Annotated in this window: 63 protein-coding genes and 2 tRNA genes (1 of these 65 cut by a window edge); 42 read left to right on the top strand and 23 right to left on the bottom strand. The window is 69.1% G+C overall.

Annotated features, from left to right (window positions below; all coding sequences use genetic code 11):
* Positions 1–905, bottom strand: the 5' portion of a protein-coding gene (locus ABZX12_RS13820; protein ID WP_355692983.1) for a Xaa-Pro dipeptidyl-peptidase. 1,030 nt of this gene lie to the left of the window's left edge; 905 of the gene's 1,935 nt are visible here — the first part of the coding sequence; it begins with the start codon at positions 903–905; its stop codon lies beyond the left edge, outside the window.
* Positions 906–1,050: 145 nt separating this feature from the next.
* Between ABZX12_RS13820 and ABZX12_RS13815 the strand changes: the two genes are divergently transcribed.
* From ABZX12_RS13815 to ABZX12_RS13785, 7 genes are all read left to right on the top strand, one after another.
* Positions 1,051–2,064 carry a LacI family DNA-binding transcriptional regulator gene (locus ABZX12_RS13815; RefSeq protein WP_355692981.1) on the top strand — a complete coding sequence of 338 codons (1,014 nt, stop codon included), beginning with the start codon at positions 1,051–1,053 and terminating at the stop codon, positions 2,062–2,064.
* A 14-nt stretch (positions 2,065–2,078) separates the two neighbouring features.
* Complete coding sequence (locus ABZX12_RS13810; RefSeq protein WP_355692979.1) at positions 2,079–2,981, top strand: 1,4-dihydroxy-2-naphthoyl-CoA synthase; 903 nt, start codon at positions 2,079–2,081, stop codon at positions 2,979–2,981.
* Positions 2,982–3,151: 170 nt separating this feature from the next.
* The gene (locus ABZX12_RS13805; RefSeq protein ID WP_355692977.1) at positions 3,152–3,691 is read left to right on the top strand and encodes a hypothetical protein; all 540 of its coding nucleotides are present in this window, start codon (positions 3,152–3,154) and stop codon (positions 3,689–3,691) included.
* Positions 3,688–4,404, top strand: coding sequence for a hypothetical protein (locus ABZX12_RS13800; RefSeq protein WP_355692975.1), 717 nt, complete (start codon positions 3,688–3,690; stop codon positions 4,402–4,404). Before ABZX12_RS13805 ends, ABZX12_RS13800 begins: the two co-directional genes overlap by 4 nt.
* Positions 4,401–6,269: an AAA family ATPase gene (locus tag ABZX12_RS13795; RefSeq protein ID WP_355692973.1), complete on the top strand. Its 1,869-nt coding sequence runs from the start codon at positions 4,401–4,403 to the stop codon at positions 6,267–6,269. The genes ABZX12_RS13800 and ABZX12_RS13795 overlap by 4 nt, the downstream gene beginning before the upstream one ends.
* Before the next feature lie 98 nt (positions 6,270–6,367).
* Entirely contained in the window at positions 6,368–7,333 is a 966-nt protein-coding gene (locus ABZX12_RS13790; protein ID WP_355692970.1) for a hypothetical protein, read from the top strand.
* 4 nt (positions 7,334–7,337) lie between these two features.
* The gene (locus tag ABZX12_RS13785) at positions 7,338–8,300 is read left to right on the top strand and encodes a hypothetical protein (protein ID WP_355692968.1); all 963 of its coding nucleotides are present in this window, start codon (positions 7,338–7,340) and stop codon (positions 8,298–8,300) included.
* A gap of 1 nt (position 8,301) precedes the next feature.
* On the opposite strand, the gene upp is transcribed toward ABZX12_RS13785, so the two are convergent.
* Positions 8,302–8,943 carry a uracil phosphoribosyltransferase gene (gene upp / locus ABZX12_RS13780; RefSeq protein ID WP_355692966.1) on the bottom strand — a complete coding sequence of 214 codons (642 nt, stop codon included), beginning with the start codon at positions 8,941–8,943 and terminating at the stop codon, positions 8,302–8,304.
* 118 nt (positions 8,944–9,061) lie between these two features.
* Between upp and ABZX12_RS13775 the strand changes: the two genes are divergently transcribed.
* The 5 genes from ABZX12_RS13775 to ABZX12_RS13755 all read left to right on the top strand — a co-directional run bounded on the left by ABZX12_RS13775 (position 9,062) and on the right by ABZX12_RS13755 (position 12,081).
* Positions 9,062–9,223 carry a hypothetical protein gene (locus ABZX12_RS13775; RefSeq protein ID WP_355692964.1) on the top strand — a complete coding sequence of 54 codons (162 nt, stop codon included), beginning with the start codon at positions 9,062–9,064 and terminating at the stop codon, positions 9,221–9,223.
* An 87-nt stretch (positions 9,224–9,310) separates the two neighbouring features.
* A complete protein-coding gene (locus tag ABZX12_RS13770) occupies positions 9,311–9,799 on the top strand; it encodes a tRNA adenosine deaminase-associated protein (protein ID WP_355692962.1) in 489 nt (162 codons plus the stop codon).
* Positions 9,800–9,830: 31 nt separating this feature from the next.
* On the top strand, positions 9,831–10,259 hold the full coding sequence (locus ABZX12_RS13765) for a nucleoside deaminase (RefSeq protein ID WP_355694283.1): 429 nt from the start codon (positions 9,831–9,833) through the stop codon (positions 10,257–10,259).
* 13 nt (positions 10,260–10,272) lie between these two features.
* Positions 10,273–10,363 (top strand) — tRNA-Ser (locus ABZX12_RS13760).
* A 206-nt stretch (positions 10,364–10,569) separates the two neighbouring features.
* A complete protein-coding gene (locus ABZX12_RS13755) occupies positions 10,570–12,081 on the top strand; it encodes a potassium/proton antiporter (protein WP_355692960.1) in 1,512 nt (503 codons plus the stop codon).
* 20 nt (positions 12,082–12,101) lie between these two features.
* Here ABZX12_RS13755 and ABZX12_RS13750 read toward each other — a convergent pair whose 3' ends face one another.
* On the bottom strand, positions 12,102–12,554 hold the full coding sequence (locus ABZX12_RS13750) for a MarR family transcriptional regulator (RefSeq protein WP_355692958.1): 453 nt from the start codon (positions 12,552–12,554) through the stop codon (positions 12,102–12,104).
* Between the two features lie 61 nt (positions 12,555–12,615).
* Between ABZX12_RS13750 and ABZX12_RS13745 the strand changes: the two genes are divergently transcribed.
* Positions 12,616–12,915 (top strand): hypothetical protein, encoded by a 300-nt coding sequence (locus ABZX12_RS13745; RefSeq protein WP_355692956.1) that lies wholly within the window; start codon positions 12,616–12,618, stop codon positions 12,913–12,915.
* A 15-nt stretch (positions 12,916–12,930) separates the two neighbouring features.
* Here the strand turns inward: ABZX12_RS13745 and ABZX12_RS13740 are convergent, their stop codons facing one another.
* A complete protein-coding gene (locus ABZX12_RS13740) occupies positions 12,931–13,494 on the bottom strand; it encodes a LytR C-terminal domain-containing protein (protein ID WP_355692955.1) in 564 nt (187 codons plus the stop codon).
* 31 nt (positions 13,495–13,525) lie between these two features.
* The gene (locus tag ABZX12_RS13735) at positions 13,526–13,819 is read right to left on the bottom strand and encodes a type II toxin-antitoxin system VapB family antitoxin (protein WP_130386840.1); all 294 of its coding nucleotides are present in this window, start codon (positions 13,817–13,819) and stop codon (positions 13,526–13,528) included.
* Between the two features lie 159 nt (positions 13,820–13,978).
* Between ABZX12_RS13735 and ABZX12_RS13730 the strand changes: the two genes are divergently transcribed.
* From ABZX12_RS13730 to ABZX12_RS13710, 5 genes are all read left to right on the top strand, one after another.
* Positions 13,979–14,683 carry a L,D-transpeptidase family protein gene (locus ABZX12_RS13730; RefSeq protein ID WP_355692953.1) on the top strand — a complete coding sequence of 235 codons (705 nt, stop codon included), beginning with the start codon at positions 13,979–13,981 and terminating at the stop codon, positions 14,681–14,683.
* A gap of 69 nt (positions 14,684–14,752) precedes the next feature.
* Positions 14,753–16,300, top strand: coding sequence for a helicase HerA-like domain-containing protein (locus ABZX12_RS13725; RefSeq protein WP_355692951.1), 1,548 nt, complete (start codon positions 14,753–14,755; stop codon positions 16,298–16,300).
* Between the two features lie 156 nt (positions 16,301–16,456).
* Entirely contained in the window at positions 16,457–17,797 is a 1,341-nt protein-coding gene (locus ABZX12_RS13720) for a GGDEF domain-containing protein (RefSeq protein ID WP_355692949.1), read from the top strand.
* A 21-nt stretch (positions 17,798–17,818) separates the two neighbouring features.
* Positions 17,819–18,343 (top strand): SigE family RNA polymerase sigma factor, encoded by a 525-nt coding sequence (locus ABZX12_RS13715; protein WP_355692947.1) that lies wholly within the window; start codon positions 17,819–17,821, stop codon positions 18,341–18,343.
* Positions 18,340–18,768, top strand: a complete 429-nt coding sequence (locus tag ABZX12_RS13710; RefSeq protein WP_355692946.1) for a hypothetical protein — start codon at positions 18,340–18,342, stop codon at positions 18,766–18,768. Before ABZX12_RS13715 ends, ABZX12_RS13710 begins: the two co-directional genes overlap by 4 nt.
* Before the next feature lie 57 nt (positions 18,769–18,825).
* Here the strand turns inward: ABZX12_RS13710 and ABZX12_RS13705 are convergent, their stop codons facing one another.
* A complete protein-coding gene (locus ABZX12_RS13705; RefSeq protein WP_355692944.1) occupies positions 18,826–19,359 on the bottom strand; it encodes a hypothetical protein in 534 nt (177 codons plus the stop codon).
* 116 nt (positions 19,360–19,475) lie between these two features.
* Positions 19,476–20,675, bottom strand: coding sequence for a hypothetical protein (locus ABZX12_RS13700; protein ID WP_355692942.1), 1,200 nt, complete (start codon positions 20,673–20,675; stop codon positions 19,476–19,478).
* A gap of 155 nt (positions 20,676–20,830) precedes the next feature.
* On the opposite strand from ABZX12_RS13700, the gene ABZX12_RS13695 reads away from it, so the two are divergent.
* Positions 20,831–21,346: a SigE family RNA polymerase sigma factor gene (locus tag ABZX12_RS13695; RefSeq protein WP_355475199.1), complete on the top strand. Its 516-nt coding sequence runs from the start codon at positions 20,831–20,833 to the stop codon at positions 21,344–21,346.
* On the top strand, positions 21,346–22,353 hold the full coding sequence (locus ABZX12_RS13690; RefSeq protein WP_355692940.1) for a hypothetical protein: 1,008 nt from the start codon (positions 21,346–21,348) through the stop codon (positions 22,351–22,353). The genes ABZX12_RS13695 and ABZX12_RS13690 overlap by 1 nt, the downstream gene beginning before the upstream one ends.
* 30 nt (positions 22,354–22,383) lie before the next feature.
* On the opposite strand, the gene ABZX12_RS13685 is transcribed toward ABZX12_RS13690, so the two are convergent.
* Both ABZX12_RS13685 and ABZX12_RS13680 read right to left on the bottom strand, forming a co-directional pair.
* Positions 22,384–22,887 carry a DinB family protein gene (locus ABZX12_RS13685; RefSeq protein WP_355692938.1) on the bottom strand — a complete coding sequence of 168 codons (504 nt, stop codon included), beginning with the start codon at positions 22,885–22,887 and terminating at the stop codon, positions 22,384–22,386.
* Positions 22,884–23,678, bottom strand: a complete 795-nt coding sequence (locus tag ABZX12_RS13680; protein ID WP_355692936.1) for a helix-turn-helix transcriptional regulator — start codon at positions 23,676–23,678, stop codon at positions 22,884–22,886. The genes ABZX12_RS13685 and ABZX12_RS13680 overlap by 4 nt, the downstream gene beginning before the upstream one ends.
* Positions 23,679–23,791: 113 nt before the next feature.
* Here ABZX12_RS13680 and ABZX12_RS13675 point away from each other — a divergent pair, with 113 nt between their 5' ends.
* Positions 23,792–24,154, top strand: a complete 363-nt coding sequence (locus ABZX12_RS13675) for a nuclear transport factor 2 family protein (RefSeq protein WP_355692935.1) — start codon at positions 23,792–23,794, stop codon at positions 24,152–24,154.
* 117 nt (positions 24,155–24,271) lie between these two features.
* Positions 24,272–25,009, top strand: a complete 738-nt coding sequence (locus ABZX12_RS13670) for a phytanoyl-CoA dioxygenase family protein (protein ID WP_355692933.1) — start codon at positions 24,272–24,274, stop codon at positions 25,007–25,009.
* Here ABZX12_RS13670 and ABZX12_RS13665 read toward each other — a convergent pair.
* On the bottom strand, positions 24,990–25,853 hold the full coding sequence (locus ABZX12_RS13665; RefSeq protein WP_355692931.1) for an aminoglycoside phosphotransferase family protein: 864 nt from the start codon (positions 25,851–25,853) through the stop codon (positions 24,990–24,992). The genes ABZX12_RS13670 and ABZX12_RS13665 overlap by 20 nt on opposite strands.
* Before the next feature lie 87 nt (positions 25,854–25,940).
* Here ABZX12_RS13665 and ABZX12_RS13660 point away from each other — a divergent pair, with 87 nt between their 5' ends.
* Complete coding sequence (locus tag ABZX12_RS13660; RefSeq protein ID WP_355692929.1) at positions 25,941–26,741, top strand: methyltransferase domain-containing protein; 801 nt, start codon at positions 25,941–25,943, stop codon at positions 26,739–26,741.
* 423 nt (positions 26,742–27,164) lie between these two features.
* Positions 27,165–27,917: a hypothetical protein gene (locus tag ABZX12_RS13655; RefSeq protein WP_355692927.1), complete on the top strand. Its 753-nt coding sequence runs from the start codon at positions 27,165–27,167 to the stop codon at positions 27,915–27,917.
* Between the two features lie 161 nt (positions 27,918–28,078).
* Here the strand turns inward: ABZX12_RS13655 and ABZX12_RS13650 are convergent, their stop codons facing one another.
* The 3 genes from ABZX12_RS13650 to ABZX12_RS13640 all read right to left on the bottom strand — a co-directional run bounded on the left by ABZX12_RS13650 (position 28,079) and on the right by ABZX12_RS13640 (position 30,067).
* Entirely contained in the window at positions 28,079–28,402 is a 324-nt protein-coding gene (locus ABZX12_RS13650; RefSeq protein ID WP_355692925.1) for a hypothetical protein, read from the bottom strand.
* Positions 28,399–28,593 carry a hypothetical protein gene (locus ABZX12_RS13645; RefSeq protein ID WP_355692923.1) on the bottom strand — a complete coding sequence of 65 codons (195 nt, stop codon included), beginning with the start codon at positions 28,591–28,593 and terminating at the stop codon, positions 28,399–28,401. The genes ABZX12_RS13650 and ABZX12_RS13645 overlap by 4 nt, the downstream gene beginning before the upstream one ends.
* 277 nt (positions 28,594–28,870) lie before the next feature.
* A complete protein-coding gene (locus ABZX12_RS13640) occupies positions 28,871–30,067 on the bottom strand; it encodes an MFS transporter (RefSeq protein ID WP_355692922.1) in 1,197 nt (398 codons plus the stop codon).
* Between the two features lie 62 nt (positions 30,068–30,129).
* On the opposite strand from ABZX12_RS13640, the gene ABZX12_RS13635 reads away from it, so the two are divergent.
* Entirely contained in the window at positions 30,130–30,534 is a 405-nt protein-coding gene (locus tag ABZX12_RS13635) for a helix-turn-helix transcriptional regulator (RefSeq protein WP_355692920.1), read from the top strand.
* 42 nt (positions 30,535–30,576) lie between these two features.
* The gene (locus ABZX12_RS13630) at positions 30,577–31,353 is read left to right on the top strand and encodes a GNAT family N-acetyltransferase (RefSeq protein WP_355692918.1); all 777 of its coding nucleotides are present in this window, start codon (positions 30,577–30,579) and stop codon (positions 31,351–31,353) included.
* 28 nt (positions 31,354–31,381) lie between these two features.
* On the opposite strand, the gene ABZX12_RS13625 is transcribed toward ABZX12_RS13630, so the two are convergent.
* On the bottom strand, positions 31,382–31,954 hold the full coding sequence (locus tag ABZX12_RS13625) for a TetR/AcrR family transcriptional regulator (protein ID WP_355692916.1): 573 nt from the start codon (positions 31,952–31,954) through the stop codon (positions 31,382–31,384).
* 37 nt (positions 31,955–31,991) lie between these two features.
* Between ABZX12_RS13625 and ABZX12_RS13620 the strand changes: the two genes are divergently transcribed.
* Both ABZX12_RS13620 and ABZX12_RS13615 read left to right on the top strand, forming a co-directional pair.
* Complete coding sequence (locus tag ABZX12_RS13620; protein ID WP_355692914.1) at positions 31,992–32,372, top strand: nuclear transport factor 2 family protein; 381 nt, start codon at positions 31,992–31,994, stop codon at positions 32,370–32,372.
* A complete protein-coding gene (locus ABZX12_RS13615; RefSeq protein WP_355692912.1) occupies positions 32,369–32,569 on the top strand; it encodes a heavy metal-associated domain-containing protein in 201 nt (66 codons plus the stop codon). The genes ABZX12_RS13620 and ABZX12_RS13615 overlap by 4 nt, the downstream gene beginning before the upstream one ends.
* A gap of 122 nt (positions 32,570–32,691) precedes the next feature.
* Here ABZX12_RS13615 and ABZX12_RS13610 read toward each other — a convergent pair whose 3' ends face one another.
* Positions 32,692–35,148, bottom strand: a complete 2,457-nt coding sequence (locus ABZX12_RS13610; protein WP_355692911.1) for a Tex family protein — start codon at positions 35,146–35,148, stop codon at positions 32,692–32,694.
* Positions 35,149–35,299: 151 nt separating this feature from the next.
* Between ABZX12_RS13610 and ABZX12_RS13605 the strand changes: the two genes are divergently transcribed.
* Positions 35,300–35,707 carry a hypothetical protein gene (locus tag ABZX12_RS13605; protein ID WP_355692909.1) on the top strand — a complete coding sequence of 136 codons (408 nt, stop codon included), beginning with the start codon at positions 35,300–35,302 and terminating at the stop codon, positions 35,705–35,707.
* Between the two features lie 5 nt (positions 35,708–35,712).
* On the opposite strand, the gene ABZX12_RS13600 is transcribed toward ABZX12_RS13605, so the two are convergent.
* Positions 35,713–37,197, bottom strand: a complete 1,485-nt coding sequence (locus ABZX12_RS13600; protein WP_355692907.1) for a DHA2 family efflux MFS transporter permease subunit — start codon at positions 37,195–37,197, stop codon at positions 35,713–35,715.
* Positions 37,198–37,257: 60 nt separating this feature from the next.
* A complete protein-coding gene (locus tag ABZX12_RS13595) occupies positions 37,258–37,875 on the bottom strand; it encodes a DUF624 domain-containing protein (protein WP_355692905.1) in 618 nt (205 codons plus the stop codon).
* A gap of 76 nt (positions 37,876–37,951) precedes the next feature.
* Between ABZX12_RS13595 and ABZX12_RS13590 the strand changes: the two genes are divergently transcribed.
* From ABZX12_RS13590 to ABZX12_RS13565, 6 genes are all read left to right on the top strand, one after another.
* Positions 37,952–39,007 carry a substrate-binding domain-containing protein gene (locus ABZX12_RS13590; protein ID WP_355692903.1) on the top strand — a complete coding sequence of 352 codons (1,056 nt, stop codon included), beginning with the start codon at positions 37,952–37,954 and terminating at the stop codon, positions 39,005–39,007.
* A 32-nt stretch (positions 39,008–39,039) separates the two neighbouring features.
* Positions 39,040–39,309, top strand: coding sequence for a hypothetical protein (locus ABZX12_RS13585; RefSeq protein WP_355692902.1), 270 nt, complete (start codon positions 39,040–39,042; stop codon positions 39,307–39,309).
* 52 nt (positions 39,310–39,361) lie between these two features.
* Positions 39,362–39,496, top strand: a complete 135-nt coding sequence (locus ABZX12_RS13580) for a hypothetical protein (RefSeq protein WP_355692900.1) — start codon at positions 39,362–39,364, stop codon at positions 39,494–39,496.
* Positions 39,497–39,632: 136 nt separating this feature from the next.
* Complete coding sequence (locus ABZX12_RS13575; protein ID WP_355692898.1) at positions 39,633–40,907, top strand: extracellular solute-binding protein; 1,275 nt, start codon at positions 39,633–39,635, stop codon at positions 40,905–40,907.
* Positions 40,904–41,842, top strand: coding sequence for a sugar ABC transporter permease (locus ABZX12_RS13570; protein ID WP_355692896.1), 939 nt, complete (start codon positions 40,904–40,906; stop codon positions 41,840–41,842). The genes ABZX12_RS13575 and ABZX12_RS13570 overlap by 4 nt, the downstream gene beginning before the upstream one ends.
* Entirely contained in the window at positions 41,835–42,737 is a 903-nt protein-coding gene (locus ABZX12_RS13565; protein ID WP_355692894.1) for a carbohydrate ABC transporter permease, read from the top strand. The genes ABZX12_RS13570 and ABZX12_RS13565 overlap by 8 nt, the downstream gene beginning before the upstream one ends.
* A 224-nt stretch (positions 42,738–42,961) precedes the next feature.
* Here the strand turns inward: ABZX12_RS13565 and ABZX12_RS13560 are convergent, their stop codons facing one another.
* On the bottom strand, positions 42,962–43,498 hold the full coding sequence (locus ABZX12_RS13560; protein ID WP_355692892.1) for a TetR/AcrR family transcriptional regulator: 537 nt from the start codon (positions 43,496–43,498) through the stop codon (positions 42,962–42,964).
* A 149-nt stretch (positions 43,499–43,647) separates the two neighbouring features.
* On the opposite strand from ABZX12_RS13560, the gene ABZX12_RS13555 reads away from it, so the two are divergent.
* A complete protein-coding gene (locus ABZX12_RS13555) occupies positions 43,648–44,451 on the top strand; it encodes a nitroreductase/quinone reductase family protein (protein ID WP_355694281.1) in 804 nt (267 codons plus the stop codon).
* Here the strand turns inward: ABZX12_RS13555 and ABZX12_RS13550 are convergent.
* From ABZX12_RS13550 to ABZX12_RS13535, 4 genes are read right to left on the bottom strand one after another with little or no spacing between them, the layout of a single operon-like run.
* Entirely contained in the window at positions 44,446–45,201 is a 756-nt protein-coding gene (locus tag ABZX12_RS13550; RefSeq protein WP_355692890.1) for a class I SAM-dependent methyltransferase, read from the bottom strand. The two genes, ABZX12_RS13555 and ABZX12_RS13550, sit on opposite strands and share 6 nt — an antisense overlap.
* A gap of 8 nt (positions 45,202–45,209) precedes the next feature.
* Positions 45,210–45,677, bottom strand: a complete 468-nt coding sequence (locus ABZX12_RS13545; RefSeq protein WP_355692888.1) for a lincomycin resistance protein LmrB — start codon at positions 45,675–45,677, stop codon at positions 45,210–45,212.
* Positions 45,678–45,698: 21 nt separating this feature from the next.
* Positions 45,699–48,017, bottom strand: a complete 2,319-nt coding sequence (locus ABZX12_RS13540; RefSeq protein WP_355692886.1) for an FtsX-like permease family protein — start codon at positions 48,015–48,017, stop codon at positions 45,699–45,701.
* Positions 48,014–48,715: an ABC transporter ATP-binding protein gene (locus tag ABZX12_RS13535; RefSeq protein WP_355692884.1), complete on the bottom strand. Its 702-nt coding sequence runs from the start codon at positions 48,713–48,715 to the stop codon at positions 48,014–48,016. The genes ABZX12_RS13540 and ABZX12_RS13535 overlap by 4 nt, the downstream gene beginning before the upstream one ends.
* Before the next feature lie 120 nt (positions 48,716–48,835).
* Between ABZX12_RS13535 and ABZX12_RS13530 the strand changes: the two genes are divergently transcribed.
* From ABZX12_RS13530 to ABZX12_RS13520, 3 genes are read left to right on the top strand one after another with little or no spacing between them, the layout of a single operon-like run.
* Complete coding sequence (locus tag ABZX12_RS13530; protein ID WP_355692883.1) at positions 48,836–49,621, top strand: histidine kinase; 786 nt, start codon at positions 48,836–48,838, stop codon at positions 49,619–49,621.
* Positions 49,618–50,268, top strand: a complete 651-nt coding sequence (locus tag ABZX12_RS13525; protein ID WP_355692881.1) for a response regulator transcription factor — start codon at positions 49,618–49,620, stop codon at positions 50,266–50,268. Before ABZX12_RS13530 ends, ABZX12_RS13525 begins: the two co-directional genes overlap by 4 nt.
* 18 nt (positions 50,269–50,286) lie before the next feature.
* On the top strand, positions 50,287–51,126 hold the full coding sequence (locus ABZX12_RS13520) for an aminoglycoside phosphotransferase family protein (protein WP_355692879.1): 840 nt from the start codon (positions 50,287–50,289) through the stop codon (positions 51,124–51,126).
* Positions 51,127–51,171: 45 nt separating this feature from the next.
* Here ABZX12_RS13520 and ABZX12_RS13515 read toward each other — a convergent pair.
* Positions 51,172–51,259: transfer RNA gene (locus tag ABZX12_RS13515), tRNA-Ser, on the bottom strand.
* A 96-nt stretch (positions 51,260–51,355) separates the two neighbouring features.
* Between ABZX12_RS13515 and ABZX12_RS13510 the strand changes: the two genes are divergently transcribed.
* The 3 genes from ABZX12_RS13510 to ABZX12_RS13500 all read left to right on the top strand — a co-directional run bounded on the left by ABZX12_RS13510 (position 51,356) and on the right by ABZX12_RS13500 (position 52,887).
* A complete protein-coding gene (locus ABZX12_RS13510) occupies positions 51,356–51,865 on the top strand; it encodes a sigma-70 family RNA polymerase sigma factor (protein ID WP_355692877.1) in 510 nt (169 codons plus the stop codon).
* Positions 51,862–52,269, top strand: a complete 408-nt coding sequence (locus ABZX12_RS13505) for a hypothetical protein (RefSeq protein WP_355692875.1) — start codon at positions 51,862–51,864, stop codon at positions 52,267–52,269. Before ABZX12_RS13510 ends, ABZX12_RS13505 begins: the two co-directional genes overlap by 4 nt.
* 120 nt (positions 52,270–52,389) lie before the next feature.
* A complete protein-coding gene (locus ABZX12_RS13500) occupies positions 52,390–52,887 on the top strand; it encodes a GNAT family N-acetyltransferase (RefSeq protein WP_355692873.1) in 498 nt (165 codons plus the stop codon).
* Positions 52,888–53,242 lie beyond the last annotated feature (355 nt).

Genomic DNA, 53,242 nt, shown 5'->3' with positions numbered 1-53,242 from the left:
GTGTAGTCGCGCTGGGCCCAGAACGAGGTGTAGTCGCCGGTCTCGTCGTCGTCGTTGTCACCGAGCTCGCCGCGGACCTCGTCGCACGCGGCGCTGTCGTGCCCGACGTATCCGGCCAGCCAGGGCATGTAGTCGTCCGAGTACGGTACGCCGCCGGAGCGGGTGTAGTCGTACCACGACGAGATCGCCGAGATCGGCACGATCGTCTTCAGGCCCGGTACGGCGGTCGCCGCGACGCCGTTCGCGAGCGTCCCGTCGTACGACTTGCCGATCATCCCGACCGCGCCGGTGGTCCAGGACGCCAGTACCTTTTGCCCGCTCGCGGTATGCGCGGTGTTGCGGCCGTTCAGCCAGTCGATCACGTCGACGACCGACTGGATCTCGTCGCGGCCGCCGACGTCGCCGCAGCCGGTGGAGCGGCCGGTGCCGACGATGTCCACACCGACCATCGCGTAGCCGCGCGGGACGAAGTAGTTGTCGTAGAACAACGGCATCTTCCGGATCACGCCGTCGCCGTCGTAGGTCTTCTTCTCGCTCTCGTTGCCGCGTCCGCAGCAGGAGTAGTACGGCGAGGCGTCCATGATGACCGGGATCTTCACGCCGGTGAGGGCGGTCTCGCTCGGCCGGACGATGTCGACCGCGATCTCGTCGTTCTCGCCGTCGGAGTCGGTGTCCATCGTGGCGTCGACGTACACCGATTCGCGGATGGCGTTCGCGTAGTCGTAGACCGGCTCGGTGCTCTTGGTGCGCGTGTCGATGTGCTGCGGCACACTGGGAGCAGCAGCCGGGGCCGGCGTACCGGGCCCGTCCGGGAGCGGCGCAGCGACGGCCGGACCGACGACGGTCGACAGGCTGAGCACGGCGGACGAGACCAGGATCGTCACCCGGGCGCGGACGGTCCTCATGGCTGGGAAGGCTAGTCACTCGCGGGCCGCAACGCCAGGTTCTGCCGAGATTGGCAGCGACCTGCCCGATACGCAGCGTGAGAACTGCGTGGTTCGATAAGGTGACCGCCACCGCCCACCGGGGGGACGCACGAAAGGGTAGGCCATGAATCTGCGAGCACCGGTCACGTTGCTGGACGTGGCACAGCGTGCGGGCGTGTCGGTCGCGACCGCGTCCCGCGTGCTGAACGGCGGGGACCGCGTGCCCCGTCCGGAGTTGCAGGAACGGGTGAAGGCCGCGGCCGACGAGCTCGGCTACACGCCGAACGCGCAGGCGCAGGCGCTGGCCAAGTCGTCGACGAACGTGGTCGGCATCCTGGTGCACGACATCGAGGACCCGTACTTCGCCGCGATCGCGAACGGCGTGATGCGCGCCGCCGACGAGCGGCACCTGCTGGTGATGATGGCCAGCACCTTCCGGGACGCCGACCGTGAGATCGCCTACCTGTCGTCGTTGCGGGCGCAGCGGGCGCGGGCCGCGGTGATGATCGGCAGCCGGCGGACCGACAGCGACAGCCTGGCCCGGACGGCGGCCGAGGTGGAGAGTTTCCTCAACTCCGGCGCGGGTCTCGCCCTGGTCAGCCAGTCCGGGATGCCCGCGCACACCGTCGAGCCGGACAACCGTTCGGGGTCGGCGGACCTGGCCCGCGAGCTCGTCGGGCTCGGCTGGCGCAAGTTCGCCGTGCTGGGTGGGCCGGAGACGCTCGCGACGGCACGCGATCGGCGCGACGGGTTCGTCGCCGGGCTGGCCGAGGCCGGGCTGGCGCCGGTGGCGGTCGAGGCCGGTGACTTCACGCGTGACGGTGGGTACGCCGCCGCGGAGCAGTTGCTCGACCGGAACGCCGACGTGGACTGTGTGTTCGCGGTCAACGACGTGATGGCGGTCGGCGCGATGTCCGCGGTGCGTGCGCGCGGCGTCGACGTACCGGGTCAGCTCGGCGTCGCCGGGTTCGACGACATCGCGACGCTGCGGGACGTGTGGCCGGGTCTGACGACCGTGCGGCTGCCGCTGGAGCAGATGGGCCGCCGCGCGCTGGAACTCGCCATCGAGGGCGGCGACGCCACGACCGAGACGTTCAAGGCCGAAGTAGTACTGCGGGAGAGCACCGCACGGCGCTGAAATATGCTCGACGGGTGACAGTCTCCGAGATCTTCGACCCGTCGGCCTGGAAGCAGGTGGACGGCTTCGAGCTGACCGACATCACCTACCACCGCGCGGTCGACGCCGGTGTGGTGCGGATCGCGTTCAACCGGCCGGAGGTGCGCAACGCGTTCCGGCCGCAGACCGTCGACGAGCTGTACCGGGTGCTGGACCACGCGCGGATGTCCACCGACGTCGGCTGCGTGCTGCTCACCGGCAACGGGCCGTCGCCGAGGGACGGCGGCTGGGCGTTCTGCTCGGGCGGTGACCAGCGGATCCGCGGCAAGGACGGTTACAAGTACGCCGAGGGCACGACCGCCGAGACCATCGACCCGGCGCGCGCGGGCCGGCTGCACATCCTCGAAGTACAACGGCTGATCCGCTTCATGTCGAAGGTCGTGATCTGCGTCGTCCCGGGATGGGCCGCGGGCGGTGGCCACAGCCTGCATGTGGTCGCGGACCTCACGCTGGCGTCGGCTGAGCACGCGCGATTCAAGCAGACCGATGCGGACGTGGCGTCGTTCGACGGCGGGTTCGGCTCGGCGTACCTGGCGCGGCAGGTCGGGCAGAAGTTCGCGCGGGAGATCTTCTTCCTCGGCGACGAGTACTCCGCCGACGACGCGTACCGGATGGGCATGGTGAACAAGGTCGTCCCGCACGCGGAACTCGAAGCCGTCGCGCTGGAGTGGGGCAAGAAGGTCTGCGCGAAGTCCCCGACGGCACAGCGGATGCTGAAGTACGCGTTCAACCTGATCGACGACGGGCTCGTCGGGCAACAGCTGTTCGCGGGCGAAGCGACCCGCCTTGCCTACGGCACCGACGAGGCTGCCGAAGGACGCGACTCGTTCCTGGAGAAGCGGCCGGCCGACTGGTCGCCCTACCCGTATGCCTTCTAGTCACGTTGCGGGCTGCGCATCTTTACATTCCGTGACAAGATCGTCTCGTGGGGGCATGCTGGGGAGGATGCAAGTGCACGGGGTGGGACGCCTGGCTCGCGGTTGATGCCAGCCATCTCTATGTCTTGTGCAGGCTGGCTGACAAGCTCGGACCTGATCAGCGGACTGCCATGCAGGCGCTTCTCGACAGTCATGGATGCGATGGTGATCGTGGGCTGATCAGCAGTGCGGAATGCCTCTCGTCGGAGGTGAAAGCCAAACCGGAGATCTGTGCGGCGCTGCCGCCAGATGTGGCCGACCAGCTGTTCACGCTCGCCGCGGACGACGGATTCGCCGATCTTCCGGAGAAGGCGCCGGATTCCAACCGCGAGTTCGGCGCACGTGACCGGCGCTTGGCCGCTGCGGCTCACCAGCACGGTGGGACGCACGACGTCCTGGTCTGGCTGGTGAGTGACGACGAGGACTTTCTGGCCAACCTCGAGGAGCTCGTGGAGCACCTGGACGTCGCTCCGATCCACAGCTGCGATTTGCTCTATCGACTGGCTGCGTGCGGCGCGCTCGAATGGGTAGCGCTTGAGGAGCTGATCGCGGTTGAGAATGACCGGATCTCGACGATGGTGATGGGAGACTTCAAAAAGGCCCGGAAGCTGGAGCGGCTGAATGACCTGACGTCTCGGCTGGTGGCGTCGAACTGGAGGCAGCGGGAATGACCGAGGGCACTAGCGGGCCGTTGGCAACGATGGCCGCTGACGGCAAGCACGTAGTTCACCGCCTCAGACTCGTCCGCCGGGTCGGCCAGGCGCTTCGGCCGCACGAGGCCGACTTGACCTTGCTGCCGGGTGAGAATCTGCCCCTTCCGGATGGCCAGACAGAGATCCGGACGATACGGACCGACTTGATCCTGCAGTCTCTCGACCTGCGCCTGCGCATCGTCGCTTTACCGGGATGTACGGCCGAGGCGCTGGGCGACAGCGAGCTACGGATGCCACTGGGCACGATCCTGATGGAGTTTCCGGAGACTGCCGCGCTGGTGGTCGTCGCCGACGAGGAACTGCTGCCGAGCCGGATCTTCGAACCGGCCGACTTGTTCGATGCCGTCGGTGACGAACAACGAGATCCGGACCCGCAGCCGCTCCCGGAGTTGGCGCGAACCTACCTGCGCCGCGTCTCCCCGGCCTGGAACCAACCGGAGTTCGTGGCAGGGGTGTTGGAGGATCTCACCGCGGAGTCGGCCGATGCGGCAGCGGAAGCGCGCATTCTGGTGCAGGCGAAACGCACGACGAAGCGGGAGGCGAAGGAGGCCAGGGACGCAATAGACCGCACGGATTCGATCGCTCTCGCCGCTACGGTGGCGGCGGCGTTGCGCGGTGATGCGGTCGACGCGCTGATCGACGACGTGGTCGCCAGGCGGCGGACGCCATGATCGATCGGCTCGTGCTCCGGAACTGGAAGTCGTACGAGGCCCTCTCGATCGATTTCGTTGCTGGATGCAATTTTCTGATCGCGGAGAACGGCGTCGGCAAGACGGGCCTGATCCAGGCTCTCTACTTCGGTCTGTTCGGCGACGGGAAGCTGCTCGGAAGCCGATCGCCCGCCGCGCATGCCATCCGTGGCGGTGCGCGCGAGGCGCACGTCGAGCTTATGGTCCGGTTGGGTGAACAGCTCTGGAGTGTGCACCGGGTTCTCCGGCGCGACGGCGGGATCGACAATCTCTTCGAAGCCGACGGAGTCGACCGCGCGGAGTCCGATTGGCTCGGCCGACTGGCTGCCGAATCGTTGGTCGACGCAGTTCAGTTGCGCTTGCTCTGCGCGATTCCAGAGGGTGCGTCGAGTCCGGCCGAGCTGGACGCGCAGGACCGCTACGACCTGGTGGCGCACCTCTCGAGCGTCCTCGGTGCGACGAAGCTGACAGCGCTCGCCGATCAGTACCAGGCCGAATCCGTCGCAGTAGCGAAGGAGGCCGACAAGATCCGGCTGACCGAGCGAGATCGTCCGAGCCGGGAATCGAGTCGGCGGCTCGAGACCTTGCAGGAGAACCTCGAGTCGGCAAGTGCCGCGCAGGAGACCGCGCGAAACACGTTGGCTGAATGCGACGCAGTTGTCGAGTCGCATCGACGATGGGCGGAGTGGGCCGGCTGGGCGGCGGAGGCCGGGGAGCGAGCGGAATCCGCACTCTTGGAATGGGGACCGCTCATCAACGAAGCCGGCCGGCTGTCGGCTCGTGAGGTGCAGAACTTTCACCTCGATGTTCCCGAGGTGCGGGAGCCTGAACAAATCACTCGTCTGCTGCGGAGGTATGCGGAGGCCCGTGAGGAGGCTGGCAGGCTGGTCGGTGAACTTCGGGAGCTGTACCGACTGCGCACGCAAGAGCTGGCCGCCCTTGAGGCGCAGGCAGCGGCAAGTAGCTCGTCGATCGATCTGCTGTCGGAACCGGGCGCGATCTGTCCTACCTGTCTACGTCCGATGAGTGATGCGGAACGGGAGGAGGCCACCACGCGCAACCGCGCCCGGATCACCGAGCTCCGGCCGGCGATCGACGACCTTCGCCGTGGACAGGAGCAGATCGCCGGCCTCGGGCGCCGAGTGGCTGCGGTGACGGATGCTCCGATTCTGGACGCCCGGCCAGCGCCGACCGATCCACTGCCCCCGGTCGATCGCGAGGCGGCCGATGAAGCGCTGCGGCTTGCGGAGGAAGCATTCGTTGCGCGAGCGGCCGAGGTGCGGAGACTCGAGGAGGAGGTCCGCGGTACCGAACTGGCCGCGGAGCGTCTCGCCGAAAACGATGCCCTGAGCAAGCGACTTGTGGAGATGTACCGGCGCAGCGACATCTGTCTGATGGCATCGATGACGTTCCGCCGGGTCGCGGATACCATCTGCACCGGGCGGCTCGAGCCCCTCGCAACGGAACTGGCGAAGCGATGGAATGAGATCTGGCCCAACCGGCCGAAGCTCGAGTTGGACCAGCATGGTGCGCTGATGGCCGACGCCGGCGGGGCGAAGCTGAACCTCGTCGACCTGTCCGGCGGCGAACGGGCAGTGGCGATGATCCTGCTGCGGATTCTCGCGGCGCAGGCAGCGAGCCAATGTCCGTTTTTGTTACTGGACGAGCCGCTTGAGCACCTCGACCCGGCTAACCGGCGAACGCTCGCCAACCTGCTGGCCGCTGCGGGACGGTCCGATGCACAGCGGCGGCAGCTGATCGTGACGACTTACGAGGAGACTGTTGCTCGTCGGCTCGGCCGTGCGGACGACACCGAGGTGGTCTACGTGCGTACAGCGCGCCGCTGACCCGCCTGGAGAGTCTTAACATTGAATTCTGCGGTCTTCACAGAAATATTCGTGCGAAGTGCTGACAGTTCGCGGTAGATCGCTTACCGTCGGGCGCTATGAACATTCTCTCCCGCCGTGGGTTGCTTGCTGGTGTCGGTGCTGTGGTGGTTGGCGGAGCAGTAGGTGTGCCGGCGTCCGCCGGGACGCTCGCGCTCCCGCCGTCGCGGCGGTTCGTGCTCGACGGACCGGGGGGCGAGCTGTTCCGGAGCAAGCCGCTCGCCGACGTGACCGTCATGCAGTCGATCGCGTTCGACAACCTGAACCAGCGGCTGTTCACCGGGCAGCTGCGCGCGGGCTCGCCGTCCAGCAGCGGTGATCTCACGCTGACACAGCTCACGCTCGCCGGTGACGTGGTTGGTCACATGTACCTGAGCGGATTCGGCCACGCGGTCTCGATCGGCGCGGAGGCCGTCGGGCAAACGACGTACCTGTGGACCGAGACCGACGTCGACACCGCGAACGCGCGCGGCCGGCAGATCGCCCGGTTCCGTTGGCAGGACGGCGCGACGCTGACCAAGGACTCGCCGGGGCTGCGCAGCTGGAAGCCGGTCGCGGACGGTGCGGTGTTCACGCCGTCGGTGGACCAGCAGCACGGCCGGATCGGGATCCGGCACACGCTGGCCGACGGGTTCCACATCAACGTGTACTCGCTGGCCGCGGCGCGCGCCGGGGACTTCTCGCGCGTACTCGCGTCGTTCAAGCAGCCCGCGATGACGGCGGGCATCGACTTCCAGGGCTGGGCGCTGTACGGCTCGTACGTCTACCTGTGGGAGGGCGAGGCGTACGCCGGTACGCCGGATCCTGCCGCGGCGACGTCGAAGCTCTGGACGTACGACATCACCAAGGGCGAGGTCGTCGAGTCCGTACAGATCCTGGACGGCGCCGACCTGGTCTACCGCGAGGCCGAGGGGGTCGGGGTGCACGTCGATCGTCTCGGCTGCCCGCGGTTGTGTTTCGGCTTCGCCTCCGGCGTGACCGGCGACCGCCGGGCCAACCTCTTTTATCGGAGCAGATTGGTGTAACCGCATGGACAACCTGTCCCGCCGCGGGTTGCTGACCGGTGCCGGCGCATTAGTTGCCGCTGGCACCCTCGGCGTACCGGCGGCCACCGCCCGGACCCTGTCCCTCCCCGCCTCGAAGCGCTTCTTGATGAGCGCGACCACCAACGAGTTCTTCCGCAGCCAACCGCTGCAGGACGCGACCGTGATGCAGTCGTTCGCGTTCGACACCCCCAACAACCGCCTGTTCGCCGCCCAGTTGCGCGGCGGCAGCGGTGCGAACAGCGGCGACCTCGCCCTGACCCAGCTCGACTTCTCCGGCAACCAGCTGGGGTACATGTACCTGACCGGGTTCGGTCACGCGGTGTCGATCGGCGCGGAGGCTTCCGGCAGTACGACGTACCTGTGGACCGAGACCGACGTCGACACGGCGAACGGGCGTGGACGGCAGATCTGCCGCTTTCCCTGGCAGAACGGGAAGACGCTGACGTCGTCCGCGGTGACGAAATGGAAGCCGGTGTCGAGCGGCAGCGTCTTCACCCCCGCCGTGGACCAACGCTTCAACCAGCTCGGCGTCAGGCACTCGTTGTCCGACGGGATGTACATCAACGTCTACTCGCTGACGGCCGCGCGCAGCGGTGACTTCTCGACCGTGCTCGCGTCGTTCCAGCAGCCGGCGCTGACGCCCGGGATCGACTTCCAGGGCTGGGCGCTGTACGGCTCGTACGCGTACTTCTGGGAAGGCGAGGCCTATCCCGGCGAGCCCGACGAGACCCAGGCGACGTCGAAGATGTGGTGTTACGACATCAACGCCGGCCAGTTGGTCGACTCGTTCCTCACCCTGGCCGGCAAATCCCTCACCTACCGAGAACCAGAAGGCATGGCCGTCTACGGCTCCACCGACGCCACCGCCCGCCTCTACTTCGGCTTCGCCTCCGGAGTCACCGGCGACCGCCGAGCCAACCTCTTCTACCGCAACGACCTCGTGTGAGTTATTGGGCGACGCCGTACAAGCGGTCGCCGGCGTCGCCCAGGCCGGGGACGATGTAGCCCTTGTCGTTCAGGTGGGAGTCCATGCCGGCGATGACCAGGTTGCAGGGGACGTGGAGGTTGGTGAGTTCGCGTTCCACGCGCTCTACGCCCTCGGGGGCGGCCAGCAGGCAGATGGCGGTGATGTGGTCGGCGCCGCGGTCGACCAGGAACTGGATGGCCGCGGCCAGTGTGCCGCCGGTGGCCAGCATCGGGTCCAGGACGTAGCACTGGCGGCCGGACAGGTCCTCCGGGAGCCGTTCGGCGTACGTCGACGCGGTCAGGGTCTCCTCGTTGCGGACCATGCCGAGGAAGCCGACCTCCGCGGTCGGGAGCAGCCGCGTCATCCCCTCGAGCATGCCGAGGCCGGCCCGCAGGATCGGGACGACGAGCGGCTTCGGCGCGGCGAGCTTCACGCCTTGGGCCTCCGCGACCGGGGTCTGTACCGTGACCGGGCCGGTCCGCACGTCCCGGGTCGCCTCGTAGGCGAGCAGCGTGACGAGCTCCTCGGTCAGCCGCCGGAACGTGGGTGAGTCCGTGTGCTCGTCGCGCAGCGCGGTGAGCTTGTGGGCGACGAGCGGGTGGTCCACGACGAGGATCTGCATAAGCCCGAACGGTACCGTCGGCGATTCGCGGCGGGAAAGCGCGCTCGCTGCCAAACTGGAACTGTGTCCGTTGTTCGGGCATTGGATTCTGCCCTGTCGCCCACCAGGGAGTGACCCGATGACCGAGAAGACGCCCGAGCAGGTCGACCGCCTGCGCCGCCGTGCCGCCTTCCTGCGCGAGCGCGAGGAGGCGGCGGCCCTGCGGGACCGGATCGCGCCCCGGCGGGCCCGCGTCCGGCAGCTCCGCGAGGCGATGCGCCGGGCGACGTTCCATCACTGACCATGACCGGGCGGTGTCGACCTGTGTTGGCGGATCTGATACCACAACGAGATCGCCTGGACAGCTGGAGTCTGGGACGATGAGCCGGTGTCCGATGCCACGGCTATGACCGATCTCGACTGTGCGGTTGCCGCCTACCTCGAGGACGGGCACTGGACTGTCACCCCGCTCGTACTGCGCGGTGAGCTCGACCTGTCCGCCCTGGTCTCCGCCCTGCGTCGTTACCCGGGCGAGGCGGGCGTGCTCGGCATGGTGTCGGTCGACGAGGACTTCTTCGTCCTGGTGCGGGTGGACGGCGGGCGGGCGCGGTTCCTGATCTCCGACGTGACCGCCGCGACCGAGTGGCCGCTGGCCCGGCAGGTCGTGGACGAGCTCGACATCCCGCTGGCCGATGACGACGACGAGCAGGTCCCGGCCGGCGACCTGACGATCGTGGCCGACCTGGGGATGACCGCGATGGACCTCGGGGCGCTCTGCGACGACGTCGACCTGTACCCGGTGGAGATGCTCGAGGAGGTCGCCGAGGCGCTTGGCTTCGGCAACCAGTTCGACGACGCGATCGAAGCCGTTGGCTAGTCCGGTTCTGCGGCAGGCGTGGTCGCGGTTGATGGCGCTGGCGCTCGAGGAGGCCGAGCGGGCATTGCCCGACGTACCGATCGGCGCGCTCGTGGTGGACGGCGACGGGGAGATCATCGGCCGCGGGCACAACGAGCGGGAGCTGACCGGCGACCCGACGGCACACGCCGAGATCCTGGCGATCCGGCAAGCGGCTCGGCACGTCGGCGAGTGGCGGCTGACCGGCTGCACGCTGGTGGTCACGCTGGAGCCCTGCACGATGTGTGCGGGGGCGATCGTGCTGTCCCGTCTGGACCGGCTGATCTTCGCGGCGTACGACGAGAAGGCCGGCGCGGTGGGGTCGCTCTGGGACGTCGTACGGGACCGCCGGCTCAATCACCGGCCCGAGGTGGTGGGCGGTGTGATGGCCGACGAGGCGGGCGCCCGGCTGCGCGATTTCTTCATCGGGCACAGACCTTGATAGTGTCCTCGGCGGTGGCGTGTCCGAGCGGCCGAAGGAGCGCGCCTCGAAAGCGCGTGACGGGCAACCCCCGTCCGAGGGTTCAAATCCCTCCGCCACCGCCATTCGGTTGGATGGTCCCGCACGAAGTGTGGGACCATCCAACCGAATATCAAGGGCTGTGGGATTTGGGAGGAGCCTGCGACGGTTCCCTCCGCCACCGCCAACCGCCCCTCGGGGCGGCAGATAGCCGGAGACCCTGATGCTGTGTGATGCGTCAGGGTTTTCGTCTCTCTGGACCTGACTCGGGACGCTCGGCGAGAGGGCCCCTATGGATGTTGCGGAGCTCGACGGCATTCTGCTGGCGGGTGCGGCGGTTCTGCTGGTCGCCGTGGTCGCGGTGCGGCTGTCCGCGCGGATCGGGCTCCCGTCGCTGCTCATCTACCTCGGGATGGGCCTGCTGCTCGGAGAGTCGGGGCCGGGCCACATCCACTTCGAGGACGCGCAGCTGGCGCACGCGCTGGGGTTCGCGGCGCTGGTGGTGATCCTGACCGAGGGCGGCCTGACCACCCGGTGGAACGAGGTTCGCCCGGTGATGCCGCTCGGGCTGGTGCTCGCGACGGTCGGCGTCGCCGTCAGTGTCGGCGTCGTCGCCTGCGTCGCGCATTTCGTGCTCGGGCTGAGCTGGCAGCTGTCCGTCCTGCTCGGCGCCGTGACATCCCCGACGGACGCGGCGGCCGTCTTCGCGGTGCTCAGACGGGTGCCGATCCGGCCGCGGCTGCGGGGCGCGCTGGAGGCCGAGTCCGGTCTGAACGACGCCCCGACCGTGTTGCTCGTCACACTCGTCAGCACCGGCGAGATCGGCGACAAGGGCCTGCTGTGGTTCAGCGGCCTGGTCGTGTACGAGCTCGTCGTGGGTGCCCTGTTCGGCCTGCTGATCGGCTGGGTGAGCGTCGGCCTGATCCGGCGGATGGCGCTCGGCTCGGCCGGCCTGTACCCGCTCGCGGTGCTCTCGGTGGCCTTCATCTCGTACGCCGGGGGCGCCGTCCTGCTGCACGTGTCCGGATTCGCCGCCGTCTACGTGACCTCGCTGGTGCTGGGCCGGGCCGAATTGCCGCACCGGATGGCGACCCGGTCGTTCGTCGACGGGATCGCGTGGCTGGCGCAGATCGGGCTCTTCGTGATGCTCGGGCTGCTCGCGTCACCGGGGGACTTCGAGCTGAACGACGTCCTCGTCGCGCTCGTGATCGGGTTCGCGGTGACCGTCGTCGGGCGGTTCGCGTCGGTGGCGATCTCGGCGGCGCCGTTCCGGCTGCCGTGGCGGGAGCGGACGTTCATCTCGTGGGCGGGTCTGCGCGGGGCGGTGCCGATCGTGCTCGCGACCATCCCGCTCGCCGAGGGAGTGCCGCAGGCCGGCCGGATCTTCGACGTGGTGTTCGTGCTGGTGCTGCTGTTCACGCTGTTGCAGGGCCCGTCGCTGCCGTGGCTGGCGAAGCGGCTCAACGTGCTCGACGAGAATGCGGCGCACGAGGTGGACATCGACGTGGCCCCGCTGGAGTCGCTCGGCGCCGACATGCTCCAGGTGTTCGTCCCGAGCGAATCCCGGCTGGCCGGCGTCGAGATCGGCGAGCTCCGGCTACCGCCCGGTGTCTCGGTCTCGCTCGTGATCCGCGGTGAGCAAGCGTTCGTTCCGGACCGCCGTACCGTGCTCCGGGCCGGCGACAACCTGCTCGTGGTCGCGCCCAGCCCGGTCCGCGAGCAGACCGTCCGCCGCCTGCGCGCCGTCTCCCGCGCCGGCCGCCTGGCGGGCTGGTTCGGCGAACGCGGCCGCGAACAGCACTGACGCCTCGCCGCGCCGATCAACTAACGCGTCGCCGCGGCGATGACCTTGGTCAGGCGGGCGTGCAGGTCCATGAGTTCGTCGACGTCCATGCCGAGGCGCTCGACGATGGCAGGTGGTACTTCGAGGGCCTGCTCGCGCAAGGCCCGGCCCTTGTCGGTGAGCGCCACAGCGAGGGAGCGTTCGTCGGCGCGAGACCGGTCGCGGCGCAGCAGGCCGGCCGCTTCGAGACGCTTGAGCAGCGGCGACAACGTCGCGGGCTCGAGCTGCAGCATCCGGGAGAGGTCCTTGACCGAGACCGGCTCGTGCTCCCAGAGCGCCAGCATCACCAGGTACTGCGGGTGGGTCAGGCCCATCGGCTCGAGGACCGGGCGGTAGAGCGCGATCACGGTCCGCGCGGCGACCGCGAGACCGAAGCAGACCTGGTGCTCCAGCGCGAGAGGGTTGTCGGGCGGCGTGATCTTCGTCCCTGCCATGCGGTTAGTGTAGCAACATTATGTACACTAACTATTAGTGCGAATAGTCAGTGAGGGAGCGATGACGCAGGTGATACGACGCCGGACCCCGCGGCCGATGAACATCGAGACCGTGCAGCGCTGGGTGGTCTCGGCCATTCTCTTCCACGTCGGCAGCGTCCCGGCCGTCACCCTGGCCGTCTACAGCATCGGCGTCGCCGGCGACGACTTCGGCAAGGGCGTCGGCCTGTGGCTGATGTCGGGCGTGATCGGCGTACTCACCGCGGTCGGCATCCTCGCCATTCACCGGCGCAGGCTGGTGTCGGCCTGGCTGCTGCCGGGTATCCTCCCGACCGCGGTCACCGGGTTCTTCATCTTCTGACCGCGGCCGGAGGCCTCAGTTCGGGTTCTGGCCGGAGGGGACGGGCTGCGGGCTGCGGACCACCGGCAGGCAGACCGTGGAGCCCGGGGCGACCGCCACCGACGGGATGCCCTTGAGCTTCACCGCGCCGAAGCCGGCGCCGATCACGAGGTCGACGGTATGGTCGGTGCGGCCGTCGGCGATCAGCTGCGCCTTCTGGTTGAGCTGACCCGCGACGAGCAGCATCTCCGGCGCGTCCTCGGTGGCGCCGCGCAGCGCCACCACCTCGGTCTTGTCGCCCTTGGGCTCGTTGGCGACCCGGTCGATGTTGAAGCCGCGCTGTTTCAGCACCTCCGCGACCCGGCCGGCCGAGCCCGCGCGGGCGCCGCCGTTGTACACGTTCAGCACCACCTGCTTCGGGACCAGGCGGTTGTTCGTCAGTTTCTGCTCGGTACAGGTCGGCTCGGCGCTGCTGTGCATCAGCGAGTTCCAGCCCCACCAGCCGCCGCCGGCGAGGATCCCGAGCAGGATCACCATCGTGATCGGCGTGCGCCACCGGATCCGCGAGTGCGGTCTCGGTTGCGGATGAATCGCTGTCACTTGCTCCTCCCCCCGTGAGCGGCAGCCATGGTCAGTCCACTACCAGTACCCGCGCATGCAGGACTTGACGCTGCTGAAGTGCGGCCCGCAGCGCGCGGTGCAGCCCGTCCTCGAGATACATGTCGCCCTTCCACTCCACCACGTGGGCGAACAGGTCGCCGTAGAAGGTCGAATCCTCGTCGAGCAGTGCGTTCAGGTCCAAGGTGCCCTTGGTGGTGACAAGCTCGTCCAGCCGCACCTGCCGTGGCGGCAGCGAGGACCAGTCCTTCGGCCGCAGGCCGTGGTCCGGGTACGGCTTGTCGTCCCCGACGCGCTTGAAGATCACCCCCCGAAGTCTAGCCGGATCACAGGTCGTCCGAGAGGTCACAAATGTCACCGGAACAGTCCGGTTCACCGACTCAACCTTTCCGGGCTGCCCGGCGTCCTACAGGAACAGGAAGCGGTGGGGGCGGATCCGCGCCCACGACCAGGGGGAGTGAACGATATGCGAATTCTTCCGAAACTCGGCCTCGCGACCGCGGCGATCACGCTGATCGGGCTCGGTACGGCGGTACCGGCCGAGGCTGTCACGGTGTCCCAGGTGAAGGCCGCCCAGGCCCGCCTGAACACGCTCGGCTGCACGTCCGGCCCGGTCGACGGCAAGGCCGGCCCGATGACCCAGGCGGCCACGGTGCGCTTCCAGTCCGCGAACGTCCTGAGCCAGACCGGGTCGCTGAACAGTACGACGTACGCGCGCCTGATGGCCTCGACCGCGAAGCGCTGTGACGTCCGCGCGGTGCCGCGGCGCTCGGGGACCGGGCGCCGGATCGTCATCAGCCAGACGCAGAACTGGCTCTGGCTGATCGATGCCCGGGGCAAGGTCGTGCGACAGGGCGGGATCATCGACAACCCGACGTACCTCAAGCCCGGTACGTACACGAGCGGCTCGAAGTGCGGCCGGCCGGCCCGGGTCCTGCGCAACACCGACGGCGGGCGGCTGTACCTGAACCACTTCGTCCGGTTCGCGCCGTGCGGCGTCGGGTTCCACCAGATCCCGACCTACAAGTCGAACGGCCGGCAGATCCACGCCGACTGGCTGCTCGGCACGAACTACCGCGCCTCGCACGGCTGCATCCGGGTGTCGGCCTCGATGTCGGTCGCGATCTGGTCGTTCGCGGCCGGCGCGACGCGTGTGGTCGTCATGCGCTGACCTCGGAGGACTAGCATGCCGACCGGGTAGTACAGCCCAGAGTCAGGCAACCGGGGAAAGGCGCGCCAGATGGCCGAGAAAGCCGACGTCGTGGAGACCGTCAAGCAGGGGTACGCGTTCGAGGGGCCGGCGCTCGAGCTGGGTGCGTTGCTGGTCGACGGTGAGCCGAATCCGGAGGCAGCGGTGCGGATCCCGCTGGGGATGATGAACCGGCACGGCCTGGTCGCGGGTGCCACCGGTACCGGTAAGACGAAGACCTTGCAGCTGATGGCCGAGCAGCTGTCGGCGGCCGGTGTCGCGGTGTTCGCCGCCGACATCAAGGGCGACCTGTCCGGCGTCTCGCAGCCCGGTGCGGGCGGCGACAAGCTCCTCGCCCGAACCAAGAGCATCGGCCAGGACTGGACCGCGACCGGTTTCCCGACCGAGTTCTACGCGCTCGGCGGCCAGGGCACCGGGATCCCGATCCGCGCGACGATCACGTCGTTCGGCCCGGTGCTGCTGTCCAAGGTGCTCGGGCTGAACGACGTCCAGGAGTCGTCGCTCGGGCTGATCTTCCACTACGCCGACAAGGCCGGGCTGACCCTGCTCGACCTGAAGGACCTGCGCTCGGTCATCCAGCACCTCACCTCCGACGAGGGCAAGGACGACCTGAAGGAGCTGGGCGGCCTGTCCGCGGCGACCGCGGGGGTGATCCTGCGGGCGCTGATCGGGTTCGCCGACCAGGGCGCCGAGGCGTTCTTCGGCGAGCCGGAGTTCGACACCGCCGACCTGCTGCAGCAGCGCGACGGCAAGGGTGTCGTGTCGCTGCTGGAGCTGCCGAACCTGCAGGACCGGCCGGCGCTGTTCTCGACGTTCCTGATGTGGCTGCTCGCCGACCTGTTCCACGATCTGCCCGAGGTCGGCGACGTGGACAAGCCCAAGCTGGTGTTCTTCTTCGACGAGGCGCACCTGCTGTTCAACGACGCGTCGAAGGCGTTCCTGGACGCGATCGCGCAGACCGTCCGGCTGATCCGGTCGAAGGGCATCGGCGTGTTCTTCGTGACCCAGACGCCGAAGGACGTCCCGGACGCGGTCCTCGCGCAGCTCGGTTCGCGCGTGCAGCACCAGTTGCGGGCGCACACGCCGAACGACGCGAAGGCGCTGAAGGCGACGGTGTCGACGTTCCCGAGCTCGTCGTACGACCTGGGCGAGGTGCTGACCCAGCTCGGGATCGGCGAGGCGATCGTCACCGTGATGAACGAGAAGGGCGCGCCGACCCCGGTCGCCTGGACCCGGCTGCGGGCGCCGCAGTCGCTGATGGCGCCGGCGTCCGCGGAGCAGTTGACCGCGGCGGTGCAGGCTTCGGCGAACAACGCGAAGTACTCGCAGACGCTCGACCGCGAGTCGGCGTACGAGATCCTGGCCGCGAAGGTGCAGGCCGGTGCGAAGCAGGCCGAGGCCGAGAAACAGCAGCAGGAGCAGGCCAAGCAGCAGGAGGAGCCGCGGCCGCGGGCGCAGAAGCAGGAGAAGTCGATGGTCGAGCAGGTGATCGGGTCCTCGGCCTTCAAGCAGTTCGCCCGGTCGGCCGGCCGGGAGATCGTCCGGGGCCTGTTCGGCGCCGCCCGGAAGCGTCGCTGACGGTCCGGGTTTTCCTTGTCAGGACAGGGAAACCTGGCCCGATCGTTGATCAAACGACTGACTCAGCAAGCTCTGCCGATCGTTTCCAAGTCGTCATCCACAGCCGCGCCGTCACCGATTGGGCCGTGACGCCTACACGCCGTACCGTGTGAAGTGATGGTTGCACAGAGTAGGCGGGCGATGCGTTCCTGGGCGCTCTGGACCCTGACGGTCCCGGCGTTCGCCGTCGTGGTGCTCGTCGACCTGGCCGCGATCGGGTACGGCGTGCGCGCGTTCACCGAGGTGCCGAGCTGGCGCGGTCTCGACGTCGTGTTCGCGCTGACCGTCTCGGCGCTGATCTCGGTCGAAGGCGCTCGCCGGGTGGAGAGCCGCCGGCGGCGCGGCGGGGCGTTGCACAAGGACCTCTCCCCGGCGTGGATGATCGCCGCGTCGGTGATTCTGCACCCGGCGCTGGCGATCCTGGTCGCGGTGCTGCTGCGGATCTGGTGGCGGATCCGGGCCGGCAAGTGCATCCCGTACCGGTGGGCCTTCTCGACCGCCGTGCACGTCCTCGCGGTCGGCGCCGCGCACGCGGTCTTCGTCTCCGCGCGCGGCCTGACCGGCGGCGACGGCCTCGGTCTGGTCGTCTCGATGGCCGCCGGCGCCGTGGCCTACGTCGTGACCGACACCTTGCTGTGCGGGCTCGCGATCTCGCTGATCATCCCGGGCAGCAACCGCCGCGAGACGGTCGGCGGCCTGGACGACCTGTGCACCGACGTGGCCGCCGCGACCTTCGGGTGCCTGCTCGCGGCGGCGTGCCTGATCAGCCCGTGGTTCGCGTTCGTCGCGATCCCGGTCACGCTGACCGCGCAACGCGCCCTGCTCCTCGGCCAGCTGGAGACCGAGGCCCAGACCGACCCGAAGACCAGCCTGACCCGGGTCGACTGGTGGCGGCGCCGGACCGAGCACATGCTGCGCACCTCGCGGAACCAGCACGAGCCGATGGCGGTGCTGCTGATCGACATCGACCACTTCAAGCAGGTCAACGACCGGCACGGCCACCTGGTCGGCGACGAGGCGCTGCGCGCGGTCGCGACGATCCTGCGCAGCGCGATCCGGGCCAAGGACGTGATCGGCCGGTTCGGCGGCGAGGAGTTCGTGATCGCGCTCCCGGACACCGGGCTCGACGAGGCGACCGTGACCGCCGACCGGCTCCGCAACGCGGTCGCCAACAGCCCGCTGGCCGCGATGTGCGCCGGCGTCCTGGACGACCCGGACCTGGATCCGGACACCTTCCACCTGACCGTCAGCATCGGCGTCGCGGTCTTCCCGGCCGACGGGACGACCGTCGACGACCTGCTGCTGCGCGCCGACCGCGCGATGTACGCCGCGAAGGCCGCCGGCCGGAACCGGGTCCGCCTGGCCGCGGACATCGTCCCGCTGCCGCGGCTGACCGCGACCGCACAATTCGTGGACCAGACAGAACCTTTGGCTCCTGCCCAGCGTCCTGTGAGGTGAGGACGGCAGGACGGAGCACAGATGACGGCCACGGGGAGTCGTGACGACGACTTCACGGCATTCGTGCTGGCCAGATCCGCGCGCCTGGTGCACTTCGCGCGCGTGCTCTGCGGTGATGCGGGCCTCGCCGAGGACCTGGTGCAGACCGCGCTGGAGAAGGCGTACCTGCGCTGGGACCGGATCGAGATGGCCGACCCGTTCGCCTACGTCCGGCAGGCGGTGGTCAACCAGCACCTGTCGTGGGTACGGCGACGGCCGTGGCGCGAGCGGCCGAGCGGTGACACGACCGAGCTCGAGCTGCTCCTCGAGGCGGACGCGGATCCGAGCGGCGGCGTCCATCGACGGGTCGCGGTCGGGGCCGCGCTCGCCACGCTGAGCCGGCGCGAGCGGGCGGTCGTCGTACTGCGGTACCTCGAGGACCTGACCGAACGGGAGACGGCCGCGGTTCTCGGGGTGGCGATCGGGACGGTGAAGAGCGCGAACGCGCGAGCCCTGGACAAGCTGCGGGCCGCGCCCGAGCTGAGCGGTGTGGGGGAGCGGGCATGAACGACGAACAACTCCGGGCAGCCCTGGCGCCTGACGACACGATCGCGCCGCTCGACCCGGCGCGGGTGATCGCCGGCGCGCGACGCCGACGGGTCCGCGGCCGGGTCGCCGCCGCTGCCGCTTCGGCCGCGGTCGCCGGGGTGGTCGCCGTGACGGTGGTCGCCGGGCTGCCGCGAGCCGACGTACCGCAGCCGGCAGGCCCAGGTCCGGCCGTGCCGGTGCAGCCGCCGACCCCGACGCCGACTCGCACGCCCTCGGTGCGACCGACGCCACCGCCCAGCGCGACGCCGACATTTCCGGCTCGGCGGACGGTGCGGCCGACGAGTGTGCCGACGGTGAGCACGCCGCCGGGGCCGCGCGGTGACCGTGCGACGCCGCTGCGGCAGGCCACCCCGTCGACTCCGCCGACGCGGACGCCGGACTGAACGGGGACAGAACCTTTTCCTTGCCCGGGTGCGTCCTTCAGCCCGACCGAACATCACTTAGGTGCGGAGGGCAACAATGAACGAGGCAGGCCGGAAGCGGCGGACGACCCGGGTGCTGGTGGGCGCGATCGCGTCCGCGGCCGTCGTCGGGGTCGCGGTCGCCGGAACGGCGATGGCGCGCAGCGGCGGCTCGACCGCGGACGCCGCGGCCCAAGGCGGTCCCGCGGCAACGCCGACCCGGTCGACGTCGCAGCAACCGGCGTCCCGTGCGACGCCGAGTGCAGTCGCCACCCCGACCCGCGCACCGTCCGCGCGCCCGGTCCCACCCACCCTCCCACCGACCGCGATCCCGACCTGCCGGCCGGTCCCCACCCCCTCGCTGCCACCGTCAGCGACCCCGACCCGCGGCCCGGTCGCCACCCCGACGCGCCGCGCGATCGCCACCCCGACCCCTCCGCCGACCGCGACGCCGACCCGTCGTCCGGTCCCTACGCCGAGCCTTCCGCCGACGGTGTCGCCCACTCGTGCGGTTCCGTCGCCGAGTTGCACGCCGGCCTCGGCCCAGCTGCCGACGGCATTCCCGGCCGGCAAGTAGCACGCTCGGGCAGCGGATCTCCAGCACTCATCAACCACTCGTCAATCGCACGGCCGCACGCTCGCTGAGCGTGCGGCCGTGGTGTTTGTGCCGATTGATGAGTCGTGGAGGTTCAGCAGGCGCCGAAGGTGCCGGCCGAGACCCACGCCTTCGCGACGTACATACCGGCGTTGACGCGAAGCCAGACGTTGCTCGTGCCCTGCGAGCCGCTGACGCTCTCCCCGGTGGTCTGGCACTCGACGGTGACCTGCGCCGACTTGCCCGCCATCCCGACGACCGCGCCGGAGGAGTTCGGGGCGTTGCGCACGTTCAGGTAGCCGGACGAGATCGACACCGTGCCGCGGCCACCGTCACCGGTCCACAGATAGGTGACGTCGACCCACGAGTTGTCGGCCAGCTTGAGCGCGTCCCAGAACACGCCGTCCGCGAGGTCGATCCCGGCCGGGTTGGCGACGGTCCGGCCGAACTGGTCCTTCCCGCCGTTGTAGCCGTCCTGGTACGCCGCCTGCGCCTCGGGCTTGCCCTGCGGCAGGTCCTTCCACATCTCGCGGGTCGCGCTCGGGTTCCAGTAGTCGTCCTTGGTGTTCCACGGGCCGACGTCCCACACCGGCTCGAAGGCGCACCGGGTGGCGGTGCAGACCTTCACCGAGTACGTGCCGGATCCGGCGCTGGACAGCCCGCGTCGGGACGGCAGGGCGACGAAGTGGTCCCGGCTGACGATCACGTGGCCGTTGGCCGTCGTACCGCCGACCAGGCCTTCGCGGGTGGCGAAGACGTGCGACTTGAGCGGTGCCGCCTGGATCGTCATCCGCGGTGCCGCGGTCGTGTCGGTGGGTTGTACGGTCACGTCGCCGACCCACGGCGCGGCGCCGGTCGAGGGAGCGCTGACGATGATGCGGACCTGGACCTGGTCGCTCGCCGCCGGCAGCGCGGTCGGCGTGCCGGCCTTGGCGGCGGTCCACTCCGACCACCGGTTGCCGGCCCACGACCGTACGTCGACCTCGGCCGACGAACCGTCCGGCGTACCGGAGGTGTAGCCGATGACCACGGCGGACGTGGAGGCGCCGAACCGGACCGGGGCGAGCTCGGCCAGGCCGGAGCGTTGCCTGATCTCGGTCGAGCCGATCGCGGCCGGGGCGTCTCCGAGGATGATCCGGCTGCCCTCGACGCTCACGTTGCTGGATCCGGCGAGGGGCTGGGCCGCGATCGCGACCGGATCCGGGGTGGCGGCGGTGCTGGGCAAGGTCGCGGTAAAGATCGCGGCGGTCAGCGCCAGACAGGCGGTGAGCGCGGTGGAGCGGGTGATACGCATGGGCGGAACCTCCGGGGCGGTGAAGGCTTGTGCACCCAATGTGACTCACAAACACCTCTTCTGCATAGCCCGTGAATAAATTTCTCGTGACGGAACAGAACCGGTGCGGTCACCCAGCGGGTCTGGATCGTTGTGACAGAGGCTGAGGAGAATCGATGACCCGGACCGCGGACGCCGACTTCGAGCGCTTCGTCGTGGCGCAGTCGACACCCTTGCTCCGCTTCGCGGAGATGTTGTGCGGCGATCGGCACACCGCCGAGGACCTGGTGCAGCAAGCGTTGATGCGGTCCTACCCGAAGTGGCACAAGCTGACCGGCGACCCGTTGCGGTACGTCCGGCGCGTGCTGGTCAACCGATTCCTCTCCCAGGCCCGCCGGCACTGGAACAACGAAGTACCCAGTGATCCGGTGCAGAACGATTGGGACCAGCGAGCGGTGGCGGACTTCGCCGGGGCGGTTCAGACCAGAGAGGCCGTGCTCTCGGCCCTCGACGGTCTGACCGTCCGGGAGAGAGCCGTGGTCGCGCTGCGTTACTCGCAGGATCTCTCCGAGGCCGAGACCGCCGAGCTGCTCGGCATGGCGGCCGGGACCGTGAAGAGCACGGCCTCCCGGGCCCTGGCCAAGTTGCGTCTGGCACCCGACCTGATCGACAGCGGAGTTGGAGGAAACTGATGAGTGACGAGCAGCGGGTACGCGACGCGCTCACGTACGAGATGCAGCCGTGGCAGCCGGACACCGCCGACCTGATGCGGCGCGGCAAGCGGCTGGCCTGGGTACGCCGGGGGCTGGCCGCCGCCGGTGTGACCGCACTGGCCGGCACCGTCGCGACGGTGTCCGCCGCGGTCGGCGGCCCGGCGCCGGTCAAGAATCTGCTGGCCGGGGGCGGCAAGCCGCCGGTGCCGGCGGTGGTTCCGACCGAGACCCCGAAGGTGCCGTCGGTGGATCCGACCTGCCTGCCGCAGAAGCCGCACCTGCCGAAGGTCTTGGTCTCGGTGAACAAGACCATCGACCCGAACAACCCGCAGCAGCCGACGCTGCCGGCCAAGCCCAGCCTGCCGACCGTGCCGACTGCGAAGCCGACGCTGCCTGCGAAGCCGAGCCTGCCGGGCAAGCCGAGCCTGCCAAGCACGACGCCGAGCTGGCCGACGGGTAAGCCGAGCCTCCCGACGACGAAGCCGAGCTGGCCGACGTCGAAGCCGTCGCTCCCGACCGCCAAGCCGACCTTGCCGACGGCCGAGCCGTCGCTTCCGACGACGAAGCCGAGCCTGCCGACGAAGCCGAGCCTGCCGACGTTGCCGACCGCGGCCAAGCCGACGCTGCCGGGCAAGCCGAGTCTGCCGACGACGGTTCCGTCCGCCAAGCCGGTCCCGACGCCGCCGCTGCCGGAGTGCGTCAACGGCGTACCGACCGAGAAGCCGACGGCGCCGAACCCGACGCTGCCGAACGTGCCGGGCAAGCCGACCGGAAAGCCGACCGCTCCGTCCCTGCCGACGGTCACGGTCTCCGGCGGCGTGAAGGTGACGGTCGACCCGGGCACGCAGCAGACCGCCCAGCCGACGCTGCCGAACAAGCCCTCGGTACCGACCACGAAGCCGACGTTCCCGACCACGAAACCCAGCATCCCGACGCCGAGCTTCCCGACGACGTTCCCCACCGGTCACCCCTCCTCAAACCGGTAGGGACCAGCCACCGGCGAGTGGGTCACGCAGCTACTCGCCGGTGGCGCCATCCGCGAGCTCGCGGGCCACGTCCAGGTGGCCCGCGTGCCTCGCGTACTCCTGCAGTACGTGGAAGAGGATCCAGTTCAGCGTCGGCCGGTCGTCGGTCCCGAAACGGCCGCCGGCCGACGCGACCGTCGCCGGATCGACGCCGGCCACCACGCTCCGGGTGAACTCGCCGCCCGTGTGCAGCTCGGCCAGCAGTCCTGGGAGCGTGTCGTCGGGCCCGAGTGTCCACGGGCCGTCCGGATCGTCCGCGGAGTCACCCCACGGGTGGTCGACGGGCTCGGCGACGAACCCCCAGCGCAGCCAGCGCCGCTCCATGAAGATCAGGTGTTTCAGCAGCGCCAGCGGCGTCCATCCCGACGGCAGGCGACTGCTGCGCAGGTCGGAATCGCTCATCCCGGTCAGCTTCGTCTCGATGATGCCGCGATAGCGGTCGAGGTACTGCAGGTGCAGCTCGATCGTGTCGGCGAGGTCGCGGGCAGGCTTCACGACAGCGTCCTCAGATAGTCGGCCGTCGTCGTGTCCGCGGGGTAGAACGACTCGATCATCAGCTCCGACACCGTGACGTCGAGCGGCGTGCCGAACGTCGCGATGGTGGTGAGCAGCGACAACTCGTGCCCGTCGTGCGTGAGCTGGAACGGTACGACGACCTCGGCCGGCGCGGGTGGCGCCGGCTTGTCGTGGACGGCGTACCCGCGCAGCTCGTCGTACAGGTCCTGGAGCTCGGGGTCCGCGGTGCCGGCCACCTGGCGTTGCAGGCCGGCCAGTGCGGCGGCGCGGACCTCGGCGAGGTTGGCGATCCGCCGCGCCAGGCCGTCCGGGTGCAGGGTCAGCCGGAGCGCGTTGATCGGTGCCTGGAGCAACTTCTCGTCGACGTCCGCGGTGAAGATCGCGATCCCGGCGTTCGCCTCGACGATGTTCCACCAGCGGTCGACGACCAGCGCCGGGTACGGCGCGTGCGCCTCGAGCAGGCGGCGCAGCGTCGTCCGGATCGCGAGCATCGACGGCGAGTGCAGCGACGCCTCGCTGTACACGGGCGCGAACCCGCCGGCCAGCAGCAGCTGGTTGCGGTCCCGCAGCGGTACGTCGAGTTGCTCGGCCAGCCGCAGCACCATCTCGCGGCTCGGCCGCGACCGCCCCGTCTCGACGAAACTCACATGCCGCGTGGACACCTCGACCCGGTTCGCGAGCTCGAGCTGGCTGAGCCGCCGGCGCTCCCGCCAACCGCGCAGCAGCTCGCCCACCGGGCGCTGGAACGTCTCCTCGATCGTGGCTGCCATACCCCGACCGTAGCGGTTCGCGTAGACAGCTCCATTACCTCTGACGTCATCGACGGTACGCCGGGCGCGGCGGCAAGGTTCTGTTCATCACCACGAACCGAGGAGGAAACACCATGAACGCAACCGCTCTCGCCGACCAGTACTTCGCGATGTGGAACGCGGCCGACGCCGACCGCCGGGCCGAGCTGATCGCGGCCAACTGGACCGCGGACGCGACCTTCCAGGACCCGAGCTTCGAGACCACCGGCCACGACGAGCTGAACAAGCTGGTCGGCGCCGCGCAGCAGATGTTCCCGGGGCTGTCGTTCGTGCGGATCGGCGGCATCGACGAGCATCACGGCTACCTGCGCTGGACCTGGCACCTGCAGGCCGACGGGCAGGAGCCGGTGGCGGGCGGCACCGACATCGTCGTCCTCGACGCCGACGGGAAGATCCAGAAGCTGATCGGCTTCCACGACTTCGCCCCGGAGCACTGACCTTTCGGGCACCCTGCAGACGAGACCGGATCGCGGCGTACCTCCTGGAGGGCGAGCTGCCGACGGGCGACTGCTAATTGGGTGGAAGGTCCGCGGCGGTCGGCGCAGCATGGACGGATGCTCACCGCTGACGAGCAGGACGTTTTCGAGCGCGACGGGATCGTGAAGATCCCGTCCGCCTTCCCTTCCGACGAGGCCGCCGCCATGCGGGACGTGCTGTGGAGCGAGTTGTCCGCGCGGCACGGGATGGATCGTGACGACCGCGCCACGTGGACGCCGTTGCGGCCGACCGGCCTGAAGACCACCAAGTCCAGCCGCGCGGCCCTCGCGGTGCTCGGCCCAAGGGTGCGCTCGGCGCTCGACGGGCTGCTCGGCGAGTGGATCCGGCCGAAGCACGCCGGCCAGGTGCTGGTCACCATGCCGGAAGGCGTGTCGTGGTCGGTGCCGCACCGGCAGTGGCACACCGACGTCGGGTTCGAGACGCCGACGGAGGCAGTCAAGATCTGGGCCCTGCTCGGGGATCTGGAGCCGGGCGGCGGCGGGACTCCGCAGGTCGCGGGCTCGCACCGGATCATCGAGCGCTTCCTGACCACGACGGACGAGCGCGAGTTCAAGGCGGTCCGCGACCAGGTGCTGCGCTCCGATCCGTGGCTGCGCAACCTGACCTCCGAGCAGCGCAGGGTCGACCCCCTCGAGCCCACCGAGATCGAAGGGCTGCCGGCCCGCGTCGTCGAGCTCACCGGTCGGGCCGGCGACGTCTACCTGACCCATCCGTGGATTCTGCACTCCATCGCGCCGAACGCCGGCGACGTTCCGCGGATGATGCGCAGCCGCTTCATCTGGAAAGCGCAGTGACCAGCCGCGCGCAGCGGACCGGGTCGTCGGTGAGGCCGGCCGAGAGTCCCCAGAGCCAGTAGTCCACGGTCCGCCAGATCACCCAGTCCCGCGCGCGGTCCCGGTCCAGCCCGGCTTCGCGGACCGCGCTGTCGAAGTACCGGAGGATGTCCGTCATCTCGTCGAGCCGTGTCCAGAGCACACGGCCGAGGTCGAACTCGATGTCGCCGCGGTACAGGACCGGGTCTACGGTCAGCCATTCCTCCCGCGTGCCCGCCAGCACCTGGTCGGAGTGGAAGTCGCCGTTGACGGCGAGGGTCGAGCTGGTCCGTGAGAGTGCCGGCGCGACGTCGAGCGCCTCCCGTAGCGCGCCCTCCGGGAACGGCCGGCCGAGCTGCGTCCACTGCGCCTCCAACTCGGCTGAGCGCTTGGCCACGATGTCCGCGGTGGACAGGGCCTCGTCAGGGCCCGGTACGGCGAGTCTGCGCATCAATCGGCCGAGTACGGCGACTGCTTCGTCGACGGGCCGGGTCGTCAACGGTGTGGACAACCGCTCCAGCAACATCGCACCGGCGTCGACATCGACGTCGTACAGGTGGGCCATGCCCCGACCTGCCCACCAGCGGAGCGCCCAGACCTGCTCGGAAACCTCGTTTCCGGGCGGCGACATCCGCAGCACGAACTCGCCGGAATCCCGCCCGACCGGGACCACAATCGCGTTCGACCCGTGTGAAACCGCTCCCACGACGGTCAGATTCCAGCGCTCGCACTGCCGTTGCACTGCCTCCGGCAGGTCGCGCAACCAGTCAGCACCCTCGGTCCACCACCGCGGCATCCGCAGGAATTCCGCTGGCACGTCAATCATCGGGTCACCGTAACCGGGGCAACCCGGGGCATTTACCGAGGGGGCAATGGCCTCCCCAGCGGCGAGACGGAGGTCCATGATGTGGCCATGGGCGGAGACGTTGATGTGGACGGGTTGCGGTTCGACGCGGAGGTCTCGCGGCAGATCGAGGCGGTGTACCGGACTCCGGACGTGGTCGAGCAGCGGCGCGCGGTGCGGGCGGCGCTCGCGTTGCGGCCCGGTGACCGGGTGCTGGACGTCGGGTTCGGGCCCGGATTGCTGGCGGCGGAGATGGCCGGCGAGGTCGGGCCGAGCGGACGGATCTGCGGGATCGACGTCAGCGACAGCATGCTGGCGATCGCTCGCACGCGCGCCGACGTACCCGGCGGGCCCGGCCTGGAGCTCGAGCTCGCGTCGGTCGAGCGGATCCCGCACCCGGCGGAGAGCTTCGACGTGGTCGTCTCCACGCAGGTCTTCGAGTACGTCGAGGATGTCGCGGCCGCCCTGGCGGAGGTACGTCGGGTGCTCCGGCCCGCGGGGCGCGTCGTACTCCTCGACACCGACTGGGGCTCGGTGGTGTGGCGGTCGAGCGACGACGAGCGGATGGCGCGGGTGCTGACCGCGTTCGAGGATCATCTGGCCGATCCTCATCTGCCGCGGACGCTGGCCGACGTACTGGTGAAGACCGGTTTCACGCCGACGCATCAGCAGGTGGTGCCGATCCTCAATCTCGGGTACGACCAGCGCACGTACAGCGGCGGCCTGATCGACATCGTGTCGGACTTCGTGCCCGGCCACGGCGGCATCACGCAGGACGAGGCGCGAGCGTGGGCGGACGACCTGCGCGGTCTCGGCGAGAGCTACTTCTTCAGCCTGAACAGGTACCTGTTCGTCGCGTCCGCCCTCTGACGACGCTGTGACGTGCCTGGCGGGTGCGTCCTGGGAGAGACACACCCGCCGGCCGGTCGTTCTCCCGCCCCTCAGTGGGAGAACTCGCGGCTCGGTGAACACCACCCATGCCCGAATGGCACTGACCGAACCGCGGGACCACCTAGAGGTACCCCAGATCGCCGCCCGGCACACACTCCGGCACGCGTATCGGACGGAAACTTCACATTCCTCAAACCTTCGCCGGTCGTCCCTGACCTGAGACCTGCCTAGGCTGGTCCGCGATTTTCGCGCACCCGGGTCGGTGCGCGGACGACCAGGGGGAAGGAACGACGATGCCGGAAGTGTTCGACGACGAGTTGACCGAGGACGTGCTGGACGAGCTGGAGGCGCTCGGCGCGGCCGAGGACGCGGACATGATCCTCGGTGCGGCGGGTGAGAAAGGTGCCTGAGGCAAGGATTTCCTGGCGCGGCTTCACGATGAACCGGCGGACCGTGGCGATGGTCGAGGCCGCGGAGCAGCTGTACGACTCGAAGTTCGCGATTCTGCAGGGGTCGTACAACGCCGGCGACGTGCAGGCCTCGGCCGGCACCCACGACGGCGGCGGCGCGGTCGACGTCGACGTGCGGACGAAGAGCGCCGCGCAGCGGGTCGCAGTGGTGAAGGCGTTGCGGCAGGTCGGGTTCGCCGCCTGGCTGCGGACGCCGGCGCAGGGCAACTGGCCGTATCACGTGCACGCGATCGCGGTCGGCGACAAGGACCTGTCGCGGGGTGCGGCCGTCCAGGTCGCGGAGTACCACCGCAAGCTCAACGGGCTGGCGAACCGCGGCAAGGACGACGGGCCGCCCGGGTACTACGGGATGACCTGGGAGCTGTACCTGAAGGCGCACCCGCCGAAGGACCCGGTGCCGGACTCGACGATCTCGCTGGCCGCGATGGAGTACGCCCGGACGCACGACGCGATGACCGGCGTGTGGGGCGCGGACCGGGCCCGGGTGATCGCCTGGGCGGCGCATCCCCGGGTCGGCGCGATCACGAAGGCCGAGACGGTGCCGCCGGCCGGCGTGCCGTGGCACCTGCATTTCCAGCGGGTGATCCGCAAGGTGCAACTGCACTTCAAGCTCGAGGTCACCGGGATCTTCAACTCCGCCGTGGCCGGCGTGATGAAGCGGTACGGGTACACGATCGTCGCCTGAACCTGCGTGTCCGGAGCATCGGCAAGGCCCCACCGGTAGCAGCCGGTGGGGCCTTGGTGGTCCACTACCGCCCGGGCATCCCCGGTGCAGCTGTGGAGGTGGAGAGCGGAACCGACGCCGATGCAGGGGTCAAGACGTCAGCTCCGCTTGCCTGTGTGGAGTTATCTCGAGTCGGCCGCCCAGACCTGCGCCTGGTGGAACTCGAGGTGTTGCCGCATCGCCGCCGGAGTGCCGCCGGTGCTGCCGAACCCGAGGTGGTTCATGGTCGGTACGACGACGGCGTGCACGTCGGACCGCTTCACCTCGTCGAGCAGTGCGTGGAACGCCGCCGACTCGGCCGCATCGCGCTCGGTGTAGACGGTGCCGAGGGTGAACCCCTCGGCGCTGGCGAAGGCGACCAGGGAATCGGTCGCGGCGGCCAGCTCCTCCGCGCAACTCAGCGCGTCGGCCCGTACATACCCGAGCAACGTCGGCCGGGTGGTCATCGCCCAGGCACCGCTTGCGTGTCGACCAGCACCGGCTCGCTCGTCACCCGGAGGGAGGCGAAGCGCCGGCGCATGGCTTCCTCGTACTGCGCTGCCTGCTCCGCCGTGGCGGTGTGGTCCGCGATCGGGTTCGCGCCGAACCAAACCCGCACCCGACGGTGCGTTGCGGGGGTCTCGAGCGTCTCGGTCATCGCGGTTCCTTCGGCAGTCTCGGTCTCACCCCGGACGGCTTTGTCCGGCGTTGAGATAAAGAAACCTCACCGGCACCGACCTTCGGAACACTTCCGTAGGGACCTTTACAGAGGCCTAACGCAGAGTAGGGAAACCCTACGAACCTGCAGGTCAGCGCCCTCTGCGCGGCATCGTCGAGGCGGCTGGAAAGCGTGTCAAGAATGGCTGCAGGTATTTGCAGATAACGATTCGGCGTCCGCCGCTTATTCGACGGCGATAGAAATCTATGACGTCCTGCTAACCCTTTGCGCGCGACTGCTTACGTACCGGCAGCAAATGTGCCGGATGGCGCGGTACAGCGGTGAGCGTGACAGCCGCGGCGCCGACCGCGAGGGCGGCGATGACGTTCAGGGTCAGCGGCAGCCCGAGGACGAGAGTTACCGTGGGTGCTGCCAACGCTCCGATGAGCAGGGCGAGTGAGTCGGCGGCGAAGAAGATCGCGCTGACGCTCGCGAGGACCTCCGGTGGAGCGGCGCGCTGGATCGTCGTCTGCGCCGTGATGAGCAGGATGCTGCCCGGTAGGCCGATGAAGACCGCGGCGACGATCGCGATCGGGACGTTCGGGGCGTTGAAGAGCGCGAAGAACGCCGCGGCGGTCGCGAGTTGCGTCAGGGCGAGGAGTTCGCGGGTGCCCAGCAGGCGGGCGGCCTTCGTGCTCAGCGCGGCGCCGAGGAGGTATCCGGCGCCGAGGCCGGAGATCAGGTAGCCGACGACGTACCCGGGCGCGTGCAGGCGTCCGACGGTGAACGGTACGAGCAGCGCGGTCAGGCCGGCGTTGGCGGTGAGGAACGCCGTCTGGCCGATCAGGATGCCGCGCAGCGCCCGGTGCTCGATCGTCGCCCGGAATCCTTCGAGCGGCCGGGGCGGTGCACCGGCGGCGCTGTGCCGGCGGGTGCGGATCGTCGCGATGATTGCCGCAGACAACAAATAGCTGGCGATGTCGACGGCGAGCACGAACTCGATACCGGGTCCCGCCAGCAGCAGTGCGCCGAGCGGCGGCGCGGCCAGCCGGATCGCGCTGCCGGTGGCTGCGTTGACCGCGTTCGCGGTGGCCAGCTCCTTGCCGGTGCCGACGACCGCCGGGAGCAGCGCACGGGCCGCCGGCCGGAACACCGTCGTCGCGGTGTTCTCGAGCAGGATCGCGAGGTAGATCGGCCAGCTGCGGCCGTGGTCGGCGGACAGGATGAGCCCGACCGCCGCCGCGCTGACCAGGTCGGCGATCCACATCGCCCGGGCCAGGTTCCAGCGGTCCAGCAGGACGCCGGCCCAAGGGCCGATCAGGAGTGCCGGGAGGGCCTCCAGTGCCAGGGTCAGACCGGTCGCGACCGCGGATCCGGTCAACGCGAAGACGTGGAAGGGGATCGCGACCACCAGCAGCCACGATCCGATGCCGGAGATCGCGCCGCTGAGCCAGAGCCGCCGGAAGTCCCTCACGCCGCCGGAATCTATCTTGTCGGGATAGACATCGGCAAGAGTGTTCTGTGAAGATAGGTTGCATGGAGCTTGGCGACGTCCTGCGCGACCGTCGGAAGGCGGCCGGGCGGACCATCGCGTCGGTGGCCGTCGACGCCGGTCTGTCCGTGCCGTACATCGCGAACCTCGAGAACGGTCGCGGCAATCCGACCCTCGCCGCCCTGGACCGGCTCGCGACCGCCCTCGGTGCGCGGCTCGAGGTCCGCATCGACGACGAAGAACCGTCGGCTGCGCCGTCGGGTGCCGCCGACTTGCTGGCCGCGTCCGGCCGGGCCGAAGCGGTCGTCACCGCCATTGCGAGCGGGAGATCTCGGGCAGCGACGCGTCGCGAGCTGATCGCGACTCTCGACGCGCTCGCCCTCCTCCTGGGCCGTCCCCCGACGGCCGCCGATCTCGATCGACTGCTCGACCTCCTGCTGCTCGCGTAACTGGCTCGCGTGGCCACAGATGGTCGTCGTAGGGTCCGCGACATGGAGATCGGGGCGCGGATCGCGCGGGCGCAGGTGGACGGACTGGCGAGGTCGCGGCGGCAGATCGTCGCGGGACCGTTGGTGGGGATGCTGCACGACCAGGACGAGTGGTACCTGTCGACGATGGTCGCCGCCGAACCCGGGCAGCCCTTCGCGCCCGAGGAGGTCCCGCCTGCGCTGGCTGTCATCCGTCAGGCCTTCGCCGCCGAGGACCGCTGGCTGAGCGCCGAACTCGTCGACGAGGCGAGCCCCGGCCTCGCCGACGCGCTCGCGGCGAACGGGATGACGCTGGTGTCGCGTCTCCCGCTGCTCGTCGCCGAACCCGACGACCTGCTCGTACCTGAGCTTCCGGCCGGCGTGACGGTGAAGGTCGTTGCGTCCGACGAAGACCAGAAACAGGCGAACGCGGTGGCGGCGACGGCGTACGAGATGGCTGACGCCAACTTCGCGTTCAAGCCCGACCCGGCCGACGGCGGCGCAGTCCTCGTGTCCGTCGACGGCGTGCCGGCCGCGACCGCGGCGTGGACCGCAGTGGCCGACGGCGTGACCGAGGTTGCCGGCGTCGGCACGATCCACGCCCACCGACGCCGCGGCCTCGGCGGCATCGCCACGGCGTACGCGACGCTGAAGGCGTACGAGCTGGGCGGCGCGACGCTGGCCTGGCTGACTCCGGGCGACGACGGCGCAGACCGCGTCTACCGGCGCCTCGCCTACGCCCCCAAGGCCACCGCCGTCCACCTCGGCGACCCCGGCGGTCACCTCGCCGACCTTCGCTGAACGGACGATTCCGCAGTCAGGGCCGCAGTCAGGGCTGGAGCACGCGGGTGATGGTGGTGTGCAGGGTCTTGTTGGCCGTCCGGGGGCTGACGCGACCGGCGGCCACGGACTCGCCGGCCGCGTGGCCCAGGGCGATCAGTGTCGTGACCAGCCATTGGGCGGGGAGGTCGCGGGTGATCTCGCCTGTGTGTTGACCGCGGCGGATCAGGCGTTCGAACCGGTCGGTCACCGGGTCGTGGCGTTCGTCCTGGGCACCGGTCTGCGGTAGGTGCAGCAGGAGTGGATGCCGCTCGAACGCGCGCCAGGCCAGGTCGATCAGACGGAGCACATTGCTCAAGGCCGGTCCCTCGTCCAGGTTGAGGGCGTCGATGGCAGTCAGTGTCTCGGCAGTCAGCTGGTCGAGTACGGCGTTCAGCAGGGCGTCGCGGGACGAGAAGTGGGCGTACACGGTCTGGCGCGTGACGTTCGCTGCCTCGGCGATGCGTTCGAGGCTCGCGTCGGGCTGCTCGTCCAGGAGGGCGACAGCGGCGGCGAGGATCGCCGTACGGCTGCGGTCGGCGTCCGCGCGGCGGCGTCGTCGTACGGGCTTGTTCTCTGACACCTTGTCAAGGTTAGCGGAGCTGGTTATCTTTGACGGCATGTCAGATTTAAGCGCCCGAGAGTTCGTCGCCGACTTCTTCGAGTCGTTCACCCGGGAGGTGGTCACGGGCGGTGACGCCGCGGCGATCGTCGACCGGTACTACACGCCCGACATCGAGCAGGTGGCCGACGGCGTCACGCTCGACCGGCAGCGGCTGATCGACCACCTCCGCCCGGTGCGGAAGAACCTGGTGTCGTTCTCGTACGACGTGCACGAGGCGATCCGCGCCGGCGATCGGGTGGCGGCGCGGTTCACGATCCACGCGGAACTGCGGGCCGGGCGCACGATCGCGACCGAGGTGTTCCTGTTCGGCGAAGTGGCGCCGGACGGGCGGATGCGCCGTACGACCCAGGCCACGCGCACCGTGAGCGCGGCGTGACGACGTTCCGGGTGCTGGGGATGACCTGCAGCCACTGCGTCGGGTTCGTGACGGAGGCGCTCAAGGAGTTGCCTGGCGTCGAATCGGTCGAGATCGACCTGTCGACCGGGACGGTTGCGCTGGTGACCGACCGGCCCGTCGAACCCGCGGCGATCCGGGCCGCGGTGGACGCCGCCGGCTACGAGGTCGAAGGGTGACGGACCACGTCGGCTTCGCGACGAGCCGAGTCGTGGCGTTCGGCTGCCACCCAAGATGAACGAGTCGTGGACTTTGGCGCTTTCCTACAGCCAAAGCCCACGACTCGACGAAGCGCGGCGGGTCAGCGGACGGTGAAGCCTGCCTTGCGGAAGGCATCGGCCAGGGAGGTCTCGTCCATGGAGGTCTCGGTCGGGGTGCCACGACCGCCGGATCCCCGGCCGGCCTGACCGCCCGAGCCGCCGCGGCCGCTCTGACCGCCGGGTCCACGACCCTGGCCGCCCGGTCCGCGACCACCTGAACCACGGCCCTGGCCGCCGCCCTGCCCGCGGCCCTGCGCGCCGCCCTGGCCGCGGCCCTGCGCGCCGCCCTGACCGCGACCGCCCTGGCCACCGGCCTGACGACCGCCGGAGCCGACCTCGTCGTCCAGGCGCAGCGTCAGCGAGATCCGCTGCCGCGGGATGTCCACCTCGAGCACCTTCACCGTGACGATGTCGCCCGGCTTGACCACCTCGCGCGGATCCTTGACGAAGTTCTTCGACAGCGCCGACACGTGCGCCAGCCCGTCCTGGTGGACACCGATGTCGATGAACGCGCCGAACGCGGCCACGTTCGTGACCTGGCCCTCCAGGCGCATCCCCGGCTTCAGGTCCGCGATCTTGTCAACGCCCTCGGCGAACACCGCGGTCTTGAACGCCGGCCGCGGGTCGCGGCCCGGCTTCTCCAGCTCGGCGAGGATGTCGGTCACCGTCGGCAGACCGAACATGTCGTCGACGAAGTCCGCCGCCTTCAGCCGCTTCAGCTCCGAGGATCCGATCAGCGACTTCACGTCGGACCCGGTCGCGTCCAGGATCCGGCGGACGACGGGGTACGACTCCGGGTGCACGCTGGACGCGTCGAGCGGGTCGTCGCCGTCGGGGATCCGGAGGAACCCGGCCGCCTGCTCGAACGCCTTCGGCCCCAGCCGCGCCACGTCCTTCAGCGCCGTCCGGGACGTGAACGGCCCGTTGACGTCGCGGTGCTGGACGATGTTGTCCGCCAGGCCGGGCGTGATCCCGGAGACCCGCGTGAGCAGCGGCGCGGACGCGGTGTTCAGGTCGACGCCGACCGCGTTCACACAGTCCTCGACGACCGCGTCGAGCGAGCGGGACAGCGAGTTCTCCGGGAGGTCGTGCTGGTACTGGCCGACGCCGATCGACTTCGGGTCGATCTTCACCAGCTCGGCCAGCGGGTCCTGCAGGCGGCGCGCGATCGAGACCGCGCCGCGCAGCGAGACGTCCATCCCGGGCAGCTCCTGGGAGGCGAACGCGGACGCCGAGTACACCGACGCGCCGGCCTCCGACACGACCGCCTTGGTGAGCTTGAGCTCCGGGTGCTTGGCGATCAGCTCGGCCGCCAGCTTGTCGGTCTCGCGCGACGCCGTACCGTTGCCGATGGCAATCAGCTCGACGTTGTGCGCGGCCGCGAGCGCGGCCAGCGTGGCGATCGACTTGTCCCACTGGTTCTGCGGGACGTGCGGGTAGATGACGCCGGTGTTGACGACCTTGCCGGTCGCGTCCACGACGGCGACCTTCACACCGGTCCGGAAGCCCGGGTCGAGGCCCATCGTGGCGCGGGTGCCGGCCGGTGCGGCCAGCAGTAGATCGCGCAGGTTGGCCGCGAACACCCGGATCGCCTCGTCCTCGGCGATCTGCCGCAGCCGCATCCGCAGGTCGATGCCGAGGTGCACCAGGATCTTCGTCCGCCAGGCCCAGCGGACGGTCTCGACCAGCCACTTGTCGGCCGGGCGGCCCTGGTTCTCGATGCCGACCTTGCGGGCGATCGTGGTCTCGTACTCCGTCGGGCCGTCCACCTCGACGCCGGCGGGCAGCGGCTCGACGGAGATCGTCAGCACGTCCTCCTTCTCGCCGCGGAACAGCGCGAGGATCCGGTGCGACGGCATCTTCGTGAACGGCTCGTCGAAGTCGAAGTAGTCCGAGAACTTCGCGCCCTCGGTCTCCTTGCCCTCCCGGACCGTCGACGCCAGCCGCCCCTGCTCCCAGAGCCGCTCGCGCAGCGCGCCGATCAGGTCGGCGTCCTCGGCGAACCGCTCGACCAGGATCGCCCGGGCGCCGTCGAGCGCCGCCTGCGGGTCCGGGACCTCGGCGTTCACGAAGACCGCGGCTGCGGCGATCGGCTCGACGTCCGGGTCGGCCATCAGCCCGTCGGCGAGCGGCTCGAGGCCGTTCTCCCGGGCGATCATCGCCTTGGTCCGGCGCTTCGGCTTGAACGGGAGGTAGATGTCCTCCAGCCGGGACTTGGTGTCGGCCGCCAGGATCGCGGCCTTCAGCGCGTCGTCCAGCTTGCCCTGGCTCTCGATCGACTCGAGCACCGTCTGCCGGCGCTCCTCCAGCTCCCGCAGATACCGCAGGCGCTCCTCGAGGGTGCGCAGCTGGGCATCGTCCAGCATCCCGGTGACCTCTTTGCGGTACCGCGCGATGAACGGGACCGTCGACCCCTCGTCCAGCAGCGCCACCGCTGCCCGCACCTGGTTCTCACCGACCTCCAGCTCCTCGGCGATCCGCTGCTCGATCGACTGCACCACCACTGTCCGTTCCCCTCTACGCCCGACAACCACCGAGCATTCTGCCCCGGTCAGGTCCCATATCCTTCCCCATCCCACCCCCCACCCCGAAACCCGTCCCACCCCCACCTGTGGACAACCCGTGCAATCATCACGCGGGAGGGAATACATGGGGCAGTTCAAGCAGTACATCGAGTCGTACGATCCGTCGGCGGTGCGTCGGATCTTCTACGTGGTTGTGCCGCTGGCGGCGATCGTGCGGGCGGTGGCCACCCGTCAGTTGGAGCCCGTCCTGCTGGCCGCGTTTCTCGTCGTCCTGTTACTGCCGCCAGGTATCGCCCCGAAGGGTGCGGCTCAGATGGCTGCCTATCTGGAGGCCCGACCCGTGCTGGGCTCGGTGCACACCTTCTTCGTACTGACCTGCGGTGGCTTCGTGCTTCTGGCCAGCTTCCTGTCGCGGCACCTGAGCCTTCTGTTGGCTGTCGGCCTGGGGTTGTCGGGGGTGGTCGGTCAGCTCTGGCGTTGGCGGCGTACAGCGAGCTCCCCGCGGCCGGGTGGGCGCGGGGAGCTCGGCTGAGTGGGTCAGGCGGCTTCGCAGAGGAGGTCTTCGGGGGCGGCCTCGGTGGTCGGCTGCTTGGCGGGGCGCATCACGGTGGCGGCGATGGCGACTGCGGCAGCGACGATGGCGGCGGCGACGGCGAAGGAGAGGTGGTAGCCGTCGGTCAGGGCGTCCAGGACCGGCTTGGTGTCGGCGACCGCGGCGGTGCGGGTGGCGGACAGGGTGGCCAGGACGGCCAGGCCGAGGGCGGCGCCGACCTCGCCCATGGTGCCGATCAGGCCGGAGGCCAGGCCCGCGTCCTCGGGCTTCACGTCCGCCATCGACAGACCCATCAGGGCCGGGAAGCAGATACCACCGCCCAGACCCAGCAGCGCCAGGACCGGCAGGACGTGGACGAAGTAGTTGCCGCCGACCGGGGCCTGGGTGAACAGCGCCAGCCCGATCACGATCAGCACCAGTCCGGCGATCAGCGGACGCCGCGGGCCGAAGCGCATCACCAGCTTCTCGGAGTACCTCACCGACAGCAGCCCCATCACCACGGTGGTCGGCAGGAAGGCCAGTCCGATCTGCAGAGCGTCGTAGCCGAGCACACGCTGCAGGTACAGCGAGCCGAGGAAGAAGATGCCGAACATGCCGGACGCAGACAGCGCCTGCACCAGGTTCGCGCCGGTCAGCGTGCGGGAGCGGAAGATCCGCAGCGGCACCAGCGGGTTCGCCGCGGTCGCCTCGCGGACGACAAACCCGGCCAGCAGCACCAGCGTGACCGCGGCCAGCACCAGGGTCCGCTGAGCGGTCCAGCCCAGCTCGGCAGCCGGCTTCACGATCGTGAACACGCCGACCATCAGCGCCGCGGTGATCAGCACCGCCCCCGGTACGTCGGTGCCCTTGCCGATGCCCAGACCCTTGTCCTTCTCGATCAGTTTCACAGCCAGCGCGACGGTCAGCACGCCGATCGGCAGGTTCACGAAGAAGATCCAGTGCCAGCTGATCGCCTGCGTCAGGACGCCGCCCGCCAGCAGACCGATCGACCCGCCGGCCGACGCGACGAACGCGTACATGCCGATCGCCTTGGCCTGCTCACGCGGCTCGGGGAAGAGCGTGACGATCATGCCCAGGATGACCGCGGAGGTCAGCGCACCGCCGACGCCCTGGATGAACCGGGCGATGACCAGCACCTCCTGGGACCCGGCCAGACCGCACAGTACGGAGGCGGCGGTGAAGACGACCAGTCCGGCAGTGAAGACGTTCCGCCGCCCGAGGAGGTCGCCCAGCCGCCCGGCCAGCAGCAGGAGGCCGCCGAACGCGATCAGGTACGCGTTCACCACCCAGGCGAGGGATGAGCTGGTGAAGCCGAGGTCGTCCTGGATGGCCGGCAGGGCCACGTTCACCACGGTCACGTCGAGCACGATCATCAACATGCCCGCGCACAGGGTGTACAGAGCCAGCCAGCGCGAGCGGCCGCCCTGCGCGGCCGGCGTCGTCGCCAGGGTGTCGGTCGTCGCGTACATTCCGGTTCTCCTTGCAGTCCGTCGTAGGGGCCTTACACCTCTACGTCGAACCAGGAGGACTCAGATTGACACGTCCTCAGAAGTTTTTTCGCGACGCGTCCGGGACAGCGTGTACGCGGTCAGCGCTGGGACCAGTCCGGACCCGACAACGAGCAGTGTGGGCAACTGCGACGCCAGCGCGAACCAGGTGAGCAGTACGACGACCCCGCCTGCCACTGGAAGCGGTCGGCGCAACAGGAACAAGTTGGCGGACCGGAACAGCGACTTGAACGTAGCGGTCTCCGGCGCGTCCGGCAGGATCGCCAGGCCGCTCAGATAGAGCCCGAGGATCATGCCGGTCAGCGGAATCAGCACCGCGAGCGCGAAGATCCGCACCGGGCCGTCGGCGTACGCCCAGAACGAGATCCCGAACGCCAGCATCACGCCGCCGACCCACAGCCCGAACGCAGGCAGCCAGAACCGCTTCATCGCCCAGCCGAACTCGTGGAAGAACCGCCGCAGCAGCTTCGGCTTCTCCTGGCTGATCGCGTCCGGCACCACCCGCTGCATCGCGAACGCGGCCGGGAACAGCGTCAGGATGCCCAGGCTGATCACGACGAACACGAGCTGCAGCATCAACAGGTCGCCGACGACCGCCAGCTTTCCCAACACGGTGCTCGTCCGGCCGGCCTTCTCCACCGATCGCCTCCTCGTTCCGTACGGGCGGGTCCTGATCGTATGATCACGAACAATCACGGACAGACCAGGGGATCACATGCTTGCACAGGAGCGCCACGAGCTGATCCTGCGGAGCCTGCGCCGGCACGGCCGGCTCCGGGTGGCGGACCTGGTCGCCGAGCTGGGCGTCTCCGCGATCACAGTACGCCGGGACCTGGCCGAACTGGACTCGGCCGGGCTGCTCCGCCGGGTGCACGGCGGCGCGATCGGCGTCGGGACCGCGGAACAGGGCGCGCACGGCAGCCGGCTGACGATCGGCATCGTCGTCCCCAGCGCCACGTCGTACTACTCCGAGGTGATCCGCGGCGCCGAGGCGATCGCCGACCGGTACGGCGCGCGGCTGGTGCTCGGCGTCTCCGGGTACGACGTGACCACCGAGCGTGAAAGGCTCGACAAGGTGCTCGGGATCGGCGTCGCCGGACTGCTGATCAGCACCGCGCTCGGCGACGGCGACGCGGACCGGCTGGACAGCCGGCTCGACGACATCGACGTACCGGTGGTGCTGATGGAGCGCGCGTTCGGATTCCCGCACGCGGCCCGCGAGTACGACCACGTCCGCACCGACCACGCGTACGGCGCGATGCTGGCGCTGCGGCATTTCCTGGCGCTCGGCCACCGCCGGATCGCGATCAACCTGCAGGCCACGGTCACGGCGTACTGGCTGCGCCGCGGCATCGAGTCGGCCGCGAAGGCACTCGGCGTCGACGTGTTCCTCTCACCCGTCGACCTGCCGATGCGCGGCGACGACCCCGGCGCGATCGCCCAGCTGGACGCGTTCCTCGCCGAATGCGAGCAGTTCGGCAGCCGCGCCGTCCTGGTGCACTCCGACGAACACGGCGCCCGCCTGGTCGAACGCGCGATGGACCTCGGCCTGCGCGTCCCCGAGGACCTCGCCGTCATCGCCTACAACGACGTCACCGCGTCCCTGGCCGTGGTACCTCTCACCGCCATCTCCCCACCCCGCCGAGCCCTCGGCGAGACCGCCTGCGACCTCCTCCTCCGCAAACTCGAGTCCCCCACCACCCCCGTCCAGCACCTCAGCCTCCTCCCCACCCTCAACATCCGCACCTCCTGCGGCACCGCCGACAGATAACGTCAGAGGACTGCGCCCACGGGAGGACGACCATGGGGTACGCCGAGTTCGAGGCCGAGTACAAGCGGGTGTACGAGGTAATCCTCAACGGCCGCGGCGACCGGGACCTGAGCGCAGACGTCGCACGACTCTCGGCCCTGGCCGCCCAGATCGACGACGAGGACGACCGCGAAAACGCGTACCTGATGCGGATCGAGAACGCCACCCCGGAGGAAGCAGGCGCGATCGGCTCCATGGAGCACGTACTGCGAATGCTGGCCGACGCCTTGCGCTTGCAGGAGAGCGCCGGCAGCCGCACCTGAAGCGCACGGCCCGCGGGTGGAGTCGGAGAACTGTGCGACGGGGAGGATTGCGATGGAGTATGCCGAGTTCGAGGTCGAGTACAAGCGGGTCTTCGAGGTAATCCTCAATGGCCGCGGAGACCGGGACCTTACCGACGACGTCGCCCGAGACGCAGCGCTGACAAGGGCTGGCACCCCGGAACTTTGATCGGTCTCGTTCCAGTCGTGATCGAATGTGATCATTCGAGCGCTTGGGTATTGACGAGGAAAGCCCTTTCCCATACTTTCGCTGCACTTAGGGGTCGTAGGCCCCGGCTGAACAAAGTCAGCGAAGGAGTTCCCCTGTGAGACGTGGAGTGGGACTGACCCTGCTGGCCGCTGCGCTCAGCGTCGTGGTCAGCAGTTGTGGCAGCGGGGTGATCGACAAGAGCACGGACGGCGTGCCCCCGGCCGAGGCGACCGGGACGCTGCGGGTGCTGCTCCCGTCCTTCCCGCCCAGTGCGAAGGGCAAGGCGGAGTTCCAGAAGGTCGTCGACGACTTCCACAAGGCCTATCCGAAGATGAAGGTCGAGCCGGACTTCGCGACGTACAAGAACCTCAACGAGAAGATGTCGACCGCGATCGCGGCCGGCATCCCGTACGACGTGATGGTGACCGGCGTCGGCTGGGTGCAACCGTTCGCGTCGAAGAACATCTTCGAGGACCTCGGCAAGTACGGCGTGACCCCTGACTACATCAGGGACAAGAGCACCCCGGCGCTGATCCCGGCGGTGACCTACGACAAGAAGCTGTACGCCTATCCGCTGATCGCCGACGCCCGCGCCGTAGCGCTGCGCAAGAGCGCGTTCCGCGAGGCGGGCCTGGACCCGGACAAGCCGCCGACGTCGCTGGACGAGATCAAGGTCGCCGCCGAGAAGCTGACCAAGCGGGACAAGGACGGCAACATCACCCGCAGCGGGTTCGACCTCGCGTCGGCGACCGGGTTCCGGCAGTCGTTCGTGACCTTCCTGGCCTCGACCGGTACGCCGCTGTACGTCGGCGGCGAGCCGAACTTCGACAACCAGCAGGGTCTCGACACGCTGTTGTGGATCAAGTCGATGATCAACAACGTGCAGCCGTACGGCCAGACCAACGCGGCGCAGCAACCCCTGGTGCTGACTGGTGAGGCCGCGATGGGCATCGTCAACGGCGGCGTGGACTGTTCCGCCGAGGGCATCGGCCAGAAGAACTGTGACGACCTGAAGTTCTTCCGTTTCAACAGCGGCAAGGAGATCGAGTACGTCGGCGGTGACCTGGCCTCGATCGGGTCCCGCAGCCGGCACAAGGACGCGGCCTGGTCGTTCATCCAGTCGCTGACCAAGCCGGCCACGCTGGACGCGCTGGCCAAGCTGAACAAGAAGGTCCCGGCCTACAAGGACGCGAGCAACTCGCCGCAGGCGAAGTCCAACCCGCTCAGCCAGTTCGTCGCGGACGGCCTGGTCTATGCGGTCAACGAGAACGAAGTGCCGTCCAACTGGCTCGAGATGCGCGGCAACTTCGACATCCAGCTCACCCAGGCGGTCCTCGGACAGAAGGACCCCGCCAAGGTGCTGCACAACCTGGCAGGACAATCACGATGAGCACAACTCTTGAACGTCCCGCACTTGCCACTCCACGCAAGGTGAGCCCGTCCAAGGACGGTCGCACGCTGCTCCGCAGTCAGGCCCGGGCGGGCTGGGCCCTGCTCACGCCCGCGTTGCTGCACTCCGGCGTCTTCATCGTGATCCCGGTGATCGCGGTGCTGGTGCTCAGCCTCACCGACTACAGCTTCGGTGACACCTGGGCCTGGGTCGGTTTCGGCAACTACGCCGACCTGTTCCGCGACGTCGACTTCCTGGCCTCGCTGTGGCACACGGTGCTGTACGCGATCGTGGTGATCCCGATCTCGATGGCGATCTCGCTGGCGGTCGCGATCGGGCTGAACCAGAAGATCCGCGGCCTCGGGTTCTTCCGGACGGCGTTCTACATCCCGACCGTGACCGCGACCGTCGCGGTGGCCACGATCTGGCTGTGGATCTACAACCCGGGCTCGGGCTTGGCGAACGGCTTCCTCAGTCTGTTCGGCTTCGCGCCGAACCGGTGGCTGGCCGACCCGGCCACCGCGCTGCCTTCGCTGATGGTGGTCGGCATCTGGCAGGGCCTCGGGACCAAGATCATCATCTACCTGGCCGCGCTCCAGGGCGTGTCCCGCGACCTGGTCGAGTCGGCCGAGCTGGACGGCGCGGGCCGCTGGCAGCGGTTCGTCAACGTCACCTGGCCGGCCATCGGCCCGGTCCAGTTCTTCGTCCTGATCACGTCGATCGTCGGGACCTTCCAGGTGTTCGACCTGGTGTACGTGATGACGCAGGGCGGCCCCGGATCGGAGACCCGGGTGCTGGTGATGGACATCTACCAGAACGCGTTCCAGGACCTGAAACTCGGCTACGCGTCCGCCGAGACCGTGATCATGATGATCGTGATCGCGCTCTTCATCGGCGTCGGGCGCCTGCTCCAGAAGGCGGATGCCAATGACTAGCGTTTCGTTGCCGGCGGTGGGTTCGGCGAAGCCGTCGGCGTTCCGGCCCGGCCGGATCCTGCTGTACGTCGTCCTGCTGGTCGGCGCGCTGCTGATGATCACGCCGTTCGTGTGGATGCTGCTGACTGCCTTCAAGAGCAACCTGGAGATCACGAAGTTCGGCTGGCTGCCGGGGGAGCTGCGCTGGCGGAACTTCGTCGAGGCGATGCAGACCGCGCCGTTCCTGCGGTATTTCCGCAACAGCCTGTTCATCGCGGTCGGCGAGACCGCGTTCACGCTGGCGGTCTGTACGACGGCCGGGTACGCGTTGGCGAAACTGCCGATCCGCGGCGGCAAGACGTTGCTGAACTACTTCATCGTGCTGCTGCTGGTTCCGTTCCAGATCATCCTGGTGCCGCTGTTCCTGATCGTGAAGTCGATCCCGCTGTTCGGCGGCAACAACATCCTCGGCCAGGGCGGGATCGGCTGGCTGAACTCGTGGTGGGGCCTGATCATCCCGCTCGGCGCGGCGCCGTTGTTCACGTTCCTGGCGCGGCAGTTCTACGTCTCGCTGCCGGACCAGCTGGCGCAGGCCGCCCGGGTGGACGGGCTGGGCGAGTTCGGCATCTTCTGGCGGATCATGACGCCGCTGATCAAGCCGGCCCTGATCACGATCGCGGTGTTCCAGATCGAGGCCGCCTGGAACGGGTTCCTCTGGCCGTTGATGATCACCACGTCGGACGATCTGCGGCCGCTGCAGCTCGGGCTGGCGATCTTCTCCCAGAACCCGGCGGAGATCCAGTGGCCGTACCTGATGGCCGGGACGGCGCTCGCGACGCTGCCGATGATCGTGCTGTTCGTCTTCGCCCAGAAACGGTTCGTCGAAGGAATGGCGAACGTGGGCATCAAGGGCTGAATCCTCGAACAGGTGCTCACCCCGCCCCGGGTGAGCACCTGCGAGGCCCCCTCCACATGCGGTGGTCCCGAAGAAACACCGGAGTTTCCCACTCGGTCCCCCCGCTGGGTCACTCACCCGTTTATCGGCGCAGTGTGGCCCTCGTTACAACAATCGTGAGGTTTTTTCGCCGATCCGTGCGACGATTTCCTTTCGCATGCATTCGGCGACGGTCCGTGAGCGAATCAGTGCAGGTGGCTGTGGACGACGTAGCGGACCATCGGCCCGAGATCGGTCGTGCCGAGGAGCTCCAGCGCGTGCGTCGCGCGAAGCGTGGCCAGGCCGTGCAGGTTCGTCCACAGCGCGGTGGCACGGAGCTCGGCATCGGCCGGGTGCAGCCGGGCGACCAGGTCGACGAACGTCCGGAACAGCGGCAGCGAGGTCGCGCGCAGATTGCCGCCGGCACCGGCCAGCAGGTCGTGACGGAAGATCAGGTCGAACATCCCGGGCCGCTCGGCGGCGAATTCCAGGTACTTCGTCGCGGCCGCGACCAGCTGCTCCTCGGGCGGTCCGTCGCCGTCGGGCTCGAGACGGTCGGCGAGATCCCGCAGGCCGGTCGCGGCGATGGCGGCGAGCAGCGAGTCGTGGGTCGGGAAGTAGCGGCGCGGTGCACCGTGCGAGACGCCCGTACGGCGCGCGATCGCGCGCAGCGTGAGGTCGGACAGGCCGTCCTCCTCGAGGAGTTCGACCCCGGCCTGGACGAGCCGATCGGGCAAGGACACGTACGGTAGTATCGCCGACGTGACTGCCGGGTCGGCTTCGAGCCATTACCGAGTTGGGTCCCCGGCTGCGTTCTGAGCGCCGCGCGGGCCCCGCCCCGCTTCTCTGTTGTCTGCGAATTCCTTTGTCATGACACCAGAGAGAGAAGCGAATCCTGAACGATTTCACCGCACAACTCATTGCGGAGTTCAAGGCCAACGACGGTAAGGTCGGCGGTCCTTTCGAGAACTCCCGGTTGTTGCTCCTGACAACCACCGGCGCGCGCACCGGTGAACCGCGCACCGCGATCCTCGGGTACTACCCGGACGGCGACCGGGTCCTGGTCGTCGGCTCGGCCGGCGGCGGCCCGAAGCATCCGGGCTGGTACCACAACCTGCTCGCCGACCCCGAGGTCCACATCGACCTGGGCCTGTTCGACTATCCGGCGACCGCAGTCGTCCTGCGGGACGCGGAGCGCGACGAGGTGTTCGCGCGACTCGTCGAGGCCGACGCGGGATGGGGCGAGTACCAGCAGCGCACCACCCGGACGATCCCGGTGGTCGCGCTGGTCCAGAAGCCGGGGCCGCCGCCGCACGGCGGAGGCTCGTTCGCCGAGGCGTTGCAGACCATCCACACGGCGTTCCGGCGCGAGCTCGCCCTGATCCGGCACGAGGTCGCCACCTCGGGCACGCTGGGCGCACAGCTCCGCATCAACTGCCTGACCGTCTGCCAGGGCCTGCACTTCCACCACACCGGCGAGTCGACGATGTTGTTCCCGTCGCTGCTGGAGCAGCACCCGGAGCTGGCGGACGTGATCGCCGTACTCCAGACGGAGCACGACCAGATCGCCGTACTGCTCGAGGAGCTCAAGCGTCTGGTCGGTGCTCCGGACGTCCTGGCCCAGGTCGACGAGCTGATCGCGCAGCTCAACGCGCACCTGGACCGCGAGGAGGCGGAGCTGCTGCCTTATCTATAGCGGCCGTTGCGCCAGCAGCGCGTAGGAGTTGGGGAGCCGGCCGGACCACGCTGCGGCGCACGTGTCGTCCTGCGGGCGCCAGAACGGCTCGGCGTACTCCTCGAGGACCTGGAGCTGTAGACCGGCTTTCGTGACCGCGGTGACGATCTGGCCGAGCGTCCACTGCCATTCCTGGGCGCCGTTACCCGGGAACGTGTCGTTGATGTGCGACTTGGCGAAGTAGCTCCGGTCAGGTCGGATCCGCGGCTCGTCCTGGTCCCAGGTCCACAGCGGTACGGCCGGGTGCGCCTCGTACACGAAGAGGTGTCCACCCGGTCGTACCACCCGGGCCGCGTCCTGCGCCCAGGCGTCGATGTCCCGCATCCAGATCAGCGCGCCCTTGCCGGTGTACACGAGATCGGCCGATGCGTCCTTCAGCGGTACGCCGGGGACCTCGGCCACGACGTACCGGCAGTTCACGCCCAGGTCGTCGGCCCGGCGCTGCGCCGCGCCGGCCGCCACGGAGCTGTAGTCGACACTCACGACACGTTCGGCGTCGGCCTTCACCAACGCCACGTCGTCCAGCCCGTGCCCACTCTGGAAATGCACCACCACCGGCCGTCGCGCCAGGACCGGCGCCAGCAGCTCCCGCTCCCGCGCGAACAGCTGCTCGTCCCCACGAGCCTCCGCCAGTAACTCGTCGTACTCGTGAACGTGCTTCTGCGAAGCCTGCTCCCACACCACCCGATTGCCCGCGACGACTTCGTCCATGCCCTAAGTCAGCCCAACCCCAGCTCTTCGAGCAACTGCATATCGTGCAGGTCCACCGGCCTCAGCTGGTAGCCCCGGTGCGACCGGAGCTGCGCACTGAGCGGCATACAACGCACCGGCCGCCCGCCGATCCACCCTTCGACGGCAGGCGGTATGAGGTACGCGTTGCCGTCGAAGTCAAGCTGCTCGGTCCCGCCGTCAACCGGTGTACTGGGGTGCAGGTCCACGCGATGCCCCTCGGCCGCATGTGTCAGCTGCACCGTGACCTGCACGAACCGGGCATCCGTCACGGCGTACCCCAGTCGTTCCAGGACCTGCACCACCTCATCCAGCTGCGGTCTGGCCACACCTAGGTCCAGATCCCCGTGGGGCCGCGTCTGCCGCCCCACCAGCGCATCCACACCCCAGCCGCCGTCCACCCAGACGTCCAGCGGCTTCAGCGCGTCCAGCAACTGCAACACCCGCTCCGGCGTCACCGTGCGACCTCCTGTCCAGGCTCACTCGTTGTGGAGGACCTCGGCGATCGTGGCGCGGGCGGCGGCGCGGGCCGGGAAGTACGCACCGGCCGCGGCGATCACGATGCCGGCGAGGACCAGCAGGGCGAGCAGACCCGCAGGGTATACCTCGAGCATGAAGTCCGGCAGCTCGATTTGGGCGCCGTTGGCCATCGCCGGGACGACCAGGCGGTGCGCGACGATCCCCAGTGGGATGCCGAGCAGGCCGCCGACCGCACCTACCGCGGTCATCGACGTCACGACCATCGCGGTGACCTGTGCGGGCGTCATACCGATCGACTTGAGCATGCCCAGGTCGCGGCGGCGTTCGCGGGTGTTGAGTACGACGGTGTTGAACACACCGAGCGCCGCAACGGTTCCCAGCATCAGCGTGAGCAGGACTACGGTCGCCAGTACGACGGCCACGAAGGTGCCGGGGTCCTGACCGGGCGTCTCCTCCAGACCGGAGTCCTTGGCCTGCACCGCCTTCACGACTGCGTCGAGATCGGTCCCCGCCTTCACGTTGACCTCGTACAGGTTGGCCCGGAGCTCTGGTGCGATGAGCGCGAGCGTTGCCCAGTTGGACAGCGCCTCGTCGCCGGAGTTGTACATCGCCTTCCCGACGATCTGCGCCCGTACGCTCTTGCCCCTGGACTGCAGTGTGATCGTGTCGCCGAGAGCCAGGCCGCGCTGCCGCAGGAACCGCTCCGACACGACCACCTGGCCTGGTCCGTCGAACCAGCGTCCGTCCAGGATCCGGTACCCGAGTTGATCGAAGTCGCCGCGGTAGAACGAGACCCGGACGTCCGTTCGTGTCCCAGGCAGCCGCATTCCCAGGTCCGTGCTGGCAGCCACGGACGTGACACCGGGCGTTGCCCGCAGTACGGCCTCGTCTTCGGCGTCGGTCAGCTTGGCGCCAGGGGGCGCACCCGGCGGCGCCTTGCCCTCGGCGCCGCTTTGGCCGGCGAACATCGTCAGGTCAACAGCATCCGCTCGACTCGCCGCGGTCTGGTAGGTCGTCAGTGACTTCCCCAGCCCGACAGCCAGCGTCACGCTGGTCACTCCGAGCACCACTGCCGCCAGGGTCAGCGCCGTACGTCCAGGACGCGCGAACGGCATGCCCAGCCCCAGACTGACCGCCCGCGGCAGCCGGGTCCCACTCAGCGACCGCTGTACTCGTAGCCCTCGTCCGGCCCTCGGTGCGCTCCCCGCACTGATCGCCTGAGCCGCTGACAGACTGCGTGCTCGCAACGCCGGCAACAGGGCAGACAGCGCAACCAGAGCAGGCACGCCGAGGAGCGTCGCGACGTCGACCCAGATCGGCACGCCCAGCCCGCCGGCGCCGTAGTTCTCGAAAGCCCTTGTCAGCAAGGACGTCGCGAGTACGTTGCCGAGCACCACACCGGCGGCGCAGCCAACGACGGCCGGGATGGAGATCATCCCCAGGTACACCGTCATGACCTGTGTCGGCGTGAATCCCAGTGACTTCAGAACGCCGATGTGCTTGAACCCTGCGACCACAGCGCCGCTGACGACGTTGGCCACGATCAGTACGGCGACGGCGAGTCCCAGCCATCCGAACACCATCAGGAACGGTACGAACGTGTTGGGCTCGCCCGCTGCCATCGCTCGCAACGCCAGGTACGACTGGGTGCCTATGAGGGCATCGGACGGCAGACCGGCCGTCACGCCCTGCTGGCCCGCCGTGACGTCGGCGTTCGTCGCAGCGTGTGCGAAGCGATAAAGCATCTGCGTCGCCGTCGGGTGCAGTGCGTTCATCTGCTCCGGTGTCACCCAAGCATCGGCCGACTGGCTCACGCTGTACGCAAACCCGACGATGGTCAGCGTCTGACCGCCCGCTGTCATGGTGCCGTTCAGTTGCGGACCCCCGCGTCCCTCTTTGTCGACCGGGTTCCGGTTGAGCACGATCTCACCCGGCTTGGTTGCCCAGCGCCCCTTCCACACATTCAGCCGATCCACAGCACCACCTGGATCAGCACGGCCCACCGTCACCAGTGAATCCATCAGCTGCGTGTGGCCGAGCTCAAGCGTCGCCTGCGCGAACGGTCCGGCGACAGCGGCCGCACTCCGCGCCGCCGCCGTCAGTTGCGCGTCGGTCACCTTGCTCCGGTCATACGACGCCGTCAGCTGGGAACCGCTCTGCTTGGCGTACGCGTGGTCGAACGGTCCGCTCGACGCGGCCAGGAGGCCCAGTGCGACCACGATCATCGTTGTGGAGAGCAGGACGACGACGCCGATCACGACGGTCTGCACGCGACGCCGTCGTACCGCTGCCCGCGCGACCGGCCAGACGGCGCTCACGGCGTACGCTCCAGACTGCGCTCCCCGGCGATCTGTCCGTCGAGGAAGTCGATGACCCGGCTGGCGCAGCGTGTTGCGAGCTGCTGGTCGTGTGTCACCAGCAGGAGCGTCTGACCGATCTGGTTGAGGTCCAGGAGCAGATCCATGACCTGCTCGCCGGCCCTGGTGTCGAGCGCACCCGTCGGCTCGTCGGCGAGCAGGATGGCGGGGCGGTTCATCAGTGCGCGGGCGACTGCTACCCGTTGCCGCTCACCCCCGCTCAACTGTGCCGGGTAGGTGTTGCGGCGTCCAGCGATGCCCAGCTCCTCGAACAGCTCGAGCGCGCGCTTCCGTGCGTGTGCTGCCGACGTACCGGTGAGCTGTGCCGCCAGCGCGACGTTGTCGAGAGCTGACAGGTCGTCCAGCAGGTTGAAGAACTGGAAGATCATCCCGATCCGCCGGCGCCGGAACAACGCCAACCCCTTCTCGTCCAGCGTGCCCAGATCGTCGCCGTGCACCACGACCGATCCCGACGTCGGCCGGTCCAGTCCGGCGACCATGCTGAGCAACGTCGACTTGCCGCTGCCCGACGGTCCCATCACCGCGACCGCCTCGCCCGCGTGGATCTCCAGCGACACCCCGTCGAGCGCGGCGGATTCGCCGTACTCCTTGCGTACGGCGGTGAGCTGTACGACCGCCTGTCCGTTGTCCTCCGTCATGCTCCTCACGCTAGAGCCGCGGAACGGTCGCTGACGTCAGCCTGCCGGGCTAAAGTGCGCGCCTTGTCATCCTGGAGATGTACGACCTGCCACGCATTCTTTGGGACAGTGGATCTCGTGATGTGGTTGCTGGTAGCGCTGCTGGCTGTGGTGGCCGGTCTGCTCGCGTTCGCCTCTGTGCGCGCTCGGCGTGCCCATACGCGTGCGTTGGAGGAGCGCGGCTGGCTGCTGGAACGGGAACGGGAGACCGCGGCGCGGAAGGCGGTCGACGCGGAGCGGGCGCGGATAGCACACGACCTGCATGACATCGTCAGCCACAACGTCAGCGTCATGGTCATCCAGACCGGTGCGGCCCGGCAGGTGCTGGCAACGTCACCCGACGAGGCGGAGGCGGCTCTCCTCGCGGTAGAGGCCGCGGGCCGCGACACCATGGCAGAACTGCGGCATCTGCTCGGTGTGCTCGCACCGAAGGCGGACGGGGCCGAAGAGGACGCGCTGTCGCCGCAGCCGAGTCTGACGCGCCTGGGCGAGCTGATCGATCGGATCGCGTTCGCCGGTCTTCCGGTCGAGGTGCGGATCTCCGGCGACCCGGTTCCGCTACCAGCCGGCGTCGACGTCACGGCGTACCGCATCATCCAGGAGGCGCTCACCAACGCGCTCAAGCACGGCGACGGGAACACGGCCGAGGTGACCGTTCGCTACGCGTCGCACGCGCTCCGGGTCGAGATCCTGAACACCGGGCCGAGCGTCCTCACCGGAGGCCGCCCGGTCGCGTCCGACGGTGAGGGGCGGGGGCTGCTGGGGCTGAAGCAACGCGTCGCCGTGTACGGCGGGCAGCTGGACGCCCGCCGACGCCTCGGCGGCGGCTTCCGGGTCCGCGCCAAGCTCCCACTGGAGCGCCCGTGACGACGCGGGTCGTGATCGCGGATGATCAGGCTCTGGTCCGCACCGGCTTCCGGATGATCCTGTCCGCGCGCGGCATCGAGGTCGTCGGCGAGGCCGCGGACGGCGTCGAGGCAGTGGACGCCGTACGGCGCCTGCACCCGGACGTCGTCCTGATGGACATCCGCATGCCCACCATGGACGGCCTGGAAGCCACCCGCCGCATCCTCGCCACCCCGACCAGGTGCCGGATCCTGATCCTCACGACGTTCGACCTGGACCAGTACGTCTACGCCGCCCTGTCCGCCGGCGCCAGCGGCTTCCTGCTCAAGGACGTGACCCCCGAACACCTGGCCGCCGCCGTCCGCCTGGTCACCACCGGCGACGCCCTCCTGGCCCCCTCCATCACCCGCCGCCTGGTAGAACGCTTCGCCACCCCCGCACCCACCCTGCACCGCGACCTGTCGTCCCTCACCCCCCGCGAACTGGAAGTCCTCACCCTCATGGGCCAAGGCCTCTCCAACGCCGAGATAGCCACCGCCCTCACCCTCAGCGAAGCCACCGTCAAAACCCACGCCGCCCGAATCTTCGCCAAACTGACCCTCAGAGACCGCTCCCAAGCCGTAGTCCTCGCCTACGAAACCGGCCTGATCACCCCAGGCGACCACTGACCTGGCGTACGCTCGGCCATGAGGGAAAGCAGCCTGCTGACCTGGGCCGCGGCGGCGGTCGGCCCAGTGCTCGAGATCAGTCCACTCCATGGCGACCAGGGCCCCTGGCGCCTGACCACCGCCGACGCGCGCTACGTCTTACGGGCACCGACTCCACGCATCGATGCGCCGATGATCGCGACGGGCGCCGCGGCACTCCAAGTCGCCGAAAAGCACGACCTGCCTGCCCCGCGCCTGGTCGACGTCGATCTGTCCGGCTCGGATGCCGGCGTACCCGCCACTCTCGAGACCCTTGTGCCTGGCACATCGACATGGACAGTCGGAACCCCCGAGAGCCTTCGCGTTGCTGGAGCCGCGTTGGCCCACCTGCACTCTGTCCCGATGCGTCCGCAGGCCCATCTCCCATTCCGCCCACGCCCCATCGCCGTGGACGACTTCGCCCGCGACCGCCGCGCCGGTCACCTGCCCACCACACCGCTCTTGTCCCGGGCCGACGACCTCGTCACCGCGCACGGTCTGCCCAGTGAGCGGTCCGTCTACCTCCACGGCGACGTGTGGCCCGGAAACCTGGTCTGGTCCGGCCATCACCTCGAAGCCTTCATCGACTGGAAGACCGCCGGCGTAGGCGCGCCCGGAGTAGACCTCTCCGAACTCCGCAAACAAGCAGCAATCAGCTTCGGCCCTGACGCCCCCGCCCACGTCCTCACCGGCTGGCAACAAACCGCCGACACCCCAGCTCAACACGTCGCCTACTGGGACGCCGTAGCAGCCTTGAACACCCCCACCACCCTCTACAGCCCCACAGCCACCACCCGCCGCAACCACTTCCTACGCCAGGCCCTCCACCATCTCCCCTGACAAAGCACCAGGGCGACCCCCATTTCTGAGAGCCGCCCTGAAGAGTGGCGGAGGATACGAGATTCGAACTCGTGAGGGGTTGCCCCCAACACGCTTTCCAAGCGTGCGCCCTAGGCCTCTAGGCGAATCCTCCAAGCGGAGAGGATACCGAGGCGGCGCGGGAATCCGAAATCGGGGGCGTGAACCTGGTGGGCGGGTGGGGCGACTGTGGGGGTGAGGGAGGTGACGCGTGGAGTCGGGTTGGGTCGACGTGGTGGTGCGGGCTCAGGTGGGGGAGCGGGAGGCGGTTGCTGAGCTGGTGCGTGGGTGGCACGAGGCGGTTTGGTCGTATGTGCGGCACATGCTTGGCCGCGAGGAACTGGCCGACGACGTGTCGCAGGAGGTCTGGCTGGCCGTCGTGCGGGGTCTGCCGCGGCTCAAGGAGCCGGAGCGGTTCGCAGCGTGGCTGTTCACCATCGCTCGGCGCAGCGTGGTCAACCACTTGCGGCAGCGGTACGCCGACCAGCCGCGGGTCGACGCGGACGAGGAGCCCGACCCGGCGGATCACGTGGTCGACAGGGTCGACGTACGGCGGTTGCTCGGCGGCGTGCCTGTGATGGAGCGGGAGGTGCTGGTGCTGTTTCACCTGGAGGACCTCAGCTTGGAGGAGTGCGCAGAGGTGCTCGGCGTACCGGTGGGGACGGTCAAGTCCCGTCTGCATCGGGCACGCCGGCTGCTGAGGGAGGAGGCGGGCTCGTGATCTCGGCAGAGGACACCATCGCGGGTCTGCACGACGCGCTCTCGCTCCGGCGCCGCGTTCGGTCGCTGGTGCAGCTCTGCGGCGCCGCTGCGGTGGTCGGATTCGTCGTGGTGCTCTGGCTGACCGAGGACGGGCTGCCGGCCAGGACACAGGCCGGCTTCGCAGCCCTAGTGCTCGTAGGACTCGCTGTTATGACCAGGGCGGTCTACGTACTGCGTCAGCGCGGTCACTTGTTCGCCAAGGACAAGGTGATCGCCAGCTCGATCGCCTCCGGGTTCGCAGTGCTGCTGGCGATCGGGCTCGCGCTCGTCGGCCACGGCAGACTCGGCCCACCGTTCGTACTGGCGGCGGTGGCCTACCTCTTGTTCACCCATCGAGCGAAAAGACGACTGGAGCGACGATGAAACCGATCGGACCCTTGGCGATCGCCCTCAGGCGTTTCGGGACCAGGCGGGTCGGCCTGGTGCTCGCAGCGGTGCTGATCCTGCTGCTGGTGATGGGGCTGCTCATCTAGGGTCGGCTGCATGGAACTGCGCCCCATCACCCCGGCAGATGTCGACACGGTGCAGGAGCTGATCGAGTCGGATCCGGGGTACACGGAGCGGATCACCGGCCATCCGCCGGGTGAGTCAGACGCCCAGAGCTTGTTGATGATGCGTCCGGAGGACCTGCGGCCCGAGGAGTCGAAGGTCGTGCTGGGGGCATTCGACGACGGTCAGCTCGTTGCCGTTGTCGACCTGCTTAGGGGCTTCCCGAACGAGCACACGGCGTTCATCGGGCTCCTCGAGGTTCACGCGACCCGCCAGGGTCACTGGTACGGCGGGACGACGTACCGGCTCCTTCAGCGGTACGTCGAGACCACCTGGCCCGAGGTCCGGACCATGCGGCTGGGTGTCGTCGACACGAACGCCCAGGTCGCCACTGGATTCTGGCGGCGGCAGGGGTTCGAGGCGACGGGTGAGATTCGCCCGTACCGGTACGACTGTGAGGATGAGGTGGTGCCGCCCCGGATCGTGGTCTGACCCGCGTTACGACTGGCCCTTGGGTGCCTTGTGTTTGATCTGTCGACTGCGCGTCCGGGGCGGCGCTTGCTGCCGTCGGGTCGGTCAGGCGTGTCTCTATAGGGGCCTTGCCCGTAACAAGGCACCGTCACAGTCCTGACCGTCTGGACCGACCCGACGACGGCCATCCGTTCCCGAGCCGTCAGGAGACGAACGACCTTGCCCAGCATGCCCTACCCAACTGCACCGGCGATTCCGTCCGACCCTGCCGAGGTCGTGCCGGGGGTTGATACGCACAAGGACGTGCATGTCGCGGCGGTACTTACCGCGATGGGTGTCCTGCTGGCCACCGCCACGTTCCCGACAACAGCGGCCG

The organism is Kribbella sp. NPDC003505 (assembly GCF_040610875.1).
Classification (GTDB): Bacteria; Actinomycetota; Actinomycetes; order Propionibacteriales; family Kribbellaceae; genus Kribbella.
This window is presented reverse-complemented; position numbering and strand designations above follow the sequence as displayed.

Excerpts from the sequence above, each read along its gene's own strand:
- ABZX12_RS13635 (WP_355692920.1), top strand. The coding sequence starts at position 30,130 with ATGGAGCTTGGCGACGTCCTGCGCGACCGTCGGAAGGCGGCCGGGCGG.
- upp (WP_355692966.1), bottom strand. The coding sequence starts at position 8,943 with ATGCAGATCCTCGTCGTGGACCACCCGCTCGTCGCCCACAAGCTCACC.
- ABZX12_RS13645 (WP_355692923.1), bottom strand. The coding sequence starts at position 28,593 with ATGACCGAGACGCTCGAGACCCCCGCAACGCACCGTCGGGTGCGGGTT.
- ABZX12_RS13530 (WP_355692883.1), top strand. The coding sequence starts at position 48,836 with ATGTGGTTGCTGGTAGCGCTGCTGGCTGTGGTGGCCGGTCTGCTCGCG.
- ABZX12_RS13580 (WP_355692900.1), top strand. The coding sequence starts at position 39,362 with ATGGAGTATGCCGAGTTCGAGGTCGAGTACAAGCGGGTCTTCGAGGTA.
- ABZX12_RS13720 (WP_355692949.1), top strand. The coding sequence starts at position 16,457 with ATGGTTGCACAGAGTAGGCGGGCGATGCGTTCCTGGGCGCTCTGGACC.
- ABZX12_RS13815 (WP_355692981.1), top strand. The coding sequence starts at position 1,051 with ATGAATCTGCGAGCACCGGTCACGTTGCTGGACGTGGCACAGCGTGCG.
- ABZX12_RS13775 (WP_355692964.1), top strand. The coding sequence starts at position 9,062 with ATGACCGAGAAGACGCCCGAGCAGGTCGACCGCCTGCGCCGCCGTGCC.
- ABZX12_RS13500 (WP_355692873.1), top strand. The coding sequence starts at position 52,390 with ATGGAACTGCGCCCCATCACCCCGGCAGATGTCGACACGGTGCAGGAG.
- ABZX12_RS13805 (WP_355692977.1), top strand. The coding sequence starts at position 3,152 with ATGCAGGCGCTTCTCGACAGTCATGGATGCGATGGTGATCGTGGGCTG.
- ABZX12_RS13745 (WP_355692956.1), top strand. The coding sequence starts at position 12,616 with ATGACGCAGGTGATACGACGCCGGACCCCGCGGCCGATGAACATCGAG.
- ABZX12_RS13680 (WP_355692936.1), bottom strand. The coding sequence starts at position 23,678 with ATGGCAGCCACGATCGAGGAGACGTTCCAGCGCCCGGTGGGCGAGCTG.
- ABZX12_RS13650 (WP_355692925.1), bottom strand. The coding sequence starts at position 28,402 with ATGACCACCCGGCCGACGTTGCTCGGGTATGTACGGGCCGACGCGCTG.
- ABZX12_RS13565 (WP_355692894.1), top strand. The coding sequence starts at position 41,835 with ATGACTAGCGTTTCGTTGCCGGCGGTGGGTTCGGCGAAGCCGTCGGCG.
- ABZX12_RS13630 (WP_355692918.1), top strand. The coding sequence starts at position 30,577 with ATGGAGATCGGGGCGCGGATCGCGCGGGCGCAGGTGGACGGACTGGCG.
- ABZX12_RS13605 (WP_355692909.1), top strand. The coding sequence starts at position 35,300 with ATGGGGCAGTTCAAGCAGTACATCGAGTCGTACGATCCGTCGGCGGTG.
- ABZX12_RS13750 (WP_355692958.1), bottom strand. The coding sequence starts at position 12,554 with ATGGCAGGGACGAAGATCACGCCGCCCGACAACCCTCTCGCGCTGGAG.
- ABZX12_RS13585 (WP_355692902.1), top strand. The coding sequence starts at position 39,040 with ATGGGGTACGCCGAGTTCGAGGCCGAGTACAAGCGGGTGTACGAGGTA.
- ABZX12_RS13785 (WP_355692968.1), top strand. The coding sequence starts at position 7,338 with ATGGACAACCTGTCCCGCCGCGGGTTGCTGACCGGTGCCGGCGCATTA.
- ABZX12_RS13795 (WP_355692973.1), top strand. The coding sequence starts at position 4,401 with ATGATCGATCGGCTCGTGCTCCGGAACTGGAAGTCGTACGAGGCCCTC.
- ABZX12_RS13695 (WP_355475199.1), top strand. The coding sequence starts at position 20,831 with ATGACCCGGACCGCGGACGCCGACTTCGAGCGCTTCGTCGTGGCGCAG.
- ABZX12_RS13660 (WP_355692929.1), top strand. The coding sequence starts at position 25,941 with ATGGGCGGAGACGTTGATGTGGACGGGTTGCGGTTCGACGCGGAGGTC.
- ABZX12_RS13570 (WP_355692896.1), top strand. The coding sequence starts at position 40,904 with ATGAGCACAACTCTTGAACGTCCCGCACTTGCCACTCCACGCAAGGTG.
- ABZX12_RS13700 (WP_355692942.1), bottom strand. The coding sequence starts at position 20,675 with ATGCGTATCACCCGCTCCACCGCGCTCACCGCCTGTCTGGCGCTGACC.
- ABZX12_RS13520 (WP_355692879.1), top strand. The coding sequence starts at position 50,287 with ATGAGGGAAAGCAGCCTGCTGACCTGGGCCGCGGCGGCGGTCGGCCCA.
- ABZX12_RS13620 (WP_355692914.1), top strand. The coding sequence starts at position 31,992 with ATGTCAGATTTAAGCGCCCGAGAGTTCGTCGCCGACTTCTTCGAGTCG.
- ABZX12_RS13725 (WP_355692951.1), top strand. The coding sequence starts at position 14,753 with ATGGCCGAGAAAGCCGACGTCGTGGAGACCGTCAAGCAGGGGTACGCG.
- ABZX12_RS13590 (WP_355692903.1), top strand. The coding sequence starts at position 37,952 with ATGCTTGCACAGGAGCGCCACGAGCTGATCCTGCGGAGCCTGCGCCGG.
- ABZX12_RS13790 (WP_355692970.1), top strand. The coding sequence starts at position 6,368 with ATGAACATTCTCTCCCGCCGTGGGTTGCTTGCTGGTGTCGGTGCTGTG.
- ABZX12_RS13535 (WP_355692884.1), bottom strand. The coding sequence starts at position 48,715 with ATGACGGAGGACAACGGACAGGCGGTCGTACAGCTCACCGCCGTACGC.
- ABZX12_RS13755 (WP_355692960.1), top strand. The coding sequence starts at position 10,570 with ATGGATGTTGCGGAGCTCGACGGCATTCTGCTGGCGGGTGCGGCGGTT.
- ABZX12_RS13600 (WP_355692907.1), bottom strand. The coding sequence starts at position 37,197 with ATGTACGCGACGACCGACACCCTGGCGACGACGCCGGCCGCGCAGGGC.
- ABZX12_RS13715 (WP_355692947.1), top strand. The coding sequence starts at position 17,819 with ATGACGGCCACGGGGAGTCGTGACGACGACTTCACGGCATTCGTGCTG.
- ABZX12_RS13670 (WP_355692933.1), top strand. The coding sequence starts at position 24,272 with ATGCTCACCGCTGACGAGCAGGACGTTTTCGAGCGCGACGGGATCGTG.
- ABZX12_RS13665 (WP_355692931.1), bottom strand. The coding sequence starts at position 25,853 with ATGATTGACGTGCCAGCGGAATTCCTGCGGATGCCGCGGTGGTGGACC.
- ABZX12_RS13675 (WP_355692935.1), top strand. The coding sequence starts at position 23,792 with ATGAACGCAACCGCTCTCGCCGACCAGTACTTCGCGATGTGGAACGCG.
- ABZX12_RS13710 (WP_355692946.1), top strand. The coding sequence starts at position 18,340 with ATGAACGACGAACAACTCCGGGCAGCCCTGGCGCCTGACGACACGATC.
- ABZX12_RS13550 (WP_355692890.1), bottom strand. The coding sequence starts at position 45,201 with ATGGACGAAGTCGTCGCGGGCAATCGGGTGGTGTGGGAGCAGGCTTCG.
- ABZX12_RS13730 (WP_355692953.1), top strand. The coding sequence starts at position 13,979 with ATGCGAATTCTTCCGAAACTCGGCCTCGCGACCGCGGCGATCACGCTG.
- ABZX12_RS13765 (WP_355694283.1), top strand. The coding sequence starts at position 9,831 with ATGGCGCTGGCGCTCGAGGAGGCCGAGCGGGCATTGCCCGACGTACCG.
- ABZX12_RS13690 (WP_355692940.1), top strand. The coding sequence starts at position 21,346 with ATGAGTGACGAGCAGCGGGTACGCGACGCGCTCACGTACGAGATGCAG.
- ABZX12_RS13800 (WP_355692975.1), top strand. The coding sequence starts at position 3,688 with ATGACCGAGGGCACTAGCGGGCCGTTGGCAACGATGGCCGCTGACGGC.